Below are 57,671 nucleotides of genomic sequence, written 5' to 3'. Positions count from 1 at the left end.
GAAGTTGGCGAAGTCGCGGCTGCCTTTAATGAGTTTATGGATAAACTTCACCCACTGATGCAGGACATTCATCAATCTGCTTCTGACGTTCAAACAGTTTCTGAAGAACTGAATGATCAAACGCGCACAGCGAGCGGTCAAATGCAGAGTCACTGTTTGGAAACGGATAAAGTGGTGACAGCCGTAACAGAGATGAGCATGACGGCAAAAGAAGTCGCGAGCAATACAAATGCCACTGCGCAGGCCATTGATGATGCGAACGATCAGGTCACCGAAGCCCAGCGAGAGGTTGAACAAGCGATTCAAGGCATTACTGAGTTGGTTACAGAGATCAACAGTACATCGGATGCTATCTCTGAGTTGAGTCAGCAAACGGAGCAGATTACCAAAGTATTGGATGTGATTGGCGAGATTGCTGAGCAGACCAACTTATTGGCGCTCAATGCGGCAATTGAAGCCGCGCGAGCGGGCGAGCAAGGGCGTGGATTTGCAGTGGTGGCCGATGAAGTACGTTCACTAGCGAGCCGTACGCAAAATAGCACTCATGAAATTGGCGATATGCTTAAACAGCTACAAAGTGGTGTATCTCGAGCCGTCACGACTATGTCCGCCAGTCAAGAACGCGGCGTGAAAACGGCTGAAGAGTCGGCACTGATTCAACAGTCTTTGTCTGGTGTTCACCATTCTATTGGTACAATTCGCGATATGGGAATTCAAACCGCATCAGCGGCAGAAGAACAAAGTGCGGTGGCGGAAGACATCAACCAGAACTTGGTGGCGATTCAACAGATCGTCAACAACATCAATGACACCTTGCAACACGCAGAAACGATCAGCACTCAGTTGTCACAATCCGGCACGGAAATTCACGATCTGGTCGGCAACTTTAAACTCTGATGAACCATTAAATTGCACATAAAATCAGAGTGGAACGAAGAAAGCGAAAGTCACCCTCGACTTTCGCTTTCTGTTTTGTGGAATAGGGATTCTTACCTTCAAAGAGAGTTCCGATGATACTCAAAGCTTTGCCAAATGAGTCGATGCCACGAGAGAAACTTCTGCAACGTGGGCCGCAGGCGTTAACAGATGCCGAATTACTGGCGATATTTCTCCGTACGGGCACGCAAGGCATGAACGTGATTGAGTTGGCCGATTTCCTTATTCAAGATTTTGGTTCGCTTAGGCAGTTGTTCTCCGCTTCAGAACAGGAGTTTTGTCAGCATAAAGGGTTAGGGCAGGCCAAATATGTGCAATTGCAAGCGGTGTTAGAAATGACTCAGCGATATTTGGCGGAAACCCTCAAGCGTGGCGACGCCTTAACCAGCCCTGAGCAAACTAAATTATATCTCTCCTCTATATTAAGAGACCGCCAAAGAGAGGCTTTTTACATTCTTTTCCTCGATAACCAACACCGAGTAATAAAAGATGAGATTTTATTCGAAGGAACCTTGGATGCTGCATCAGTTTACCCTAGAGAAGTAGTAAAAAGAGCCCTGCACCACAACGCGGCTGCTTTGATTTTGGCGCATAACCACCCGTCCGGTGTTGCCGAGCCGAGCCAGGCAGACCGCAGGATTACAAGGCGATTAATTGATGCGTTGGCGCTGGTGGATATTCGTATTTTGGACCATTTCGTTATTGGCGATGGGGAAAGTGTCTCTTTTGCTGAAAGAGGATGGATATAACTGTGCGTTTTTTAGGTTGTTAGTTGCTAAAAATCTGCTATCATCCTCGCCACTAAATTTTTAACTGAATTCAGCTTGGACTGCTAGAAAAAACCTGCTGTCTAAAAAAAGATCACGAAAACCTGTAAAAAGGATCTGTTCGGGTCTTGAGCAATGCATATCAAGTTAGTATAATGCGCGACCTTTGATAGCCTTGTATGGATTTTCCATAGCGGTTCTTAACCTCTAACTTCTTTTCGAGAGATAGAGAGGTTCGGCCACCAAGGTTGATATCGAGCTGAAACGATTTTGGAGAAGACATTCATGTCACGAGTATGCCAAGTAACTGGTAAGCGTCCAGTAACGGGTAACAACCGTTCACACGCACGAAATGCTACTAAGCGTCGTTTTCTGCCGAACCTACAAACTCATCGTTTCTGGGTAGAGAGCGAAAAACGTTTTGTTAAACTACGCCTTACTGCAAAAGGTATGCGCATCATCGACAAGAAAGGTATCGATACTGTTCTTGCTGATATCCGTGCACGTGGCGAAAACGTTTAAGAGGAAATAGGCAATGGCAAAGAAAGGCGTTCGTGAGAAAATCCGTCTAGTATCTTCAGCAGGTACAGGCCACTTCTACACAACTGATAAGAACAAGCGTAACATGCCAGGCAAATTTGAGATCAAGAAATTTGATCCAGTTGTACGCCAGCACGTTATGTACAAAGAAGCTAAAATCAAATAATTGATTTTGTCTCTTTGACGATTTGAAAAACCCAACTTTCGAGTTGGGTTTTTTATTATCTGAAATCCTCACTATTCCTTCAAATCTACCTTCACCATGTTTACATGCCGATGCTCTAGTCAATTCCTGTAACCTTTGCTAGTTTGTCACTAGAACTAAGATAGTAGGAACTGTTATGCGTATTAGTCCGACTCGCCGTCGCCGTTGGAACAATATTCTAATATTGGGCATTATCGCGTTTATCGTGATCTTAAATGCACCGATGTGGATCAAAACGTACTTGTTGTCAGAAAACGTTGATCCTTATCCGCATTTACTTCGAACTGATCATTCGGTTAGCGCTATTTATTCCAATAGTCTTGAATTGGAGTTTCGCGATGGGCGATGGCATGCGAATGCAGATGTTCCTCTCCCTCTATCTGAACTTATTGCTCGCTGGCAAGCGCTCGAAGGTACGGAGTTATCTGCGCTGCAATACGACACTCTTAAAGATAAGTTAGGCACACCAGAAACCATCGAAGTCTGGTATCAAGGCGTCGAAGAACCGCAGCGAATTACTCTTTATCGTCTTCATGATTTTTGGTTGTTCAAGAATTGGCAAGACAAATGGATCGCGATTTCTGTTGAGAGTAGTTACATCATGCCTAAGTGAGTAGTGGTTAATAACCTCGTAGATAGACAGTGTTTGCGCTTGTACTTTTCGATTATGCTAACTGCCTTTCAGTAAGGCTTTGAGTGTTTTAAGGAGAATTAAATGCCTGAATTACCAGAAGTTGAAGTAAGCCGGATGGGTATTAGTCCACATATGGTTGGACAAACGATTAAGGCATTTGTTTTTCGCACACCCAAACTGCGCTGGGATATCCCGCAAGAGCTGAAATTGCTTGAAGGGCAAGTGATTCGAGCCATTCATCGTCGCGCAAAGTATTTGCTCATAGAAACGGATGCAGGAACTGCTATTGTGCACCTTGGAATGTCAGGCTCGTTACGTGTGTTGGATGCTGATTTTCCTGCGGCTAAGCACGATCATGTCGATCTCAAACTTACAAATGGTAAAGTGCTGCGTTATAACGACCCTCGACGCTTTGGTGCTTGGCTATGGTGCGCTCCTGGTGAGTCCCATGCGGTACTTGAGCATATGGGACCAGAGCCTCTAACTGATGTGTTTAATAGCGAGTACATTGCTGATAAAGCACAAGGTAAGCGTGTCGCGGTAAAGCAGTTCATCATGGACAACAAAGTCGTGGTCGGTGTGGGGAATATTTACGCCAATGAATCTCTGTTTAAATCTCGTATTCTCCCAACCCGACAAGCAGGTCAAGTGACGCCCCAAGAATGGGTACTGTTAGTGGAAAACATCAAAGCCACGCTAAAAATTGCCATTAACCAAGGTGGTACGACTTTAAAAGACTTCGCTCAAGCCGATGGCAAGCCGGGTTATTTTGCTCAAGAACTTTTAGTGTATGGAAAAGCGGGTGAGCCTTGCCCAGAGTGCGGCGAAGCTCTCCAAGAACAAAAGATAGGCCAACGCAATACCTTCTTCTGCGGGGAATGTCAGAAGTAAATACATTGAAAAACGTTACATTTGCCCGGACTTTTCGAAATATTTCTTCGCAACTAATAGTGAAATTAAGCGCTCACGCTTTTGGTTTCGGAATTGGTCGACCCATGCATGAGCGTTGTTTATTATGTTTTCTGCCTCATCTGGGTGTGCGATGTAGTACTCCATTTTTTCAATTAAATCGGAATAGTCATTTGCAACCTCAACATAGTGAACACCAGCTTCCAGACGGCCCTCCATAAACCAAGTTTCATATTTTGGTTTAGACATTATGACCAGTGAGTTTGAAGACATTGCCCACTTAAGATTGGTGGCCACATCATTCCCTTCGATTGCTAGCAAAAACTTATAATGTAACTGTTCTTCAATCGACATAAACTCTTTTTCCCAAGGATCGCCGTTAGTGGGTTGAGTTTGACCTATGTTGCATAATGGATGAGTATAGTATTGCTCAATCACCTTTTTGCGGTGCAGCTGGTATCCAGCACCTCTCCAAGCGACCATATTTTTCTTTTTACGAAATGGTAAGGAATCAGAAGTAAACTGGAAGTGACGAATTTCATTCAATTTGAGTAATACAGAATTTTGATTCTCTCCAGTAATTGGGCGACTTTTCAGAAAGCTAGGGTATTCCGGAATATGAGAAATATCACCATTCAAAAACTGGAATAAACATTGCGATGGAAAAGATTTTACTACCTTATGGAGGTCGAAATAGTACGTCGTACCACCTGTTTTTTTAAACTTTCCTACGCAGGTTGAGGTACCTTTTGGAAGCTCAAATTGGGCATCAACCTTGTTGTAGTAATTGACTCTGTCTTGGATATAAGAGTTTAAAGGCGTTTTCTGGATAAGTTTATTGGTCAGTCTTCTTCGGAGTGTATCTGGTATTAAGACCTGAAGGCTATTTAAAAAGTAGTATTTGAACTTTCTGAAACTCATGATGCAATTTTCTCAGTGATAGCGACGTGAACACATTTCGGCACAAACGGTTCTATATCGCCGCCATGGATTGCTACTTCACGGACGATGGTAGAAGAGAGAAAAGCATACTCTTCTGCTGGTGTCAGGAACACGCTCTCAACACCTGGTAACAGTTTGCGATACATGCTCGTTAGGCCAAATTCATATTCAAAGTCGACAGTTGTTCTGAGACCTCGCACCAATACATTTGCTTCTTGCTTACGAGCAAAATCAACTAGTAAGCCACTAAAACCAGCGGTTGATACATTGCTTAAGTGCGCTGTTGATTCTTCAACGAGTTTTACTCGTTCTTCTAAGCTAAACAGTGTTTTTTTCGAAGGACTTGCCGCGACACCGATGATAATTTGGTCAAACATATTGGCTGCACGTGTAACAATATCTAGGTGACCGTTCGTGATTGGGTCGAAGGTTCCTGGGTAAATGACTTTTTTCATCGTAAAACTTTCTCGTAAACATCTACGTATTGTTTAGCAGTGTAGTTGATATCAAATAACTTTAGTTTCTCTTGCCCATTGGCAATGAAGTCTTGTTGAAGCTTCTTATCTTGAGCGATCTTTATTATTGCATTCGCCAACTCTTGTGCATTGCCTGGTTCAACAAGTAAGCCGTTTGAATTGTGGTCGATAATGTCGGGGATGCCACCTGCATTAGTACCTATAACAGGTAAACCAGAGCCCATCCCTTCCAAAATGACAGAGCCTAGTCCCTCTGTGTAAGAAGGATGAACCTGCAAATCTGCCGCAGCAAACCAATCGCCCATATTGCTTTGTTTTCCCTCGAAACTGATGTTAGTTAGGCCTTTTGCTTGTGACTCAAGTGCCTGCCTCTCTGAACCATCACCTAGCAAACAAAAATGGACAAAGGGTGCGGACTTTTCTAACAGCCTTGCCGCGTCGACAGTGACATTGAAGCCTTTATGTTTCAGCATGTTTGCTCCATGTATCACTATAAATTTGCCTGCGAAGCGGCCTCTAATTGCTTGTACAGTTTCAGCGTTAGCAGGGTATGTCACCGGTGAACTTGGGATTTTGTAGGTTACTGAAGTTGGGTAAGCGTCTTTCACTCTCTGAACTATTTCAGTACTTAAACCTACCACAGCGGAGGCTTTCGAATAGGCGAAGTTTGCCAACCATTTCTTTTTCAATGCGTTGTCGATTCGGCGAGTGACAATATATGGTTTGCCGTAGAGCATATTTTGGATCAGAGCCCAATAAATGGCACGTCCTTCATGTACATGGATCAGAGCACAATCCTTAGTGATAGATTTTGAGTGTGCTTTGGTAAAGTGGTTAGCTAATACCACTTTAACGCCTAACGCTTGTACCGCATCGGCGAAAGGGCTCTTAGGGTTTGCAACAACTGTCAGTTGATAGCCGAGCTTTACTTGCTGCTTAATGAGTTGCAGCGTCTGATTCTCGCCACCGTGGTATCCAGAAGCTAAGTTAACGTGGCAAATGTTCATGTTATTGCTCTTTATTATGTTTTTTGACGTAATCACGCAGCCACAGGTCTGCATAGCGAGTAAAGGTTGTATTTGCACTTAGTACAGCAAGTAAAAAACCATGCCGACCATCTAAGAAGCCACGTTTAATAATATACATTTTGAAGAAACGGAAGAAGCCATGGTTAAATGCACTAAAAAGTGAGGCTGACTTTTTACCTTCACGCTGGTCAGCCCAAGATTGCATGTATAGTTGGGTTTTTCGCGTGTACTCGCCAAGCCTTTCATAAGTAAAATGCTTCAAACGGCCATTTAATGAAACTACTTTGAAGCCATCGGGAATAACAACGCTTTCATGAACTAGCGCATCGTTATATCTCGTTTCTGATGTTTTGTATAAACGCACAACCCAATCAGGTGACCAGCCTGAGTAACGAATCTCTTTGGCAAAGGCTGTCGTCAGTCGGTTTACACTATAAACGTTTTGATCGCTATGTTGGTTGATTGCGTCGAGTATATCTTGCCGCAATTCATCGGTAACACGCTCATCGGCATCTAACCACAATACGTAGTCGGCCGTAACATATTGCTGCGCAAGTTGGCGTTGTTTTCCAAACCCCGGCCAGTCTAAGTTGGTATAGAACTTATCAGTGTATTGTCGGGCAATTTCTTCAGTGCGGTCGGTACTGCCCGAGTCGAGGATGACAATCTCATCAACCCAACCTTTTACGGTGTCTAGACAAGCTTTTAAATGCTTCTCTTCATTTTTGACGATTAAGGCAACGGCTAAAGTTGGCTTGGACAAATTGACTTCCTTCTTAACAAATCTATACAGGGAGTTTACTGGTATTGCGGGTACAAATCTTCAACGACTTGATTGAACATTGTAATCACTTGCTTGCTTGTGATGCGATTCATTGCTTTTTCATCTTTCGCACGAGTTCTCCAGCTTAGTTGTTGGCTGGTTTTTCCTGTTTCAGCCAAGATGACTTCCTCATAAACTGAGACGGCATACTGTAGATAGCGATATGGGCCCACTCGAACCGGATTATGGTGGGCATATAAACCAATGATCGGTGTGTTCATGGCGCTTGCCATGTGAGCTGGCCCGGTATCAGGCGCGATGACCATGTCTACTTTGTCAATCAGAGCCAGCATTTGCAGGATTGAGCTTTGCCCAACTAAATTTAGACATGGCTCTTCCAGTCGAGATTGAATGGCATCTGCCAAATCCAGTTCGACTTGAGCTGGGCTGCCAGCCAGAATTACATTCCAACCTTGTGCTCTCGCATGGTGGATGACGTCTATGTACCCTTCAGCATTCCAGTTTTTATATGCTTTACTGGCTCCTGGCACAATCAGTAGGTTGGGTTTGTCGCAAGAAACATGACTCTCTGCCCACTCTTGGTCTTGTGTGGAGTAGGAAAGTGCCCAGTCTAACTCCGTGTTAAGGATACCAATTTGATGAGCAAAAGCCATCAAACCATCCGCCACGTGCAGAGATTGTGGTGAGGGAACTTTGACATTGGTGAATAGTGTTTGAAAATCTTGGCTTCTGTCAGATGAAAAACCAAGTTTGTATTTTGCCTTAATGCCCAAAGTCGCGACGCTCGCTCGAATCGCATATTGCATATGTAACAGAGCATCAAATTCTCGGCCCTTTAACTGTTTCCACAAGGCTTTATAGCCATCTAAACCAGCTTTTTTATCGAAGACAATGATTTCGACCCCCTCAATCGCCGCTAGCAACTGAGCTTCCAACTTGCCAGTAATCCAAGTTATTTGCGTGGTTGGCCACTGTTTCTGAATTGCTTGCACAGTAGCGATGGTATTACACACATCTCCAATAGCAGATAAACGCAAGATGCATAATGACGATGGGGCAGAAGTGAACATAATTATTGTCTGACTAGATGAATAGAGGCAGGTAAATTATGCAGACATCCCGAATAAATGTAAAATACACGGCTCCAATATAACGAAGTACCGATAAGTGTTCTGCAATGTCAAAGACAACACCGCATCAATCGCAAGAATCTGGAAAGCCAGGCAATACTGGGGTAAAGCGCATTATCAAAGCGACAGGTTATTCTATACAGGGATTAAAAGCCGCTTTTAAACATGAAGCTGCTGTTCGACAAGAGCTCGCTTTGCTAAGCATTGCTGTGATTTTGGCGTGCGTGGTTGATGTCGGGATGATAGAGCGCATCTTATTGATTGGTGTCGTGGTATTAGTTCTGATTGTCGAACTGATTAACTCCGCGATAGAAGCAGTGGTGGATCGCATTGGTGTTGAACGCCATGAATTAAGTGGTCGCGCTAAAGATATAGGATCGGCAGCCGTTATGGTTGCGTTAGCGTTCGCAGCTTTTACTTGGCTATACATCTTGGCCAGTCGCTACCTAGGCTAGAGGTTACAACATGATTCAGCAGTATCGAGATAGCAACCAAGTCATTTGGTTTGATGAGGAGCTTATTGAAGATCCTGGTCAGCCTATTTTTGATGCCGAGTATTGGCAATCCACCAACAAAGTAACTGGCAGTGCGTCAGGGCGTGGCACGACTTGGTTTGTTCAGCTTGATACGATGCAAGCCGCTCTGCGTCATTATCGACGTGGTGGCTTGTTTGGTAAGTTAGTTAAAGACAATTATTGGTTTTCAGGTTGGGAGCAAACGCGTTGTGCGCAAGAGTTCCAACTATTACTTACACTGATTAATGCTGGCGTTCATGTGCCAAGGCCAATTGCTGCGAGAGCTGTGAAATCTGGATTGACATATCAGGCCGATTTATTGAGTGAGCGCATTCCTAACGCAAGAGACCTGGTCAGTATCTTGCAGGAAAAACCGTTACCGGAAGGAATGTATCAAAAAATAGGGCAAGAAATTGCCAAAATGCACAACGCTGGCGTTAATCACACAGACCTGAATATCCACAACATCTTGATCGATGACAAAGATAAAGTGTGGATTATTGATTTTGATAAGTGCCGCAAACAAGAGCACGGCGACTGGAAAAAGCAAAACTTAGAAAGGCTTCTTCGCTCATTCAAAAAAGAACTGCTCAAACGCCAAATCATTTGGCAAGCGTCCGATTTTGATCATGTACAAAAAAGTTATACTGAAAATACGTAAAGTGAGCTTTTTGTCAGTTATTCGTGAGACAATCCAATAGCGCATTTCGGTACACCCACTAAAAGTACCCATTAAAGTAGGTAACATTTGCAATGAAAATACTAGTAACAGGCGGGGCAGGCTTCATTGGCTCAGCTGTCGTTCGACACATTATTCGTGACACCCAAGATAGCGTCGTGAATTTAGACAAGCTCACCTACGCAGGAAACTTGGAGTCGTTGGTGGATGTTGCGGACAGTGACCGTTATTACTTCGAGCAAGTGGATATCTGTGACCGAACTGAACTAGACCGCGTGTTTTCAGAGCATCAACCCGATATGGTGATGCATTTAGCGGCTGAGTCGCATGTCGATCGCTCTATTGATGGTCCTGCTGCTTTTATTGAGACCAACGTCATGGGCACTTACCATCTTCTTGAAGCGGCGCGTCAATATTGGTCAAGCCTTGAGGAAGCGAACAAATCGGCGTTTCGTTTTCATCATATTTCTACGGATGAAGTGTATGGCGATTTAGAGGGTACGGATGATTTATTCACCGAAACCACCTCATACGCTCCAAGCAGCCCATACTCGGCGTCTAAAGCGTCGAGCGATCACCTTGTACGCGCTTGGCAGCGTACTTATGGTCTCCCAACACTCGTAACCAATTGCTCAAACAACTATGGTCCGTACCATTTCCCAGAGAAGTTGATCCCACTGATGATTCTGAATGCCCTCGATGGCAAGCCTTTACCTGTGTATGGTGATGGCATGCAAATCCGAGATTGGCTGTTTGTGGAAGACCATGCTCGCGCGCTTTACAAAGTCGTGACGGAAGGTGAAATCGGCGAGACCTACAACATCGGTGGCCATAACGAAAAAGCAAACATCGAAGTAGTGAAAACCATTTGTGCTTTGCTTGAAGAGCTGCGACCAGACAAGCCGGCAGGTGTTGAGTCTTATGAATCTTTGATCACTTATGTCAAAGATCGCCCAGGTCATGATGTGCGCTACGCAATTGATGCCACCAAGATTGCTCAAGAGCTTAACTGGACGCCAGAAGAAACCTTTGAAAGCGGCATTCGCAAAACCGTGGAATGGTACCTCAATAATCCGCAATGGTGGCAACGCGTGCTTGATGGTTCATACAGTTTAGAGCGATTAGGAGCGGGCGAACAATGAAAGGCATTATTTTAGCAGGTGGCTCGGGCACTCGCCTTTACCCTATTACACGCGGTGTCTCTAAGCAGTTACTGCCGGTTTATGACAAACCAATGATTTACTACCCGTTGTCGGTACTCATGCTTGCTGGCATTCGTGAAATCTTGATCATCACCACGCCAGAAGACCAGGAAGGATTTCAGCGCCTATTGGGTGATGGCTCAGAGTTTGGCATTGAGTTGCAATACGCGATTCAACCAAGTCCAGATGGCTTAGCTCAAGCCTTCATCATTGGTGAAGAATTCATTGGCGATGATTCAGTATGTTTAGTGCTAGGTGACAACATCTTTTATGGGCAAGGTTTTTCGCCGAAGCTACAACAAGCTGCAGCATTAACAGAAGGTGCGACGGTCTTTGGTTATAAAGTGAAAGATCCTGAGCGTTTTGGTGTGGTGGAATTTGATTCTGATATGCATGCTGTCTCTATTGAAGAAAAACCGGTGGCGCCCAAGTCTAACTACGCGGTTACAGGTCTGTATTTTTATGATAATCAAGTCGTTAAGTTGGCAAAACAAGTACAGCCATCAGAACGAGGGGAATTAGAAATCTCTACTCTGAATCAGATGTACCTAGATCAAGGTCACCTTAATGTTGAGCTACTAGGGCGTGGTTTTGCTTGGCTAGATACAGGTACGCACGAGAGTCTGCATGAAGCATCTTCATTTGTTCAAACCATTGAGAATGTACAAGGTCTTAAAGTTGCTTGCCTTGAAGAGATTGCTTACCGTCAAGGATGGTTGTCTAAAGAACAATTACTTCAGGCTGGTGACGCATTGGCAAAGAACGAATATGGTCAGTATCTATTAGCATTATTGGAAGAATAAGTTTTGGCACTAATAAAATGGGTTGATTTTCCAGTTATTGGAGATGAACGAGGTAGTCTTGTTGCGTTAGAGGGAAGTATTAATATTCCGTTTGATATTAAGCGTGTTTATTACTTATTTGGTATGCAGCCTGACTTACCCCGTGGCTTTCATGCACACAAAGAGCTGGTACAACTGGCAGTCTGTTTAAAAGGACGTTGTGATATTTTAATGGATGACGGTAAAAATAAAGAGACCGTGACATTAGATTCACCGGAAAAGGGATTGATGATTGATGTGATGCAGTGGCATGAAATGAGAGACTTTTCTGAAGACTGTGTACTGCTGGTATTGGCAAGCGATGTATATAATGAAGCAGATTATATTCGTGATTATAGCAAATTCCTTGAAGAGATGAAAAATGAACATACATCCAACAGCGATTGTTTCTGAGAACGCAGAGTTAGGTAAAAACGTTACCATTGGTGCTTATTCAATTATTCATGAGAATGTTGTAATTGGTGACAATACGATCGTTGAATCGTACTGTGAGTTAGGTGTATCCAATCACCTTTCAGGCGGTGAAAAGTTGGTTATTGGTCCGGATTCATATATTCGCTCTCGGAGCACTTTCTATGAAGGGTCTACATTTGGTGCGAAGTTGACGACAGGGCACAATGTTACGGTTCGAGAAAAAACAATAGTAGGTGAAAACTTTCAGCTTGGTACTTTAAGTGATATTCAAGGACACTGTACTATAGGTGATTACGTTAGAACTCACAGTAATGTACATATAGGTCAACATAGTCATATTGGTAATTTTGTTTGGATCTTTCCATATGTTGTCATTACAAACGATCCGCACCCGCCTAGCAATGTGATGCAGGGTGCTACAATTGAAGATTTTGCAGTTCTGGCTACGATGTCAGTTATATTGCCGGGTTCAATAATTTCCGAAGGGGTGTTTGTTGGTGCTCATTCTTGCGTTGGTGGGCGAACTGAAAAGGATATGCTTTATTCCGGTTCTCCAGCAAAAAAAATCTGTCCAACATCAAAGATAAAACTTAAAGATGGCTCCAGAAAGCCAGCTTATCCATGGCGTAAGCATTTTCACAGAGGTTATCCAGAGGATGTTGTAGCAACTTGGAATAAGGAGCAAATCGAAAATGTATGACATTGAGGAGCTGGAAGTAGGTATGTCTGCGTCATATTCACAGACAATCACTGATGCTGATATCAAGCAATTTGCGGGGATCTCTGGAGATAGAAACCCAGTGCATCTAGATGAAGAATATGCAAGTCAATCAAGGTATGGAAAAAGAATTGCTCACGGAATGAATAGTGCTAGTTTTTTTTCCGCACTTTTTGGCACTAAATTACCGGGTAAGGGATGTGTATATGTTTCACAATCTCTTAAGTTCAGAATGCCAGTTTATATCAACGATACAGTAACAGCGACGGTAATTATTGAAAAAATAGATAAAGATAAACGAAGAGTTTATTTTAAGACATACTGTAAAGTGGGTCGTAAGAAAGTTATAACAGGCGACGCCGAGATTTATATCCCAGAGAAATAAAATGATTCCATTTTTAGATTTAAAAAGCATTAATCAGCAATATCAAGCTGAGCTGAAAGAAGCTTGTGCCCGAGTTATTGATTCTGGCTGGTATATTATGGGTAAGGAGCTGGGTCAATTTGAAACAGATTTTGCCGCTTACTGTGGAACTAAGTACTGCATCGGTGTAGCAAATGGCCTAGATGCCTTGACCCTGACTTTAAGAGCATGGAAGGAGCTAGGGAAGCTTGAGCTCGGCGATGAAGTAATTGTGCCCGCAAATACTTATATTGCTTCTGTTTTAGCGATTACTGAAAATGGTTTGGTCCCGGTTTTGGTTGAACCTGATGAACACTCTTTTAACTTAAGTGCGGCAAATATTGAGGCGGCAATCACTTCGAAGACAAAAGCCATATTGCCTGTTCACCTCTATGGTCAAATATCACCAATGCGTGAAATTATGGGGATTGCTGAGAAGAACCAACTATTGGTTCTGGAAGACTGCGCGCAATCTCATGGTGCGTTAATCGACAAGAAAAAATGTGGCGCCTGGGGGCATGCTGCTGGATTTAGCTTCTACCCTGGAAAAAACCTGGGTGCACTTGGTGATGCCGGCGCTATTACGACTGATGACAAAGAGCTATTTGAGACGCTGATGGCGTTAAGAAATTATGGTTCTCATAAAAAGTATGAGAACAAATACCAGGGTGTTAATTCGCGTTTGGACGAAATTCAAGCGGCAATGTTAAGAGTAAAACTAAAGCATCTGGATGAGGAAACTGATCGCCGCCGAATGATCGCAAACGTATATTTACAGAATATATCGAATTCCAAAATTATTTTACCAACAGTTGACTCGGCTGAAGAGCATGTGTGGCACCTATTTGTGGTGAGAACAGAGCATAGAGAAGATTTGGCTCGTTATCTACACCAAGAGGGGGTGCAAACGCTGGTACATTACCCAACCCCTCCTCATCAACAAGAGGCTTATCGCTGTTTATCGGAAAACACATTGCCCTTGACGGAGAGAATTCACCAAGAAGTGCTAAGCCTGCCAATGGGACCAACTCTTTCGGTTGAAGACGCAGAAAAAATTGTCCGGATTATTAATCAATATTAGGATAATTAAATGAAGAAAATTATTGATGATATGATTGTGGCAATATTTTGCTATAAGCAATCTGCGTATATTGAAGGTGCTATCAAATCTATATTTAATCAGACGGTTTGGCCTAAAAAGCTGTACATTTTTGATGATTGTTCCCCCGATGATACCGAGACGGTGATTGAAAAAACACTCATGGAAAAGCCAGAAGGGCTTAATATTGAGTTTATTAAAAATGAATGTAATGTTGGCCTCGTCTCTCAATTTAATAAATTGAAAGAGATGTTTAATGATACGCTGATCGTTGTTCAGGCCGGTGATGATATGTCTAAGCCACAACGACTTGAAAAACAATATCAAGCCTGGAAAGAGCAGAGAGATGTTAAGCTCATTTTGTCGCAGTTTGACAAGATTGATGAACATGGCAACTTTGTTTCTGGCAGAGATGAAGGTGAAGTTTTTGATGACTCTTATCAATCAATTATCGAGCGTCAAGTTTTACCAGCAGGCTGTACCGCAGCGATTGACTCATCATTGTTTAATGGTTTTCCGGAAATTGATAAAGAAGTTATCAACGAAGATCGAGTATTTATCTTCAGAAGCCGATTAAAAGGAAAAAGCATTAAGTTAATGGAGTCATTAATTGACTATCGATATGATGTTGGAATTAGTGCCTTAAAACAAAGAACAAAAGAAGAATTCATCAATAAATGGAAAGTGATGTATGAAAGAGAGTTAATTGATTTACGGATGAATATAAAAGATGCTAAGGCTGTAGGAAATACAGAGGTAGTTAAAGCCCTAGATGAAAAACATCTGTTTGTGGAAATATTAAGAGCTCTCTTTAGTGGAGAATTTGATAGTAAAGCTCAAGCATGGAAGGCTTACTTTTCCCGAGGTGTTAAGTTAAGTCGATTGTTTAAATTCAATAGAAGAGTAAAGAAGTATTTCAGAAACTCTAGTTGTTGAGCAGGATTGCTAGTTACTTCTGTCATTGAGCTTTAGGTGGTAATGTTGGTATGAGATATCTAATTATTAAAAAAATAATAGCCAAATACAGAAAGTTTGCTTTGTGTATATACCGGAGAAAGTTCTTATTTTATGCGTTATTTAGGGAAGGTCAGACAGAAATTGGGAGGGATATTTCTATTAGTCAGCCTGTCAAGATTGTGGGTAAAGGAAGGGTTAGTATTGGTGATGGTGTTTGTTTGGGTTATGACACATCTCCACAATTGCGACTTTCAGAAGTATATATAGAAGCCCGAGGCGAAGAAAGTACTATTGAAATCGGTCGAAATGTGATGATTAACAATGGTAGTGCCGTTATTGCCGATAAATCCTCTATACATATAGGTGATGAAACATTAATTGGTCCCGGTTTTATGTGTTTGGGGAGTAATTTTCATCCACTTTCTCCTGATAAAAGAAAGACATCAGATTACACATGTAAGCCAATCATAATCGGTCGAAATGTTTTCATTGGTGCAAATGTGACTATTCTGCAAGGCGTTGAGATCGGAGATAACAGTGTTATTGGCGCTGGTTGTTTGATATCACAGAATGTTGAAAAGAACAAAATAGTGAGGGCAAATGCCCCCATAATAGAAACTCTTAATATTGATTAGCGGTGTTGTTTAATTAGTTTATAGTATTGGCGGCTCATAAAATTAAGAGAAAATTCTTCTCGTAGCGGGATGGTAAAATCCTTGGGAGAGTTATAAAGCTCAATGATTTTATCTCTCAGACTTGATGTGCTTACTTCACTGAGGCAGTGTTTAAAATTTTCTCCGAAGATCTCTCTGGGGCCGCTATTACAATCGGTTGAAATCACCGGCGTTCCTAAGGCGATGGATTCTAATAATACTGTCGGTAGCCCCTCATAATCTGATGATAGGATAAAACCACTCGAGTTTGCTATCCATGGATAAGGGTTGCTCACAAAGCCGGGCATATGGATTCGCTTGTCGGCACCTTCCATCTGCGCCATCAGATCGTGTATTTCATTAGTTCGGTGCGAATACTCACCGAGTAGAACCAAATCTACGTCTTTGATGTTTGCCTCCAAGTATGCGCGTACTAAACGATCTTGTCGTTTTGCACGGCTAAAGTTGCCCACATTGATGAAGTATTTTTTACTTGGCAATTGAGTGGGTTCCTGTGCGTAACGCTCAAGCGCCTGTTGGCATACCGCATTATAGATCACACTTGTGTTGGTTAGCTTAAAGTTTGTTTTTAAGTCTTCTTCAACCCCTTTTGATACACAGATAATATTTAAACCTTTGTACAGAGAGCGCAGCTTATTTCTTCTAAGTAAACGCTTTAAACCCGTTGAGTTGCTAAGCTTATCGTGGGATAGAGTACTGTGAATGACATGAAAAGTATTATTAAATTCACTGTGTCTCATGATCTTTGATACTGTATCTTGATGACACAGTATCAGTTCTGGTTCAGACGTGGTTATGTTGTTTTTAATATAATCAACAATCAGTTTTGATTTTGACTTTTCGCTAATTCGAAGGTTTAAAGAGTTTCTAATAGTTGTGTCTACATGGTGTATCTTAACACTATTTGAAATTGGTATAAGGCTTTCGTACGGTTTGATTGTAATGATATGTACATCACAGTCATCATATTGACTCAAGCCATCGCTTAATTGGCACACTACTTTTTCAACACCACCGCCTTTTAAGTGTGGCATGATAGATATGATGGTTTTTTTTCTCATAACCGTTCCATAACGAGTAAAATGTTAAAGTGGAAAAATGTATATATTGAAATTATTTGGCTCGTTGATTGTATTCTTTTTGTTTCCATTGTTTGAAAACCCTATACCATTCGATATATATTTTGTTTATCCAGCTTATATTTGATTTAACTTTTCTCTTACCTATAGTCGAAGCCGTATTGCTGCGTGATACTAAAGGAGGAAAGTAACTGTAAATGGTTTGATTTGTTCGCCACTCATTATCCATGAAGTCATCAACCGGTTCGAAAAAACCATCGATCTGTTTGAGGTATCTTTCTGCTGTTGTGGGCGTTATAGCGTAAGCAGAGGTTCCACAAGCACCTTTCAGGTTTGCTATTAGTTTGTATTTTCCATCTATCTTGGCTATATCTACGTGTTTTCGCTCAAAAATATTACCAAGCTTCACTAAACCATATTGCTCTGTAAGCTTTTCTATGTTTTCCAGCTGCTCATGCAGGTGAGCAAGTAGTTCAATATTATCTTCAAGAATTAAAATTGGTTCTTGTATTTTTACACAATGTCGCCAAAGAGCAATATGGCTTGCCCAGCAACCTAACTCCGGAACGGTTAGCTGATAGCCTTTGTACTTGCGCGTTTTCTGCGCATCGTAAAGGGTGTATATAAAGTGGTTCGGATCTTTCTTTATGTTTTCGGCTTCAAAAAACTCAAAGTTAATAGATGATAGCACTTGGGTCATATGCTCTCGACGCTCAACAGATTCTTTGAGATTTATTACGTATGTTTTCATGGTTATGGACATGGTTATGAGTGCTCTTCTATCCCTTTTAGAGTCTTGTTCAAAGCTCCCGCGTTACCGGCAACAAACGCGGTTGTTTTTTTACTGATAGCAAAACGGTGGTTATCGTCACGGAGTAGCGAGGTGATGAACAAAGAAAGCTGCTGGCTGTTCTCGATGAGCATGATTGCATCTTGGTGGCGCATTGCTCTCACGATTTCTGTGAAGTTATAGTAACTTGAACCGATAACAACAGGTATGCCTAAAGCGGCTGGCTCTAAAACGTTGTGCCCACCGACTTTATCTCCGATTAGACTGCCACCCATAAAGCAGATGTCTGCTGCACCAATCAATACGAGCATTTCACCCATTGTATCGCCTAAGTAAATCTGAGTTGTGTTTTCTGCAGGTTGATTTTCTGTGCGACGGACAGTTTCAAAGCCCTGTTTTTTACAAAGAGCGAAAACATCGTTAAATCGTTCCGGATGCCGAGGAACTAAAATGAGTAGAGCATTGGGATGAGATTCTAAAATCTGTTTATGTGCCTCTAATACCTGTTCATCCTCGCCTTTATGCGTACTCGCTGCAATCCATACTGGGCGGTCTTTTCCAAGTTGCGCTCGAAGTGCTTTGCCTTGTTGCTTCACGTGATCTGAAATTTGAATATCAAATTTAATCGAGCCCGTGACCGATAGCTTCTCTTTATTGACGCCTAAGCGTTCAAATCGCTCTGCATCAGAATCCGTTTGACAAAGTACTTGCGTCAAGCATGGATGAAGTTGGTTAAAAAGCCATTGGACTTTTGCGTAATTTTGACAGGATTTTTCTGATAGCCTAGCGTTAACTACGGTGATCGGAATATTGGCTTGTTTGACGACGTTGAGCGTATTTGGCCACAGTTCTGTCTCTATAATCAGCATTTTCTTTGGCTGTATTGCCTTTAGGAAGCTTTTTACAGCAAAGCCAAAGTCTATTGGCATATAGCGGTGCTCAACTAAATCACCCAACTTGGCTATTTGTTCCGCACCAGTGCTCGTGGTTGTTGTGACAACGATAGGTTGCTCTGGATATTGCTGTTTGAGTTCCTTGATTAGAGGTGTTGCCGCGATGCTTTCGCCTACAGAAACAGCATGAATCCAAATTGGACGCTGATGCGTTTTTAACTGTGGGGTAATTCCAAAGTGTTCTTTCCAGCGCCCACCAAATTTGGGTTTATTGGGCTTGCTTTTATATAAGCCCAATAAAAGAAATGGTGAGGCAAGCGCTAACAGTGCCGTATAAATAATTCGAATTAACATGAACTAGTCGCAATGGCTTCGAGCTTCTGGATGCTATCTAGGACTTGTTTTGGCGATAGCTCAGTCAAGCATTTCAAATGTTGGTATTGGCACTCACGCTTGAAACATGGTCGGCAGTCGATATCGGTATGAACCATTTCAACTTTTTCAGCCAGTGGTGGTGTGTACTTTGGTGATGTTGAGCCATAAACAGCAACGACATTACAACCTACAGCGGCTGCTACATGCATTAAGCCTGAGTCATTTGCGACCACCGTTTTACATGCAGCAAGAAGATCGACCGCTTCAATTAAACTGGTTTGCCCTGCTAGAACATGAATGTGTTCATGGAACTGTGTTGGAACAAGTGCACGGATATTGTGACAAGTCTCTAGGTCTTTTTGAGAGCCAAACAGCCATACTTGATGGCCGGCTTTGCACATCTGTGTAGCAACTTCGGCATAGTGTGTTTCCGGCCACTTTTTCGCTGGGCCAAATTCTGCACCAGGACATAGACCAACAGCTGGTCGTTTTTGATCTAAATTGAATTTATTGATGGTTGTTTGCTGTTCTTCTTTATTGATCGACAGGCTAGGGCGAGGCAGCGTATCCAATCCTCCAAGAGAAGATGAATCAACCATTTCTGATTTAGAGTAAGCGAGAGCCACATAACGCTCAACCATGTATTGGAAGGATTTCATATTTGGACGCAGGTCATTGAGAAGACCGTAGCGCATCTCTCCTTTCCATCCTGTACGCAGAGGTATATTCGCAAACCAAGGAATCAGCGCTGATTTCGCTGATTTTGGCAGAATATAAGCGTGGTCGTATTGCTTTTCACGTAATGATTTACCAATCTCTCTGCGGCCTAATAAATTAAACTCACCATGGCCTATCGGCATCTCGATTGCTTGGTGAATTTCTGGCATACGCTCAAGAATAGGCTTACACCAGCCGGGTGCAATAACATCAATTTGGCTTTCCGGGTGCAGTTGCTTTAGTGTGATGTAAAGAGATTGGGACATCACCATATCACCAACCCATGCTGGGCCAATAATTAGAATTTTTTTCATTTTTCAACTTGCCAGTCAGTGTTGTATCTCGGCTTAAAGAGATTGTAATAATTGTTGCCGTCTTCTTGTGAATGCAATAGCTGTAGCACCCACATATATTGTTCTGGTTTATCACCGACGAAGTATTCAATAGCTTCGTTACAGGTGCGGGCGTCTTGTTCTTCACCTTTGTCTAAATCAAATGCAGGCAAAATTTCGATATCGAATGTGCCATCTTCGGTGTTCATTGAAGCGAACAGAGGTAATACTTTGGAACGTGATAGTTTAGCAATTTTACCCAATCCAGGGAGCGTTGCTTTACGTGTGGCGAAAAAGTCGACAAATACGCTGTGTTCAGGGCCATGATCTTGATCGGGTAGGTAATACCCAATGTAGCCGTCTCGAATAGATTTTAGAAAAGGCTTAATTCCACCAGAGCGCTCGTAAACTCGGCCGCCATACTGAACTCTTTGCTTGTGCATTAACCAGTCAGCCACATCATTCTTTTGTTTTTTTGCCATCGCAGAGACAGGCATCCCCATTGAAGCCAGCAAAATAGCAGGAACATCGATAGCCCACGAGTGAGGCACCATCAAAATCACATTTTCATTGTTATCAATGTGCTGGCGTAGTACGTCCAATCCTCGAATTTGGCAGCGACTCTGAAGCCATTGAGGAGAACGCAAACTCAGCAACCCAAAACGAAAAAAGAACATGGCTGCTGTGTAGAGCGTTTTTTCAATTAAGGCTTCGCGTTCCTGAAACGTCTTTCCAGGGAAGCATAATTCAAAGTTGACTCGAGCCCTGTGAGCTGGCCCTTTATGAGATTTAGATAACTTTTTAGCTATTGTTTTGGCTAGCCACTTTTGGGCGCTAAGAGGCATTAAGGCTAGCGGCAAAAAGAGTATTACACCTAACCAAGTTCCCCAATACTTAGGCGACAAAAAATGACGCTCAAATTCAGGGTTATATGCTTTGGAGTCGTAGTCGTCACGTTTTGCTGTCATGGCGTGTCTAGTTACCTATCCGTCTTGATTTACTCGTATGAGAGCAAGGTGATAAAAATAAGATAGTAGAGATGATACAGGCTATTGGAATGGAGTAAAGGTGGCAACAAGTGATGCTACCACCTAAATGATGCTTAACTGTTTTGGATAGTTAAGTATTCGGCAACGCCTTCTGCAACCGTCTTGAACTCAACATCGCAACCGGCAGCGCGTAACTTGGTAAGGTCTGCTTGCGTGAACTCTTGATAGGCACCTTTTAGATGTTCTGGGAAAGGAATAGTTTCAATCTCGCCTTTTCCATGATGGGCAATGACCGCTTTTGCTACTTCTTCAAAAGATTCTGCACGACCAGTACCACAGTTGAAGATGCCAGAAACACCATTTTCAAGGAACCACAGGTTTACTTTACATACATCACCAACGTAAACGAAATCACGCTTAAAAGACTCGCTACCTGCAAACAGTTTTGGATTTTCACCTGCGTTTAGCTGGTTGTTCAGATGGAACGCAACAGATGCCATGCTGCCTTTGTGATCTTCACGTGGGCCATATACGTTGAAGTAACGGAAACCAGTGATTTGAGAAAGCTGTTCACCATGCTCTTGGGCATCTTGCCATAAGCGACGCACATAGTTATCAAATTGCTGTTTTGAGTAACCGTATACATTAAGTGCGCCTTCGTATTCACGTTCTTCAACAAACGTTTCTGTCTCGCCGTATGTTGCTGCTGATGACGCGTACAGGAATGGAATCTCACGATCTAGACAGTAATGAAGCAACTCTTTTGAGTACTCATAGTTGTTTAGCATCATGTATTTGCCGTCCCACTCGGTTGTTGCAGAACAAGCACCCTCATGGAAGATAGCTTCGATAGGGCCGAAGTCGTCACCTGCCATGATTTGAGTAAGGAAGTCATCACGATCCATGTAATCTGTGATATCAAGATCAACTAAGTTTTTAAACTTCTTGCCATTTTTTAGGTTGTCGACAACCAGAATATCGTTAATACCTGCTTCGTTCAGTGCTTTAACAATGTTGCTGCCGATCATGCCAGCACCACCAGTTACGATGATCATAAGACTTCCACCATAGATTAAAATTTTCTCAGGAATTCTAGCAAGAAACAGAAATTAGCGCTATTGGAAGGAAAAGAAAGGTATAGAGCGCTTGGGTATAAACAAAAGGGAGCCGAAGCTCCCTTAAATAGTGTTGTTATTCAGCGTTTGACGCGTTTGGTCTCTGGTACCAAGGGTTGCGCTCGTCTGTTAATTGAATAAGTTCGTATTTTCTATTTAGCTTCTGACCACCATCACGAGTGATTGGTTGCCAAGAGAAGTTTGCTCTATTGTTACTTGGTTTCACTGTCATGATATCGTATGGAATCGAAATGTAGAGACCTTTAGTAAAACTGCCTTCACCAAACTCTTCTGCAGTTAAATTCGTAAACGAAGCGTAAGCACCGGCGATTACGCCACTGTCAAACTGCTTAGCTATGTTTATTTGAGTACCGACGTCACCACCGAGGAACTGCCCCACATCTACTTGTACCATCAAATTGGATAGAAAATCCCATTGGGGGTAGTAATACGCAGAAACGAAACCTGTGAAGCCTTTATCAATAACTTGGAAAGGATCTCCGTATTCTGGAACATACTGCCACTTTTCATCGTACACACCGAAGTAACTTTGCGGGTCACGTTGAGAGATCAAGTTTACATCTGCACCGATCGCCCAGTTTGCGCCTTTCGGTCGATATAAGAATTCGGTACCCACACCCGCAAACATGCTCTCTAGATAACCGGCGTAGAACTGTTGGTCCATGGTATCTGAGTACTCTTTGAACCAAGTTAATTGAAGATTCTGCATAGTTACAGGATATTCATCTCTATAGGCCCTAAACATCGTGCGTACACGAGGTATCGTCGTGCCATCCGGCGGAGTGACGTAGTTAAACTTGTCGTAGTTGTTGTACCAATCCCAATAAAGAGCACCGCCTATTTCTAAGTCATCTGTCAGCCAATAAGAGGCTTCACCTTTAAGTCCCACACTAAAGAAGTAAAATGTTTCAGCAGCACCCAGTGTTTGAACCAGTTGCGGGGAAAAACCATAATCGAAACGCTCAAAACCGTCGTAGATAAGATTACCTTGTGGTTTTTCATTTCCTTTTGAAGTTGCGTCTTCAATGCTAGGAGCGAAGTAGTTTACTTCAGTGAAGTCTCGGAATTTCTCTTTCGAGATAGCCGTTTGATCACCGATTAATCCACCACTACGTTCATTAATAGTAAAGGTATCAATGTTGTTTGGCATTTCGTTGTAAAGGATTGCCGCCGCTTTTTCATGAGCTTCGTTGCGATCACGATACTTTTTCTGTTCGCCAACAATCGAGACGGTATTCTCATCAACGTAGAGTTGGGTATTTTGGTAGCCAGCAATCTTATCTAGCTCCTCAGTAACACGTTCCCAATCTACATCAGACAGTTGCTCTGGTTGTTTGTCTTCAATTTCTGGAGTTGGAGCATCACGCCAGAAAGACGGCATATCATTGAAGTTTGTGTAAAGGCTTACGCCTGCAACTAACGTATCACCGCGCTCGTAGCTCAAGCGCAAATCTGCCATATGTCCTAAACGATACAGAACACCAAAGTTCCAAGGTGTATGAGGTGTCATGTTTATACCACCGCGTACCACAGGGAAATCTTCGCTGTAATCATTACTGTCGTATTCAAGCTTAAAGCGTAGTGGTGCGTGCAAAGTTTGATACTCGACACCACCAAAGAGTGCAGCAGGGCCTTTGAACCAACGTTCAAAATCCACACTTCCGCCATTATTTTTGAAATCTGAAGGGCGCTCACAGAAACTATCGGACAGCTTACAAACTGGGTTGCTGATGTTGTCGCGCGTGCCTAAATAGCCCCAACCCATACCTAACGTAAAATCAAAGGTACCGAGGTTTGGGTTAGAGTAACGTTTTGTTGCAGCAACAAACTCACCATCAAAAAGACCGGTACCAGCAAAGTCGCGCACACCCACAGACAACTCTGGTAAGTACTCTGACTCTTGCATAAGTCGAACTTTAAAATCGATGCCTTTGTCAGTGTATTTGGTATCACCCGAGAAGCTTGGATCATCACTATAAAAGAGATCATTCACCATGGTGTAGCGAATGGTTGTCTCTAACCATGGCATCACTTGTAGTGTGACATTATAGAAAAGGTACTCATCGCTGCCAGTAACAGCAAAGTTAAACTCGCCTTCTGGTGCCATACGACCTGTAGGCATTTGCATTAAGCCGACACCACCAAAGTCCATTTGTGATGGCTGCAATGGTGGTACTTCGAAAGGCATGTCTTGAGCCCACACCAACGCTGGACCCATTAGAGAAAGGGATAAACTGGTTCTGATCAGATTCATGTTTAGTTCTTCGATGAGGTTGGTTTACGTTGGGCAAGCAGAGCGACAATGTCTTTATCCATTTGTGATTTTTCGAACTTATCAAATGGGATGTACACAATGGTAAGTGGTGGTAAGTAATATTGAGTTGTTAGCCAACTGCCATGGTGGGGATGAACGACCTTGCCATCTGGGTAAATTAGGATTGGCGGATAGGTGAGCTCACCAATGTCACTTGAACGTAGATTTTTGATCTGTTCATGCAGAGCGATACCCACTTGGTTTTCTACCGCGTAGACTTTTTCCAAGTTCCCCACATACAACACTTTCTCTTTACGTTTTGGTGCACTTAACGCAAGTTGACCTTGTAAAAGGGGGTTATCAAATTTATCCAGACGGATGCGATCAACATCAATGGCCGACAGCACGCGAGGTGCAAACTGGCTTTGTTGGATAAACTTGTAAAATGGGTGCGCAACTAAATTATGTTGAATCATTTGGTTCAACACCGAATTCTTTAAGGCAGTACTTTCTTGCACCGCTGTTTCGGAATTATCAAATAGAGTCACAGCTAAAGGGTATTGCAGGGTGACTTGTTGTTCTTGTGCATGCTTAAGTAGGCTCTCTAATCGTGCCGCTTGTTGGAACTGCAATGCTTTGCCCGTTCCGACAAGTTCAACATTAAGCGGTGAAGAGGGGGGATTTTGAGCTTGAACGGTAGTAGGTGTCGCCAGAATCGTTGCCGTTAAACTTAGGCTTAATAAAGATAGCAGTCGCTTATTCATGATTTGCTGTACCCTTTCAGAATCGTCAATTCAACAGGCACCATGTTTGGACCTAAGTGTTGACGTGTTTTCACTACTTCTCCTTTACCGTTTACCCAGTATTGGTTCTCTACACTTTTTTCTAAGCTGGTAAACGTTACAACCTCTGTATAAACATCAGTAGAGGTAGATGAAATAGGGGTGATGACGGTTTCTTTACCTTGACGAGAACGTTGGACTTTAGCCGGGAACCCATAACGGTATTTGTCAGCCCAATCGTAAGAAAGAGAATATTGTACAGAGGGTGCTGAGTAGGCAGGAACGTTGCCATAAATGCCTGCTAGATTGGTGGTTTGCAAACCAATAGTTTTAACAATATGACCGTTCTCTGTTACCACCATTGCCTTGTCCGCACTTACCCACTTTAATTGGGTATTGCCAGTTAATGGGTTTGGCTCAGCAAAGGCCAACACTACGAATACCTGTTTTTGGTCACCAATTTTTAAGTAAGCACTGGCATAAGGAACCGCTTCAACTTCTTCTGGCGTTAGCTCGACATCGATGTAGTTGCCATAAGCTTCTTGGACTGTCGCGGATACGTCATTAAATTTTTGTGTACAGCCAAAGATTGAGCTCAGTAAAGGTAGGGCAATAAGTAAGCGCATCCATTTTAGCGATAGAAAGGTGTTCATCATTCCCTCATTACAAATAAAATCGCCCTGAGAAATCAGGGCGATATATAAGTCAAGCTAGGCTTGCTTATTTTTTAACACTAGTAGTCGTAGTTGTAGTTGAGTCACTATCTGACGCTGCAACTGCTACTACAGTTACTGCTGCTGCTGCACCTACTGCTACTGCAGTTGTACCAGTTGCAGATGCTGCTGCTGTACCAGTAGTACCAGCTTCAGTCGCTGCAAATGCAGTTGATGCGCTTAGAGCCATAAGAATAGCTAGAGCTGTGTTCTTCATTATTAATCCTTGTATTTCAGATTTTAAAACATCGATGTTTGGTCTGTTTATCACACACCATTTCTCATTTTAGTTAAAAAACAATCAGCATGTAAATAGTTTCCTATGCGAATTTACCTAACGCTAAAGAAAGAACGTGGAAGAATTGAAGGTTGCTCAGTTGTGATTATCGTATTTAATAAAAATGCGTATCCTACTACTTGAGCTTAAGTTACCTCAGAGTTTGCGCAAACGTTCACGATTTTTATTCAACGCGACTCTTTGTATGTCTTGTTTTAAGTCGCTGACAGCCGATGAGTTTCTCATCTGTGAGAATTTGCTAACCATAAACAGAACTCTTCAAAGTCCCCCCCTCTTGCCGTTTTGCGCTAATCCATGCATAATTTGCCAGCTTTTGTGTAGCGTTTATCAAGACTGTTTTTTTGAACGACTAGTCGCAAAAGTGAGGCTTAAAAAGAATAGTTATATCAATAAACCGAATGAATCGGGAATCAGCGAACAGTGGCTAACGCGTAATGCCGCCGGGCGGTAGCGTGGAAACGCACAAACGAAATTGACAAAAGTTAACAGACATTCACTGCGCGCGTCATTCATAATGTGCAGCGGTCAGTCGACACCCAAGGAACACTTACGTGATTAATAAACGACCATGGCTAGGGGCGTTGAGTGCAATCAGCTTAGGCTTGTGCTCATTTTCTGCCTCAGCAGATTTTTATGCTGGTGCGTTAGTCAGTTACTCTAACGCCGAATTTCATCATTCCTCTTCTTCAGTAACCGAGGGAAACCCTTTCCTTCTTCAAGCGCAAGCTGGTTACTTTTTCAATGATTACCTCGCTTTTGAAGCGCGTTACGGAACCTCTGTACAACGAGACAGCGGACTGGCAGTAGACAGCCTCGCGAGTGGTTTTATCAAGTTGAATATGCCTGTCTCCGAACGTATCGCACTTTACGGACTTGCCGGTTATTCGAGTGTTCAGATCGACCAACAGAATGTAGGCTCAAATAAAGACCAAGGTTTTAGCTTTGGTTTAGGGATGCATTACGCTTTAGACAAGCAGAATGCGGTTGTCTTTGAGTTTGTTGACAGCACATCTGAAGATCAGGTTCGTTTGAACGCACTTACTCTTGGCTTTCAACACCGATTTTAATTAAAGACCTAGTGCCTAGTTTTGTGGCTAGGATTTTTAACTCCTGACTTTAAATAGCTAATTATCATGCTCAAAGGATATTTCTCGATAGGCGCTTGCATTCTGGCAAGCCTATTTGCGCCGCTTACTAATGCGCAGACTCCAACCCCAGAACAAATTCAGATGTTTCAGAACTTACCTGCTGACCAGCAACAAGCACTGGCGAGTAAGTATGGTATCTCTATTCCATCCGGCGCTTCGTCTCAGCCAAGTAGTTACCAAAATCCTCAAGTGGTTGAACAACGTCCGGTTACTAGTAGCGCGACTGAAGTAAAAGTAAATGACGCCGAAAAAGACGAGCAAGGTCTAAAGCGTTTTGGTTTAGATTTGTTTGCAGGTTCACCTACGACGTTTGCACCAATCAGTGATGTGCCTGTTCCGGCTGACTACACGGTAGGAGCTGGTGATGAAATCGTTATCCAACTGTTTGGTAAAGAGAACACGACGCATCGCCTTCGTGTTAATCGCGCTGGTATCATTAATTTCCCTTCTCTTGGTCCTGTTCAAGTGGCAGGCATGACATTCTCTGACGTGCGTGATTCTTTAAATCAGCGTGTAAAAGAGCAAATGATCGGGGTTCGCAGTGATATTTCGTTGGGCGAAATGCGCACCATGCAAGTGTTTGTGATGGGCGATGCGTACAAGCCTGGTGCTTACACGGTGAGCGCCCTAACCACGATCTCTCAAGCGATTTACTACAGTGGTGGTTTTAGTGAGAGTGGTGCCCTTCGTAACGTGCAACTTAAGCGCAATGGTCAGGTAATTCGTAAACTGGATATGTACGACCTGTTACTTAAAGGTGATGCGCGTAACGATATTCGCTTATTACCAGGAGACGTGGTCTTCATCGGTGCATTAGGTAACACGATTTCGATTGATGGTGAAGTAAATCGTCCTGCAATCTATGAAATCAAACCAGGTGAAACTTATAAGCAAGCCATTCAAATGGCTGGCGGTTTTACGGCTAACGCTTATAGCGATCAAATCGAAGTGAAGCGTTATGCAGCTAAAGGTGCTCGCGATGCATTAACACTGAACTTTAGCCAGTCACATGACCAACAAACTAAAGTCAAAGATGGTGATGCGGTTAATGTGCTTAAGAAAAATGAAGAGCTGACTCGCTACGTACAAATTGAAGGTGATGTTCGTCATCCGGGCTATATTGAATGGAAGAGCGGTCTACGTATTGCAGATTTATTCCAATCCGTTGATACCTCATTTAATTCTACTGCAGATGTAAGCTATGCCGTTGTTGTGCGTGAGATTAATCCTCAACGCGATATTGAGGTTTACCAAGTTAACCTTGCTAACGCGATTCTTTCTCCAACGAGTAAAGATAACTTGAAGCTGAATTCTCGCGATCGAGTCTTGGTGTTTAACCGCTTCAATAACGAAGATTTGGATACGTTAGCGGATCAAGAAACCGTTTCCAAAGCGAAAACCTTAGAGCAAGCTCAACTTCAAGCACAGCAAGAGCAATTGAAAGAGCAAGAAGTCATGAGCTCATCAGTGGCGGTGTCTTCTGCCACTCCAATAGAAAAAGATTCAAAGCAACCAAAGATCGTGTTCCGTGGCAAAGAAATCACTAAAGACGATTTTGAAGCATTAAAGCAAAATACGCGTCGCACGTTGCTTGCACCTGTGTTGCTACAACTTCAACAGCAGTCGCGTTTGGGTTTGGCTCCACAAATTGCCGAAGTCTTCGGTGAGGTAAAACACCCTGGGCGTTACCCAATTACTCCCCGTATGACGATTTCGACCTTAATAGGAGCAGCGGGTGGCTTAACTTATAACGCATTTACCATCAACGCCGAGTTAGCTCGTACGGTAATTAACAGTAAAGATGAGCGCGCTTCTATTAATGTTGAGCGTATTGATTTGCGCCAAGCTATTCAGGGTAGCACTGCTGACGATGCCATTATTGTTGGCAGAGACCGTTTGAATATTCTTGAGAAGCCAAACGTCAAGCTACAAAGTACAGTAACACTGCAAGGTGAAGTTCGTTTTCCTGGTACTTATACCGTTCGCCAAGGAGAAACCTTAGGCGAATTATTAGAGCGTGCTGGCGGTTTAACTGAATTTGCACACCCACAAGGGGCTATATTTACTCGTGAGGCTTTGCGCCTTCAAGAGCAAAAGCTATTAAACCAATATGCTGCAGATATGCGAGCAGAAACCGCCAAGAAAACCTTCCGTGCTGATAGTAATATGGGTTCGGTGATCTCTGACCCAGATAAAACCCTAAAGTTTGTTGAAGAAGCAAGTCGTAGCAAAGCTCTTGGTCGTATGGTCGTACAGCTTAATCGTATCCTTAAAGACGAGCGTTCTGCGGACTTTATGTTAGAAGACGGTGACTTCCTATTTGTACCGACCTTCCGCAACACGGTTTCGATCATGGGTGAAGTACAAGTTCCAATTACATATCTACTTGATAATAAGCTAGATGTGGATGATTACTTGAACAAAGCCGGTGGCGCGAAAAAACAAGCAGACGAAGACCGTATCTTCGTAGTACGTGCAGACGGCTCGGTTTACAAACCAAAATCAGGATATTGGTTCGGCAACAATCATGAAGAGCTAAAAGCGGGTGATACTATTGTTGTACCAATCGATACTGACTACCGCGATGCATTAAGTACTTGGACTGCTGCCACGCAGATCCTTTACCAAACAGGTGTAGCGATCAACGCGCTGAAGTAAGGTATTAAGAAGTAACTTTCAGCCATTAAACAAGGTTTAAAACTCATTAATAGTGAGAGCTTATGTGAATGTTTAAGTCGCCTAAGCTCCGCTAGTTAGTACGACTAATCTAATACAATGAATATTGCTGAAAGTACCTTAACGGTATTAATCACCTTAACAACCTGTCATTTCAGCGAGCCGAAGCGGGACTAGGAATCTAGTTGCTGCATGGCTGAATGTTGAAAGTGAAATTAATCTATCAAATTTCACCAACCTCTGAATCGAATAGAACGAAATTCAGAGATTAGGATTAGAGACCAATGGAACCACAAAAAGAATCCAACCCAAATTACCTACCATATCCAACCAACCCACAGCATGGTGATGATGAAGTAGATCTGCGTGAACTTTTCAAAACATTGTGGAAAGGAAAGTGGATCATCATCGTAACAACATTTGCTTTTGCCATCGGCTCCGTTCTTTATGCTTTAAGCCTCCCAAATATCTATAAAGCTGACGCGCTTTTAGCTCCTGCTGAAAGCTCAAATGGCGGTGGCTTATCAAAAATGGCAGGTCAACTTGGTGGTTTAGCCGCACTCGCAGGTGTAAATTTTGGCGCAGGTGAATCTTCTCAAACAGATTTAGCCGTTCAGGTGATGAAGTCCCGTCAATTTGTTGAAGCATTCATCAACAAGCACGACTTACTTGTACCACTGATGGCGGCGAAAGATTGGGATTTAGCGAACAATAAACTTATTTTGGATGAAAAGCTCTATAACCCGAATACAGGTGAATGGCTGCGTGAATCCGTTGGCCTACGGGGCGCAACCCCAACTGCACAAGAAGCGTTTGAACTATTTAACAAAGAGGTATTAAGCGTTAGTCAGGATAAAGAGAGTGGCCTATACACTGTATCAGTAAAAAGCTACTCACCTTACATTGCTCAGCAATGGGTGAATTGGTTAATTGAAGACATCAACAACGTGATGCGTGAACGTACGATTGCCGAAACGTCGCAAAACCTTGCATACTTAAATAGACAGCTTAAAAAAACGGCCGTGGCTGACATGCAAAGTACTTTTTACAAATTGATCGAAGATCAAACTAAAAGCTTAATGCTTGCTGAAGTTCAAGAAGAATTTATTTTCAAAGTAATAGATCCAGCTGTGGTTCCTGAATTAAAAAATAGCCCCAAACGTGCTTTAATCTGTTTGATAGGAAGTCTTATCGGAGCAATTTTATCATCGGTGTTTATACTGCTTAGGTTTTCTATTAGGAGTACAAGATGAAGATGAATAAATATTAAAGTATTATTTACAACCACTTTTAATAAAATCATATAAATTTAAAAGAACATGAGCCTTAATAATATACTTTGTTAAGTGATAGTATCTAGAAATAAATAGAGTAATTAAAATGAAAAAGCTTATTGTCGACTTAGATGGAACGCTCACCAAAGCCAATACTAGCGATTACAGAAATGTACTTCCTCGACATGACGTTATAGAAAAATTAAAAAAATATAAAGATGAGGGCTTTGAAATTGTCATATGCACAGCAAGAAATATGCGTACATATGAAGGAAATGTTGGAAAGATAAATATACATACCCTACCTATAATTATAAGTTGGTTAGAAAAGCATGAAGTTCCTTATGATGAGATTATTGTTGGTAAGCCTTGGTGTGGAAAAGAGGGGTTTTACATTGATGATAGAGCAATTAGGCCATCAGAGTTTTCTGAATTAACTTTTGAGGAAATTACAAAACTCTTGGACGAGGAGGGCAAATGTTCTTAATTATGTCAGGAGCTTATGTTGCTCCCGAACTAGAGTCTGAATTTGGTAAAATTCCGCCAAGTTTCCTACCACTGGGTAATCGACGCCTACTTCAACACCAAATAAAGTTAGCACCCCAAAATACCCAAATCATATTATCTTTACCAGAGTCTTATCAATTACCTATGAGTGATGAGAAATGGCTATTAGAGAATGATATTGATATAGTACATATACCGGATGGATTAAGCCTAGGGGCTGCTATTGTAGCCGCTCTGAATATCTCTGGTTATTCTATCGACAAGCCGTTACATGTGCTCCTAGGGGATACACTTTATGAAGAACTACCCCAAGGAAAGGATGTTGTAAGTTACTCAACAACAGAAGACGGTTATAAATGGACAATAATGACCGAAGAAAATTTTAAATGGGTCGATTCAAATAATGGCGGTCTTGAAGGACAAAAAAGGCGCATAGTGGATGGCTACTTTAAATTTAATAAACCAAGAGTTTTGATAAAGCAGATCACCAAGTGCGAGTGGGATTTTATTCAAGGCTTAAACTTGTATCGAGAAGTTGTAGGACTAACACCAGTTAAATCTATCGGTTGGCTAGACTTTGGGCATGTAAATACTTACTATCGTTCAAAAGCAAAGTTTACTACACAAAGAGCATTTAACGAGTTAAAGATAACATCTTCTTGGATTGAAAAGTCTAGCTCAAACGCTGAAGCATACTGGTTTGAAAATTTACCATTTGAACTTCGAGGCAACATACCTCAGTTTTTGGGGAGTAGAGAAACTGATGGCAAGATCTCATATAAGCTTGAATACTTGCACTTGTCAGCCCTAAATGAACTTTATGTTTTTTCAGAGCTTCCTCTAGCCACATGGAAACATGTAATTAACAGTTGTCTGGATTTTGTATCAGACTGTAAAAAGGTAGATTCAAAATTACCATCAAAAGATTCTAATACATTAGAAAAATTATTTACCTTTAAGACAATAGATAGAGTTAATGATTATTGTGTTTCGAAAAACATAAAACTAAATGATTTATGGTCTTTAAACGGTGATGAACCAATATCAATAAGTCAGATTTTAGAATATAGTGAAAAATATTTGCCTAAAAATAGAGATGTATTGAATGTAATGCATGGCGATCTTTGTTTTAGCAATATTCTTTATGATTTTAGAGCTAAAAAAATAAAAGTCATAGATCCAAGGGGTATAACACCTGAAGGAGTGAAAACCATTTATGGTGACTTAAAGTATGATCTGGCAAAACTTAGTCACTCGATACTAGGGTTGTATGACTATATAATCGCAGGTTATTTCAGCGTAGATATAAAAGGAAGAGAAATTAAATTTGATATAATAAATCAAAATAGAAGTGATATACAGCAATATTTTATTGAACAGATAAAAATACGTTTTAATATATCAGCGTTACAACTCTATGCGATGCAAATTCAATTATTCTTATCGATGCTACCGTTACATTCTGATAACTCGGAAAGGCAAGATGCGCTTTTTGCAAATGCTTTTAGACTATACAGAACAATAAAGGACCTTGAAAAATGATCATAATACCAATGGCAGGCATGAGTTCCCGTTTTTTTAATGCGGGTTATGATAAGCCAAAATATATGCTTGAAGCTAGAGGTGTTACATTATTTGAACACTCAATTTTGAGCTTTAAAAAATATTTTAGTAGTGAAAGGTTCTTATTTATAGTAAAAGATATCGCTGGTACAAAAAAATTTGTAAATTCAAAGTGTATTGAACTTGGTATAAAAAAATACGATATTTGTGTCTTAGAAAAAAACACAAGGGGGCAAGCTGAAACTGTAGCTTTAGGCTTAGCCTATCTCCAGAAAATTTCGTCATTAAATGAAGAGTCCATAACGATATTTAATATAGATACGTTTCGGTGGGGGTTCTCCTATCCGCAACTATCAGCTAGTTGTGATGGATACTTAGAAGTATTCAAAGGGCAAGGGGACAACTGGTCGTTTGCTAAACCAGCATCAAGTTATACAACAGAGGTTATTGAAACTGCGGAGAAAAGACCGATCTCAAATTTATGTAGCACAGGATTGTATTTTTTTAAAACGGTCAAATTATATTTAGATGCCTATGAACATTATCAAAGCTTATCAAGCTGTAAATGGGATAAAGGGGAGATCTATGTAGCGCCATTGTACAATTACCTGATCAAAAATGGGTATAAAATTCATTACAATCTGATAGATAAAGACGCAGTTATATTTTGTGGAGTACCCGATGAATACATTGAGTTTAAGACGAATGTTTAAGCTATTTATTGGAAAACTTCTAGAACTATGCCCCAACATTAACAAAAGTTTAATAGAAAGATTTTTTTTTTACTACAACCAAAAATCACATCAAGCTAACGATTATGTCTCAGTTCATTTTAGACCAGTGAAGCATGAAAATATTTATTCTGGTTATAAAAATTGCTCCACAAAAAGTGCTATTCTTGTGCAAGGACCTGTTGATAATGTTGATTTTTTGTTAAATACCCTTGAGTTGTATAAAAAACAATTTAATTCGGCAAGAATCGTACTAAGTACATGGAGCGATACTGATAAAAAAATTATATCTAAGATAGAAGAAATTGGCATTGATGTTGTTTTGAGTGATAAGCCTGATAATCCAGGACTTCTCAATGTCAACTATCAATTGGTAAGCACTAAAGCTGGCTTACGCTTTATAAGTGATAGAGAAGTTGAATATACACTTAAGACCAGAACTGATTGTAGAATTCATAGTTCAATAACTCTAGATCTGTGTGAAGAGTTGCTTAGAATATATAAACCCGTTGATAAAAAGCAAACATCAAGAATAGTTTTGATAAACTTTAATACAACTAAATACAGACCATTTTCTTTCTCGGATATTTTTCAATATTCAAAAACATCCGAGTTAAACAAATATTGGTCATGCCCAGAAGATAATCGAAATAACGATCTGAATGAAATAAAGAAAAAAAATATTTATAACTTTAAGTTCGCTGCTGAAAATTATATTACGGAGTCCTATTTTGGCCGGTATTATATAAAAAACATAGGGGAAGATGACTCTGTTAGCTTGAGTGTTAGTCTTACACATATAAGAGACCGTTTTATTGTTATAGATAAGGAAATGATTGATCATTACTGGAATAAATATAATGCCTACGAGTATAATGTTTCAGAGAGCCCTATGTATAGTAAGGATAGGACTGTGGAAAAAATAAGCTTCTCTGAATGGCTTATAATGCAATCTAGAGCATTACCAAGGCTTGATAACCAATATCTGTATGTTGAGAGAAAATGAAGCATTATCTAAAAAGTGCGTGTTGGCTATTAGGTGAAAAGGGCGTTAGCTTTTTTTGCGTGCTGTTAGTTAACTTTCAAGTAGCGAAGTATCTTGGGCCTGATCTATTTGGGAGTTTTAGTTTTGCACAAGCGATCTCTTCTCTTCTGCTAATATTGTCTGGGCTAGGTATTCATAATATATTATTAAGAGATTTCTCTAACGTCAACTCAAGAAAAGATATCTTATATGCAGCTTCTTTATTACTAAGAGGTGGTTTTAGTATAATAATATTGCTCTTAGCTTTTATCTTATATCGAAAATCTATCCTAACAATAGAAGTTACGATATTTACGCTACTTTGTTTACCACAAACATTCTTCTACTATGAGAATATATTGCAATCAAAAGGCCAAGGTAAAACTATAGCTATCAGCAAGATTTCAGGATCTCTTACATCTGCGTTATTGAAACTTAGCATGATCTACTATAATTGTGGTATTATCTATATAATATTATGTTATGTTCTCGAAAGCGTAATTATCAGTGCGTTTTACGTTTTTCATGGTAGATATTTACTTAAGTCAGCAATCAAAAATATTGATTTTTCTCTTCTGAAATCAGATTGTATTTACTTGTTAAAAAAAGGCGCACCATTATTATTTAGTGGTATTATGGTAATTGCTTATACTAGAACAGATCAATTGATGATAAAAAGTATGTGGGGAGAAAGTGCGTTGGGCTTTTATAGCGCAGCTATAAGAGTTTCGGAAGCTCTTAATTTCCTTCCTTACTTAATATTCTCCGCTATATTTCCAATTTTTATTAAAAAAAAGAGAGAGTCGTTAAAATCTTATGAAACACTAGTTTCTCGGTCTTTTTCGATAGTTTTGGTTTTTTCATTTTTAATTTCTTGGGTTGTTTATACTTTCTCAGAAAAAATAATAACTTTGGCGTATGGAATAGACTATACCAGTTCGATACCAGTATTAGCGCTGAGCTGTTGGGGCTTTGTCTTTATATCTATTGGTGCTGTAAGTAGCAAGTGGCTTCTGGCAGAAGATCTACAGAAATATTCTCTTATGCATTCGATTATAGGTCTACTTATAAATGTATTGATGAATCTTGCTTTAATTCCTAAATTTGGAATTATAGGGGCATCGATATCGACTCTTATTAGTTTGTTTTTCTCATCGTTGTTATTATATTTAATGTCATCTAAAACAAGAAAATTAGTATTAATTTTTTTTAGGTCAGTGTTGTTATGGAAGTTTTAAAGAAGATATCGATAAAAAGGTTGTCATACGTAGTTAATTTCTCTCTGGCCTATTTATTTTACATTGTATCAAAGTGGCTAAAGCTTGACAATTCGATAAAAGGTGATTTATGGGTTTTCGGTAGTGGAAGTGGACTATTTGAAAATAATGTTGAAGTATTTTTGAATTTTGTTATTAAAAAAGAGTTGGAAAATAGTAATAATCGTTTTGTTTTTATCTCAAATAAGAAAGTTGATAACTTACCTAATAACGTTGTTAGATTAGATCGTGGCAGTATAAATGCATATTACATGTGTTTGAATGCTAAATATATAGTTCTCGATACTAATGACTCAGATGTATGCCCAGGATTTTTACAGAAATGTGGGGCCAAGAAAGTTAACGTTAACCATGGGCAAGAAGGATTAAAGAAACTACCTGCGGATTATTATGAAAAAATTAACGTTGATTATAATTGTGCTGTTTCTGAAATTGAAAAAGAGATAAAAATAACTGAGTGTGGTGCTAAACCAGATACTGTTATAGTTACTGGTTTGCCTAGGTATGATAAACTATTTGGTCAGTGCAAATTTAGTAATGATATTCTTTTTTTTCCAACTTGGAGACCTTGGTTCCAGACATCGCAACGTGAGAAAGACGAATTTGTAAAGCAAGTTGATTGTTTTTTATCAACCCCCGCTTTGCAACGCTATCTAAAGGAAAGTGATCGAGTTCTTTATTTTAAAGTTCATCACATGATGGATATTGAGCCCAGAACATCTTATGGAACGAATATAATCATTCTTCAACCTCATGAAAACCTGAGTAACATAATTAGAAAAACAAGTACTTTAATCACTGATTATTCTAGTGTTTGCTGGGATTATATATATACAAAGCGTGAGGTGTTATTTTTTCAACCAGATAAAGAAAAATATCTTGAGCAGGTCGGTTTGTATGACTTGAAGGGCAAAGCTCTAGGAGTCACGGCTTTTAGTGTTGAAAGTTTGGTTAATATACTGACGTCGGAACAAAAAAAGGTAAATTGTAATTCTGAACAGTTTTTCAAATACTTCGATAATAGTAATTGTGAACGAGTTTATAATTTAATGGTTAAAGGCTTGCTTTAATGGAATTCTATATATATATTATAATAATCCTTTGGCTAGTTTATTTGGGTGGAGTTGCAAGGAATTCAAGATCTATAATATTTGAATATTTTTCATTTCTAATTTTGTTCCTATTTTCAAGTAATTCCTACTTCAATGGGTGGGATGCCTATACGTATCTTCGATATTTTAATGTAATCGTCGATAAGGGTAATTATGAAGGATTTTCTGTCCTATATGCATCGGGGCTGGAAATTGGCTATATAGCCATTCTCTCATTCAGTGCGTTGATATCTGATAACTTTCAATTCTATATTTTGATTCAAAGTTTAATTGTGAATACCCTTCTCTGGTTTGGGGTTAGAAAACTAAACTTGAACTTTTCGCTTTTCGCACTTTTGTTTTTCTGTGCATCTTATACGCGATTAGAAATGAGTACTTTTCGACAAGGAATATCTTTCTCTCTCTTTGTGTTCTCTCTACCTTATCTTATTAATGGCAGTAGGAAGTATATTGTTACGATTTTATTTGCCACACTTTTTCACTTTTCTTCAGTTATTCTTTTAATACTATGGCTTGTTAAAAAATTAGAACTTAAAACACACGCGTTAATTGCATTCGCCGCCATACCAATGTGGTACGTGACGTTAGGGCTTTACAATTTATTCATTTCAAGTACATCAATTTTACCTGATAGCCTCTCTTTTATAGTCCTTCTGTTAGAGCACTACTCTCAATATCGACAAGCAGGCCTTTCAGTCCTAACGCTTGTAAATTTGGCTATATATTTATTTTTGATCTTTGTTTTTTATACTTATAAAATCGAAATTACGAAAAAACCATTATTAAATACAACGATGGTACTGTTTGGTTGTCTCATACTTTTGCAGTTTTACACAAAATTTATGCCTTCTCTCATTGTTTCTAGATTTGAATACTATTTTTCAGTTTCATTAATATTACTAATTCAGTTGATACCTTCATATGCTATGGGTTCTAGAAAGTACTCGCCATTCATAATGCTACCATTATCGCTTTTAATGTTCTTTATAACATTTAGATATCATTTAGATCGAGAAGTATATTTTCCATACACAGGTTATGTAGAATACCTGTTATTTGGAACCCCACCTAGGGCAGAAGAGTATATATATAGAATAGGTTTGGACTATTAAATGGTGAAAATTAGTTTTATTGTTCCTTGTTACAACGTTGCAAATTACATCGAGAATTCACTTTTAAGATGGGAACCGTTACTCTCCCAAAATGTTGAGTTTATATTTATAAACGATGGTTCCAGAGATGATACACTCATTACCCTAGAGAGGAGCTTAAAGGATACCAGCTTTAATAGTAAAATTATTACGGTGCCCAATCAGGGTGTATCCTCAGCTAGAAATCTTGGATTAAGCGAAGCTGTCGGCGATTATGTCGTTTTTCTGGATTCCGATGATTATTTTGAAAATGGTTATTTGAATTTTATTTATGACACTCTATCATCAAGCCAAGAGTTAGACTTGATAATAACCAATTTTGATATGGTTGATGACATTGGTAATCAAATTAGATCTTTTAAAAGCAGTATAACATCTATCTCAGAACCACTCATGCAGTACTTAAAAGGAGATATAACTTGCCATATTGGGAGTTTATGTATAAATCGTAATTTTTTAGTTGAACATGATATAAAGTTTCCGATAGGAGTTGCTGTTGGGGAGGATTTGATATTTACTGTCAAATTATTTGAGTGTGCCGTTCAAGATAGGATAAAGATATTCAATATAAGCTTCTTTCGATACGTCGTTAATAGTTCTTCTGTGATGAATTCAGAAATTTCAATGAAGCACTATGAAGGTATAGAAAAAATAAAGTCATTGATTAATTTACCTCAGGATTACGAGAGCGTTTTTTATCGATATGTTTGTTTAAAATTAGCTCATGTGGTTAAAAGAAGTATATTGCAAGGTGTTGATAACTCAATTTCAATTAACGGACTAACAACAATAATAAGTAAGATACTATTCAAGCAAGAGGCATGTAAACAATCGAGATTAAAACGGTTTTTATACCACGCTATTATGAATAAATTCTCTATTATATTTCTTTCTATCTTGATATTTTTGTCTTCAAAGCTTTCTTTTCGAATCAAACAGATTGTAAGTGGTGACAATTAAAATGTACAATATTATGTTCTCAATAGCAGTTCACGAAGCGAGTGATTGTGTTGTTGATTTGATTGAAAATGTTTTTAAATATAATGATAACGTTGCTATAGTTGTGCATTGTAAGTCTGGGTTCGATTTTAATTTAGATAGGGAGCACGTCTTTATTAACCCGAAATCATATAATACAGGGATCTTTGACCAATCATTGGTGGTTGTACATTTGTCTAATTTGTACTTTTTAGAAACTTTGAATATGAAATTCAAAGTTTTTTCTATTTTAGGTAGTAATGAAATGTTTGTTAAAAGCGGGCTTTTCAAATATGTTTCTACTGAAAATGAGCATACTGTTTGTCCTGTAAACAAGTTGGATATCCAAACTATAAATGCATTCGGTGATAAAAAGTTTGTAGCGTTGACTGAGTATCTGGGTTTAGAAATCAAAAAATCTCAGCCAGAAGGCTGTTTTTACAATGAAAGTAAGGTTTCTAACTTTTTTAAGTCAGAGATAAGGGAATATTTCTATGATTTAGAAAAGTATTTTATACCAGAAAATAGAATTAGATGTTTTTATCGTAAAAACTCTTCAAAATTAAGCAGGTTGATGTTGAAGTTAAAGGTTAATTTCCGTTTATCTCGATTTTCCTACGCAGGAGAAGAGTTCTTTTTTCCCACCATAGCTAATTCGACAATATCTGGAATAAATAACTCATATTGCTTTATAAATTGGGAGGATTCCTTGAATGTAACTACTTCCGACATTGTCAATATAAGAGAGTCTTCCTTTGATAAATACACAGTAAAAAGAGTAAATAGAAAGTATAATGATCCAATTCGAAAATTTATTAGGAGTTTAAACTGATGAAAAAAGCGTTAATTACAGGTATCACAGGTCAAGACGGCTCTTACTTAGCTGAGCTTCTAATTAAAAAAGGTTATGAAGTTCACGGTCTTATTCGCCGAGCATCATCATACAATACGGAACGTATTGATGCGTTAGTAAACGCAGGGACTAATGTTAAATTACATTACGGTGATCTAACTGATTCTTCCAACCTAATTCGATTGGTTAAGGAAATCCAACCTGATGAAATCTATAACTTAGGTGCAATGTCGCATGTAGCGGTTTCTTTCGAATCTCCAGAGTATGTCGCTGATGTCGATGGCATGGGTACTCTCCGTCTTCTTGAGGCGATCCGTATCAACGGTTTGGAAAAGAAAACTCGCTTTTATCAGGCGTCAACATCCGAACTTTATGGTGAAGTTCGAGAAATTCCACAGCGTGAAACGACGCCTTTTTACCCGCGTTCTCCATATGCTGTGGCTAAAATGTACGCATACTGGATTGTGGTGAACTATCGCGAATCTTACGGAATGTACGCATGTAATGGTATTTTATTTAACCATGAGTCACCACGCCGTGGTGAAACTTTTGTAACTCGTAAGATTACTCGCGCGATTGCGAACATCTCTCAAGGTTTGGAATCTTGCCTAGAACTTGGCAACATGGATGCGTTGCGTGACTGGGGGCATGCTAAGGATTACGTTCGCATGCAATGGATGATGCTTCAACAAGAACTGGCCGAAGATTTTGTTATTGCCACTGGTAAGCAGATCTCTGTACGCGAGTTTGTTCGTTTGTCAGCGAAAGAAGCGGGAATCGCACTTGAGTTTTCCGGTGAAGGTATCGATGAAATAGCTACTGTGGTTGCTATTGATGAAGAAAAGGCACCAAAAGTGAAAATTGGTGATGTCATTGTAAAAGTAAACCCTCGATTCTTCCGTCCTGCAGAAGTAGAGACACTACTTGGTGACCCAAGTAAAGCGAAAGCTAAACTTGGCTGGACTCCAGAGATCACTGTAGAAGAAATGTGTGCAGAAATGGTTGCGTCTGATATCGATAAGGCAAAACAACACGCAGTTCTAAAAGAACACGGATTTGATGTTGCGATCTCACTAGAAAGCTAATTAATCAGTATTACTGATTCGTTTATATTGCAGAGTTCCTCATTTTGGGCTCTGCTTTTTCTATTTATATTATCGGAACTAGTATGAAAAGAGTATTTGTTGCTGGTCATAAAGGTATGGTTGGCTCAGCTATTGTTCGTCAACTATCAAAAGACTCTTCAGTAGAAGTCATTACTAAAGATCGTAATGAGCTTAACCTGTTAGATGCACTAGCCGTCGAGGCGTACATTACTAAAGATCGTAATGAGCTTAACCTGTTAGATGCACTAGCCGTCGAGGCGTTTTTTGTGACTCACAATATTGATCAAGTTTACCTTGCGGCCGCAAAAGTCGGTGGAATTGTTGCTAACAATACGTATCCTGCTGAGTTTATCTACCAAAATTTGACGATTCAAAACAATATTATTCACTCTGCACATCTGCATGGTGTTCAAGATTTACTATTCTTGGGGTCGTCTTGTATTTATCCAAAGTTTGCACAACAACCGATGCGTGAAGACTCTTTATTGACTGGGATTTTGGAAGAAACCAATGAGCCTTACGCAATTGCTAAGATTGCTGGTATCAAAATGTGCGAGTCCTATAATCGCCAATATGGTCGCAACTATCGATCAGTAATGCCAACTAATTTGTATGGTGAAAATGATAATTTTCATCCTCAAAACTCTCACGTTATTCCCGCATTGTTGCGTCGCTTCCACGAAGCAAAATTGAATGGTGACAGTAAAGTCGTTGCGTGGGGTAGCGGTAAACCTATGCGAGAGTTTTTGCATGTAGATGATATGGCAGCAGCCTCTATTTACGTAATGAATCTTGCTCAAGAGGTGTATCTAGAAAATACGCAAGAAATGCTTAGTCACATAAACGTAGGTACAGGTGTAGATTGTACTATCCGTGAACTTGTTGAAACTGTGGCAAAAGTGGTTGGTTTTGACGGCGAAATTGAATTTGACACGACGAAGCCAGACGGCACTCCTCGTAAGTTAATGGATGTTTCACGTTTAAAGAGTTTAGGCTGGGAAGCGAAGACGAGCCTAGAAGATGGTTTAACTATGACTTACCAGTGGTTCCTTGAGAATCAAGAAAATTATCGCGGTTAAAGTACCTAGGGTAGAGCTAATATAAGGATTTAAACAAAGCATATGTTTTTAAGCAAACAACGTTTTTCTCAAGTAATTGAAAGTACGCCATTAGTTTCAATTGACTTAGTTATTAAGGACGAAAGTGGTCAAGTTTTACTTGGGGAGCGTTTAAATCGACCTGCTCAAGGTTTCTGGTTCGTTCCCGGTGGGCGCATTCTTAAGGATGAAAAGCTTGAAGACGCCTTTGCTCGTTTAACTTTAGAGGAGCTTGGACATGAGTTTAAGCTCTCTCAGGCAACACTGTTGGGACCTTATACACACCTCTATGATGACAATGTATTTGGCAATGAGTTTACGACTCACTATGTCGCGATTGCCTACAAGCTCATTGTCATTCGCTCTGAATTGAACTTACCCATGGATGTACAGCATTCTCGTTACCGTTGGTGTAATCAAGATGAATTATTGACCAGCGATAAAGTACATATTCATACTAAATGGTATTTTCAAAAATAACTAAAACTATCACCTAACTAAAAACAACGAGTTGACTATGCTTATTCCTGTAATTATGGCCGGCGGTTCAGGCAGTCGTTTATGGCCTCTATCTCGTTCAAAATATCCTAAACAATTCCTTGCAGTAACTGGTGAACAAACCATGCTTCAACAAACGTTGAGCCGCATGGTTGGTCTAGAACACAATGCGCCGTTTGTGATCTGCAATGAAGAACATCGATTCCTAGTTGCTGAACAACTTCGCCGTATTAATGGCAATCATAGTGGAATACTCTTAGAGCCAGTAGGACGTAATACTGCTCCCGCTATCGCTTTAGCAGCAAAATTTGCCCTATCTGAAAATCAAACTTCAGGTGAAGATGCTTTGATGTTAGTTCTTGCTGCTGATCATGTGATTAAAGATACTCAATCTTTCCATCAATCGGTGCAAGCTGCTATTCCGTACGCACAACGTGGTGATATGGTCACTTTTGGTATCAAAGCGAATGCACCAGAAACAGGTTATGGCTACATTAAAACTGGTGTTACGGTTACTGCTGCGGATGAGAGTCGAGGCTTTAGTGTTGATAGCTTTGTTGAAAAGCCTGATCTCGAAACTGCAAAGCAATATCTAGAGGATGGTAGCTACTTGTGGAACAGTGGTATGTTTTTATTCAAAGCATCTACTTATCTTGAAGAGTTAGCAAAGTTCCGACCAGATATCTTGAAAGCATGTGAAAGTGCTTACGATAGTCATTTTAACGACCTAGACTTTATTCGCATGTCATCCGAGCTATTCTCACAAATCCCAGACGAATCAATAGATTTTGCCGTAATGGAAAAAACAGAAAAAGCTGTTGTTGTTCCAATGGACGCAAATTGGAGTGATGTTGGTTCTTGGTCTGCACTCTGGGATGTGAATGATAAAGATGAACAGGGCAATGCAACTCGCGGTGATGTGTTAACTGAGCAGACTCAGAATAGTTATATTTATTCACAAGATAAACTCGTTGCTACCGTTGGCATTGAAAATCTTATCGTTGTAGAGACGAAAGATGCAGTGCTAGTTGCGGATAAAGACAAGGTTCAAGATGTAAAGTCGATTGTTAATCAACTAAAACAACAAAACCGAGCAGAGTGTCAGCAGCATCAAGAGGTATATCGCCCATGGGGTTCTCATGAGACGGTATCTGAAGGTGAGCGTTACCATGTGAAACAAGTGTTAGTTAAGCCAAAAGAGAAGACAGCTCTTCAGATGCACCACCATCGAGCTGAGCATTGGGTTGTTGTGTCAGGTACGGCTAAAGTGACAAAAGGTGATGAAACTTTCCTTCTTACTGAAAATCAGTCAACTTATATTCCAGTAGGGACTCCGCACTCCGTAGAAAACCCAGGACAAGTGCCTTTGGAGCTTATTGAAGTTCGTTCAGGATCGTACTTAGAAGAAGACGATATTGTTCGCTTTGATGAGCAAGCATCTAAGTTTGGCGGCGACTATTAACTACTTATTGAGATAGGAAATTATGGTAACAAAATTAATCAGTAGTGAAGTGCTTGGTGCTTCAGGCGTTCAGTTTGGTACTAGTGGTGCGCGAGGGCTCGTTACTCAGTTTACATCGGACGTCTGTGCTGCATTTACTCATGCATTTGTGGCATCAATGCGTCGCAATTTTACTTTCAATCAAATGGCTGTGGCTATTGACAACCGCCCTAGCAGCCCAGCAATGGCAAAAGCAGTCATTCAAGCGCTTACCGATGCAGGTATTGACGCCGTTTACTATGGTGTTGTACCCACTCCTGCTCTAGCTTTTACCGCAATGCAAGACAATATGCCTTGCATCATGGTGACTGGGTCTCATATCCCATTTGACCGCAATGGAATTAAGTTCTATCGTCCAGATGGAGAGATTACTAAATCAGATGAACAAGCAATCTTAACCGAGAAGGTAAACTTTAGTGCTATCAATGACCTGCCTGAGTTAACGATTAATTTCCGTGCGGCTGAGCTTTACCGAACACGTTATACCGATTTGTTTGATGCAGATTTACTGGCTGGAAAGCGTATTGGTATTTATGAACATTCAAGTGCCGGGAGAGATATTTACCAAGGACTCTTTGAATCGCTTGGGGCTGAAGTCATTTCATTGGATCGCACTGATGAGTTTGTTCCAATTGATACCGAAGCTGTGGCTGAATCTGATAAGGAAAAAGCACGCAGTTGGTCGAAACAATATCGTTTGGATTTTATATTTTCTACTGATGGAGATGGGGATCGCCCATTAGTTGCTGATGAGAATGGCGAATGGTTGAGAGGTGATATCCTAGGCTTACTTTGTTCGCGAGCGCTTCAAGTCGATGCATTAGCAGTTCCTGTTAGTTGCAACACTATTATTGCCGAATCCCCTGAATTTGAAGCCGTATCTAAAACACGAATTGGCTCGCCTTATGTTATCGCTGAATTTTCCAAATTAGCAAGTACTTATAAAAGAATTGCAGGATTTGAAGCTAACGGAGGATATTTGCTCGGAAGTGATGTTTCGGTGAATGGGAAATTTCTAAAAGCACTGCCAACCCGGGACGCCGTTTTACCTGCACTTATGTTGCTTTCTTTAGCTAAAACATCATCGATCAAAAGTTTGGTAGGTCAATTACCACAGCGCTTTACGCATAGTGACCGTATTCAAAACTTTCCTACGGAAAAAAGTTTAGCAATACTTGAACATGGCAAGATGAATCCTGAAGAATTACTGCTAAAGCTTGGCTTTACGGATTTAAAAGTAGAATGTATTAACACTATTGATGGTTTGAGGTTGTCTTTGACCAATGATGTTATCATTCACCTACGACCTTCTGGTAATGCTCCAGAATTACGGTGCTATGCTGAAGCTGCGTCCTTTGATACCGCTAAAGCGCTTGTAAACTCTGTTTTGTTGCTTGTGCAGCAACTATAATAAAAATAAGAAATATAAAAGCTTGATTTGGAGTCATCTAAGTCAAGCTTTTTTCGTTTAATGGTAATGCTGATGAACTTTTTTAAGCTAAATAACCCAATAAAAAATTATGCATGGGGTAGTGAGACTGCTCTTCAAGAGTTGTTTGGAGTTAAAAACCCAAACCAAGAACCTCAAGCAGAGATTTGGATGGGAGCACATCCCAACGGATGCTCAAAGATTCAACTCGAAGGTGAAGAGTTTCTTCTATCTGAGTTTATTGCTAAAGATAAAGCCCAAATTTTATCGACCAGTACAGAGCAAGAATTTGGAACGTTACCCTATTTGTTTAAGGTATTGTCAGCTGGGAATGCATTATCCATCCAGGTGCACCCAAATAAATTGGAAGCTGAGCAAGGGTTTGCTAAAGAGGAAGAGTTAGGTCTTGAGCTTTCTGCTCCAAATCGCAATTATAAAGATGCGAATCATAAACCAGAGTTGGTATACGCTTTGACTCCATACCAAGCTATGAATGGTTTCCGTGCATATACTGAGATTGTCTTGCTCTTCTCAAAAGTTATAGAAGAATCCAATGTGCCTGCAATTCACCAGTTGTTAGAAGTCTTTAAGAAAAACTTAACTGCTACAGGTTTAGAAGCTTTCTTTATCGGGATCTTATCTTTAAAGGGCGAAGCGAAAGAGGCATCTATTCAAGGACTAATTGAGTATGCAAAAGCACACCAGCAACCAAGTATTGAAAATGATTTAGGAACTCTAATTATGGAGCTAAATAAATCTTATCCTGGTGATATTGGTCTTTTTGCTCCTCTTATGCTAAATGTTTTGACGCTTTCACCTGGAGAGGCAATGTTCCTTGATGCAAGAACACCACATGCTTATCTAAAAGGTACTGGCTTAGAGGTAATGGCAAATTCTGATAACGTTCTTCGGGCAGGTTTAACACCAAAGCACATTGATTTATCAGAATTAGCTAGATGTACACTGTTTGAACAGAAAACATTGGGCTCTTTATTATTGCCTCCATTGGTTGTTGGGAATAAATACTCTTATTTAGTGCCAGTCTCTGACTTTAGTTTTGATTGTTATATGGACGCCTATAATGAGAAAATAACGGTGAGAAGTGCTGAAATCTTATTTGTCATCGACAGTGGAGCTACAATTTCTCATAGAACTGGTGAAACTTTATATCTTGATAAAGGAGAATCGGTTTTTATTCCAGCGTATGCAGAAGAATATATACTCGAATCAGTAGGTAGGGTTGCGAGAGTGTATAATTAAATGTTTATGGTTTCTTAAAATTCATGTAAATTAATCATATCAATACCCCTCTTGAGATAACAAGTAGGGGTAATGATATTAAAAGTTGTAGAGTCTACTTTCTGAGCTTATTGTAGATGAATCGAAGAGTGCTTGAAGGGAGCAGGCGTGTTATAGCTCTAGTCGTAAACAGAAAAGCCGTCTTTGGGTTTTTAGTTAAACTTAAACCATAAATTTTGCGCATCATTTTTATTTCGCTTTTTGCATATGAAATACCACTTCTTCTCTCAAGCATTCCATTTCCCACTCGGGCACTTACTAAAGGCTCCGGAATATTACTAATATTATACCCGTGGGCTAGTAGTCTCAGCCATAAGTAATAGTCTTCCATATATAGATGATGCTTATAGCTTCCAACTTTTATGACAGCATCTTTACGAAATATAGTTGCCATATGATTCATAGGATTTCTTTTTAAACTGTATTTCCTAATATTAGGATGCCTAGGGACTTTTTTTATTCTAGTTGCCTTCTTGGGATCAACTTCAAACTCTAATACATCGCTACTGGCTGCAGAAATATCGGGGTTAAGTTCCATGTATTCAACTTGTTTTTTAAATCTTTCCCTGTGATTAATATCATCAGTATCTACGCGGAGAATAAGATCATAACTACATGCCTTTAACCCCTCGTTTAATGCTTCACCTAATCCCACATTTTCTTCAAGTATAACTTGTTTAAGGGGGAGTATAGCTTTCCACTTATCTAGCGCTTCATATAAATATGGAGTTAAAGGACCATCATGTACAATTACTATTTCGTTTGCTTGTAATGTCTGCCAAGCGAGGCTTTCAAAACATTGCTCAAGAAACTCTGGTTGTTCTCTATAGTATAAAGAGCATAGAACTGAAAATTTAGAGCTCATATTATCGCCCCATTCCAAACAACACTGTTTTCACAGTTAGAAGCAAAATTTTCACGTCCATTTTCCAGTTTTGATGCTTGATGTAATATATGTCATATTTGTGCTTCCAGACCGCATCATTAACAGATGCGCCATAAGGGTATTTTACTTGAGCTAGCCCCGTAACTCCTGGTCTTACAGCATGACGAAATCGATAATAAGGAATCTCTTTTTCCAACTCCGAAATAAACACTTCTCGTTCTGGGCGTGGCCCCACCATCGACATTTCGTTTTTTAATACATTAATTAGTTGTGGCAGTTCGTCAATACGTGTCTTACGAATAAACTTTCCTACTCGTGTGACCCTGGCATCGTTTTTTGTTGCCCACTTTGCCCCATCTTTCTCAGCATCATTTCTCATTGAACGAAACTTAATTACGTCGAATTCCTCATTATACTGTCCGGTACGTCTTTGTTTAAAGAATACGGGACCAGGTGACTCGAGCTTGATTAAAAGAGCTGTAATTAGCCCCACAGGAATGGCTATCCAAGCCAGCATAAAAACAAAAAGCAGATCAATTGCTCTTTTTTGCCAACTGTTCTTTCTGTTAGATAAGATTGAAAAGGCTTTTTGGTGAAGAAAATAGCCACTATGGAGTAGTTCAGTTTCTGTGTACCCCAAACGTCTATCAAAGTAACTCACTAAAGGTTCAACCCAAGCCCCAAGCTCTGTAGCAGCGACGAGATATGCCTGTTGACTACTATCTAGGTGGGAGCTTCTAAAATGACAAAGAGTTTTGTTTTTGAAGTCTCTGATAGAATAGTTGTTCACTTGAGCATTGATTTCAGGGTGTTTTTCTAGGACGGAAGAAATGGTCTCTTCATCTGAATCTGGGCAATAGATATAAACGCAGGTATCCCTAACTTCTGCTTTTAAGTCTTCTGATGATACTTGAGTGCTAAGAGATTTATTGTCAGGTAGCTCTTTCGCTTCTCTCTTTTGAAGCGTCGTGTCGATAGTGTCTGTCATAGGTAAAGTTTTGAATGTTAAACTAGCCAATTACTGATAACTAAGGAAGTATAGTTTATTTATAGGTGAATTTATATCCCAAACAGTCACAGTTGATTTTTGGGGCGCGCAATTGTAGGTTAAGCGCAGATGTCACTCTACTTAAATTTTTTAGGGAATCGCAATAATACGTTTTTTCATTGTAGTTAACATAGTCCCCCGGCTTCACTTCTGTTATCCTTCTAGGGAAAAAATTAAGGGGTTTCCTTATGAAAATTACTATCGCTGGTACTGGCTATGTTGGGCTTTCTAACGCTATGTTGTTAGCTCAAAACCATGAAGTGGTAGCACTAGATATCGTTCCTGAAAAGATTGAACTGCTAAACAAAAAACAATCTCCAATTGTTGATGCTGAGATTGAACATTTCCTTGAAAGCAGGAAACTAAACTTCATCGCAACAACAGATAAGCAGAAAGCTTATCAAGGTGCTGAATACGTTGTGATAGCAACGCCAACGGATTATGACTCAGTCACGCATTACTTTAATACGTCTTCAGTTGAAGCGGTGATCAAAGATGTCATGTCAATCAACCCAGATGCAGTAATGGTTATTAAGTCTACCGTTCCTGTTGGCTATACTGCCAGAATTAAAGAAGAATTGGGGTGTGAGAATGTCATCTTCTCTCCAGAGTTCTTGCGAGAAGGTAAAGCGCTTTATGATAACCTTCACCCATCACGTATCATTGTGGGTGAACGCAGCGAACGTGCTAAAGTATTTGCTAGTTTGTTGGTCGAGGGGGCTGTAAAAGAAAATATTCAAGTGCTCTTTACTGATTCAACAGAAGCTGAAGCAGTTAAATTGTTTTCAAACACCTACCTTGCCATGCGTGTAGCATACTTTAATGAATTAGATTCATACGCAGAAGCTCATGGTTTGGATGCGCGCCAGATAATTGAAGGTGTTGGTTTAGACCCGCGTATCGGCAATCATTACAACAACCCATCATTTGGTTACGGTGGTTACTGCTTACCAAAAGACACTAAACAACTTTTAGCCAATTACCAAGATGTACCAAACAACATCATTGGTGCGATTGTTGATGCTAACCGCACTCGTAAAGATTTTGTGGCTGAAGCTATTCTTAAGCGCGAACCAAAAGTTGTCGGTATTTACCGTTTAATTATGAAGGCGGGATCGGATAACTTCCGTGCTTCTTCTATTCAAGGCATAATGAAGCGCATTAAGGCGAAAGGTGTTGAGGTCGTAGTTTACGAACCCGTGCTCAAAGAAGAAGATTTCTTTAACTCTCGTGTGATTCGTGATCTTAACGAGTTTAAACAAGCTGCGGATGTGATCGTTTCTAACCGTATGGTCGAAGAGTTAAAGGATGTAGCGGACAAAGTTTACACACGCGACTTATTTGGTAGCGATTAATTAGTCTTTATATTCAAATAATATAATAAGCTCCCTAAGTGGAGCTTTTTTAGTTGGTAATGGTTATGATTAAAAAATGTTTATTCCCTGCTGCAGGCTACGGTACTCGTTTCCTACCTGCAACAAAATCTATGCCGAAAGAAATGATGCCGGTTGTCAACAAACCATTGATTGAATATGGTGTTGAGGAAGCGATAGAAGCGGGCATGGATGGCATGTGTATTGTCACTGGTCGTGGTAAGCATTCTTTGATGGACCACTTCGATAAAAACTATGAGTTGGAACATCAAATTTCAGGAACAAGCAAAGAAGCACTGTTGGACGATATCCGCTCTTTGATTGATTCCGCGAGTTACACATACATCCGTCAACGTGAGATGAAAGGTCTTGGTCATGCTATCTTGACTGGTCGTGAGTTGGTGGATGATGAACCATTTGCTGTTGTACTAGCAGACGACCTTTGTGTGAATGAAGAGCAGGGCGTATTAGCGCAAATGGTTGAGCTGTACAAGCAGTTCCGTTGCTCTATTGTTGCAGTTCAAGAAGTTCCAGAAACTGAAACCCATAAGTATGGTGTGATTGCAGGAGAGATGATCAAAGATGACATCTTCCGAATTGATAACATGGTAGAGAAGCCAGAACCAGGCACAGCACCAAGTAATTTAGCAATTATTGGTCGCTATATCTTAACGCCAGATATTTTTGAGCTTATCGAAAACACAGAACCAGGCAAAGGTGGAGAAATCCAAATCACTGATGCATTGATGCAACAAGCTCAATCTGGTTGTGTTATCGCTTACAAATTTAAAGGTCAGCGTTTTGACTGCGGCAGTGTAGAAGGTTACATCGAGGCGACAAACTACTGTTACGAGAACCTATACAAAAAAGCGTCTAGTGCTGAGCTTGCTAAAACACCAACCGTAAAGGTTGCTGAACCAGCATAGTTGTTCAGTCTGGTTACAAATGTGCTTTAACATGGCTTTCTGACGTGCAAAGCTTAGTTAAAGCACGTTGGTATTCAAATTCTTATGCTGTTTTAACTCATTAACAATAAGTAAGAACTAGGTTGTATCGTTCTAATGTCGGCTGATATTAGTTTAATAAACCACTTCAATCCCCTCTGTTTCCAGTTTCTCTCCTAACTCTCTTTTTGCCTCTTTCTCTCCATGTATCAAATGCACGGCTTTTGGTTGTGCTGGAATACCAGTAACAAACTTCAATAAATCGCTTTGGTCTGCATGTGCAGAATATCCAGAGATGGTATGGATCTGTGCGTTGGCTTCGATTGGTTGGTTATCGATATCCACCGTGTGGCTGCCTGATTGGATTTCTCGACCTAAGGTTCCTTGCGCTTGATAGCCCGCAAACAACACATCATTTCTTCCGTCTTGCAAGAGTGCTTTTAAGTAATTGACGATTCTTCCTCCTTCGCACATACCGGATGCCGCGACGACAATTGCAGGTTCATCGGTGGAGGCTAGTCGATTTACTAATGCTTGATGTTCTCGATGGTTTTCTACAGTAATGCATTGTTCAAAGGCGAGGGGATGACGATGATTGTTGAGCTTTTGCTTTGCTTACGAACTACCCCCACACACAGACTCTGAAGTAAATCTGGAAAGGTACAAGGGAAGAGGCATATGAGCCTTTTCCAGAAAAATAGCAATTTTGAACTACTTTCTCCTAAAATTTGAGTCTCTATCATATATGTTTCCAGAAAAAATTTCCTGTTCTTAGACGAAGCCTTCGTATATTGCTGCTTTAACAATGGCTATATTTAAGAAAAATATTGCCGTAGACATCACAAAATCAATCGCGTACAAAAAGTCTCGGATTAGTCATAGAGACTACCCTTTTTATCAAAGTGGCGAATAGAACTGGCATATTGATGGCAGTTGTTCAGTGTTTTTCTTTCATTTAGGTAGAGCTTGTCCTCTTTTCGACATTACATAATCAGTTCACACATCGATAAAATAATACGATCGAATATTGTCATGTGATCTTTTAATGATGCAGGAACCTTCTACTGATTCTTTAACTTCAAAACATAAAGCTTGTATTGGCTGGGTAAAAGAAATACACCCTGAAAGTCATCGTGTGAAAGTCGATTTTTATGGAAATGTTTATGGGCAGCCTGTTTGGGCTGCTTTAGGTCGTGGTTTCACTTGTTCTGAGATTCATTTGGCCATCGACAATCAGCTTGATTGCCGCATTGAGTTCGTCGGTGAGGATTTGGATGTGCCTATTCTCACGGACATTTACCTTTCGTTAGCGGAACAACAAGAGCTCGTCATCAAAGCCAAACGTGTGGTTCTGGAAGGCAAAGAAGAAGTCACGATTAGATCTGGCGAGGTCACAACTAAGTTCAGTGGCAATGATGGTCGCATTACGACGAAGGCGACACACATTTCAAGTCGTGCTGAAAAAGTCCACAAAATCCAAGGTTCAAAAATCACACTGAACTGACCGAGCTTAATAAGGAGTAAATATGTCAGTCACCATCAATGCGAACGGTTTGAGCATCGTTCACAAAGGCTCTGGCGGAGAGGCCAATGCCACGTTACCTGATGTGTGTCTTACAACCGTTGGTAATGCCGTAGTTCCTATCCCTTATGGAAACAACGCCAAGTCAGCAGATTTAGTAGAAGGCACCACGACCGTCACCGCAGATGGCGGCAACAGCATTGCCTTAAAGGACAGTAAGTTTGCCAAGAGTTCTGGGGATGCGGGTGGGGATAAAAAAGGTGTGGCATCGGGCACGATTGAATCCGAAGCCGAATTCATATCAGCGTCACCGAATGTCATCATCGAAGGGAAAGGTGTGGCAAGGCTTTCTGACCAAATGACGATGAACAAGGCCAACACCATGTGCCTCGGAGGGGTTCAAAACCCAGCTGTCACGGTCAATGAAGATGAAGAAGGGACTTACACCGTCTACGTTAAGGCCAGATACCCCGATGGCGTGCTTCTCATGAACGCCGACTTTGATATTACCGATGTCTCTGGTGGTGTTCTGTCTCCCGGTCATTTTGATGACTCTGGTAAAAGCAAAGTATCAGGCTTAAAGCCCGGTCAAATAAAAATTCTGGCTAAAGAAAGTACCGATGAGTTTGTTACGACGCCTGTTCGTATTACCAACCCGCACTATTTGCCGGATTACAATGACTATGACTTTTTTGATAGGTCTGCTCAGGGACAGCAAACCTTCTGGCACCCGAACCGTATTGCCCCGCCAGTAGAAGGCTGGGGAACCATGGGGCCCAGCCTCACCGCTGACCGGTATTTTGCCGATATTGTAAAAGCCGAAACGAAAGCCCACTTCGAATTTAGACACCCTGATTTTCAGTTCAGCGTATTGGCAGAATCGCTAATCGCGGGAATTGATAGTCTTTCTGATACCAGCTTTGACAGTGTACTGGCGAACGGCCTACCAATGGTGATGGAAGAAGGGGAAATCCTCTCTGTCTTATTTCGTTTACCCAAGCATGAAACGGCTGACCGTATGCTGGCTTACATGCGCGCTCGTGGAAAAGGCAATCCACAGGTTTTCATCAATAACTACCCTTGGGATAAGGCTAAGAAAACACTCAACTCTGAACTTGAAGATCTACTTAGTAAAATAAAGGGGCGTGTTGAGTCTCTGAAGTCTGAAGCTAGTCGGTTGAATTACGTTTACTTGTCTTCTGATATCTATGAGAAGCATGTTAGTACCATTGATACCTATGCTAAAAAGTTGTCCGATAACCTCAGCCAAGCTTTCAAGCGTATGGAGAAGAAAGCTAACCAACTTATGAGTGATGTGTCGGCTGTTTCGGTCATTCAAGCGCCCGAACATGTTTATTCTGCCGAAGCAGGAACGATTGAGGTGGTGGTAAATGCGATACCGAAGATAGATTTAGAAGAGCAGAAGTGGATTAAGATCCGTGCCGTTCATGATGATCTGTGGGGAACGCCTGTTTACGCCAAAAACCTCAAAGTGATAGCTAATGGCTCCGTTCCTCATAAAGACAAGTTAGAGCTCAACCCATCGCCACAAAGAAGTACGATCTCAGAAACGATGGATCTGGCGTTGGAGACTCAGAAGACAGAAGGAGGAGTTGCGGTGGTTGACGATCTCAAGCCTAACACTGACTCTGTCACTATCGAGTATGAAGGTGAACCGGGCATTGAAGATAAGATTGCAAAGCAACAAGAAGTGATAGAGACCTATTTGGATGGCCTTTTAAACACTGTTGCTCAAGATATGTCAGGTTTCCAGAAACAATGGGACGAAGAAGGCGTACTCTGTTTGGGTGATGGTGTGCTTGAAGGGGCTAAAGCTTGGGGAGCTGATGTGGTGGAACTTTTCTCTCCCGAAGTCTGGGGCGATATGGGCCATACCCTAGCCGATGCTACCACCGATGGTTTTGATAAGCTCTATATTTACGCCAATCAAAAATACAATGCATTGGAAAAGTACACCGCTGATGCGATGAAAGGAACGGAAGCTCAGTTAGCTCAAAGCGATTTACCAAGCTGGGTAAAACAGGCGGCCTATATTTCCAGTATTGCGCCTAACTTACTCTTTGCAGCCAGTGTGGATGCGTACGAAAGCATTGATGAGGCCATCGATGAAGTGCAGCTTTGGTGGAATGAAGGTTCAGATGATATTGCTCGTAAGATTAAGTGTATTGCAAGACACAGAGAAGCGATTTGGAACTTGCCTACGCTCTTTACCAACAACGATGTGAAAGGAGTGGAACAGTTCGTTGACACTGTCGTGATGGAGTTTGACCCTGAGTGGGCAATGGAAATCAAGGAGAGTGAGTTTTTCCCTAAAGCCTTGGCGTTGATTAATGATGACAACAGCATCTTGCCTTTCTTTACATACTTGAACCTTATTATTGAAGCTATCCCGCCTAACTTCTATTTCTACTACGTGGGCAAAGCGGCAGCGTACATTGCCATTGAAGTGGTGTTAACCATAGTGATTGGCTTACTAACGGGGCCAGCAGGGGCCGCCGCCAGAATTGCGACGGTCACAGCGAAATTTACTATGGGTGTCAAAAAGGTTGGGGCAGTCTCTCACGCCGCACAAGCACTAAAAACCTTTACCAGTACTGTGGATGGCTTAGTCGATATCTTACCAGATTACGACAAGTTAGCGGGCCATTTGGCATTGCGCCGTAAGTCAGCCATACCAGACAAACGGGTGAATGATACCGCTCAAGTGAAAGAGGAACATGAGCCTAGAAACGGTAAATGTCGACTGTGTAAGAGTGAAGAACATAACACACCTCGGCTGTACCGGGGTGAAATTGATTACGTATAGGATGAGTTATCTATGGGCACACTGATGAGTCAGGAAGCGGCCGAGTCCGATTTTGTTAACGGTACAATTGAGAAAAAAGGCTATCGTAAGCGTTGGGTAAACAACGTAAAGAAGTTGCCTAGTCACCCTTACAACAATGGTATTCATATGGATACCCATCACCTTATTTCCGCTGAGGCAGTAAAGCACAGTGAGTTGGGTGAAAATTTGGTCAATAAAGGTTATGATATCAATCAGTTATCAAACTTGGTTGGGCTTCCTGCCACATTGCCGGGTGCATGCCAACTCCATTGCCAGCTACACCGTGGGGATCACACCTTTAGCCGACCTCGGGAAGAACCTTATCATCGTTATGTTTCTGGAGAGTTGAGAGACCCCGAGATAAGAAAAAAGATCAAAGAGTGCTATGGAAAGACTAAGAAAACAGAAACCGAGTCAGAGATACATAAGCTGCTCGATCCAATAAGCCGTAAAGTACTGAAAAAAATTAATAGAATTGAAAGAGGGCAATTTTTTTCACTGCCGTTGACCAAAATCTCCCATTATTTTATTCCGGGAGGGCCTGGCTGTGCCTGCCAATTCGATATTATCAACGCAGAAACCAATCCAGATAACTATTGCAACAGTGACCGACTTCACTATAAAGGGAATGGCAGAGATGGCAAAGACAAGCGCTATCAAACCAGTAGTTCGCCATGGAACACCAAAACGATTACGTACCAAAGCACCAGATGGATACCTAAGGTAGGACAATGAGCCAATACAATGATCAATACTATATTGTTTTCGAAAATTATGATGAAAATACTTTGTACCTAAAACCTCAAAAGCACTCAGCCATGAGGGATTACGAATACACCAAGCTGAGTGGTGGTGAGCCAATGTTTTTTGAAAACTGCTATCGTGATGAAGATTTGGCGCGAGGGGTTTCTAGGCCAATTAAACAGGCACACTTAGACTCAACCTACCCAGTATTTTCTGATGAAATTAAACATTCTCTTGGCAATGTAGACAATGCTTGTTGTCAGGTTTACCCCGGCGTGATCGTAGATGACCATGACAAATATCATGAGGGTTATTGGGTGTTTAATGTATTTGAGAAAATGGATGTTTTGAATCTAGAAAAGTGTCAGATTGATGATTATGACCCGGAAGATACCAGACACACAATTGACCAATATTGCTTAGATGATGATAAGCTGTCAGCGATACCTGAGAAAGAGCGCTTGGTCTTTATGCCAAAATTCAGCGATTACCCTCATATTATTGTTCATGAGAAAGTGGTGAAAGCATTCAAGAAACACGACGTGGATACGCTTAACTTTGTTAAAGTCTCTGATTGGGTTATGGGGCTACAGTTTGTAGAGTCTTAACTGTGTACTAAAGAAAAAGGGTATACCCCTCCTCTATGTGGAGGGGTAAGTGGAGAGATGATGGTCAGTTTTTTATAGAGGAGATGACCGAGCGCCTTAGATGTATTAGTTACGACTAGATCTGACACTTCAATTTGAAAAGAAGAGAGTTACCCACTTTGATTAAAGGTGCTGAATCCGTAATCAAAGACAATAAGAGGTAACTCTCATGCTTCATACTAGCAACCCAATCATCAAACACAAAGCTGGCCTTCTCAATCTT

At 40.6% G+C, this 57,671-nt stretch carries 57 protein-coding genes and 1 pseudogene (1 of these 58 running past the window's edge); 40 read left to right on the top strand and 18 right to left on the bottom strand.

The annotated features are described in order from the left end of the window. From OU793_RS03975 to mutM, 6 genes are all read left to right on the top strand, one after another. Window positions 1-897, top strand: partial view of a methyl-accepting chemotaxis protein gene (locus OU793_RS03975; protein ID WP_029809586.1) — the 3' portion only. Its footprint begins 777 nt before the window's first position; only the last 897 of its 1,674 coding nucleotides appear in the window; its start codon lies off the left edge, out of view; its stop codon occupies window positions 895-897. A 113-nt stretch (window positions 898-1,010) separates the two neighbouring features. Beyond that, on the top strand, window positions 1,011-1,685 hold the full coding sequence (gene radC / locus OU793_RS03970; RefSeq protein ID WP_005482037.1) for a DNA repair protein RadC: 675 nt from the start codon (window positions 1,011-1,013) through the stop codon (window positions 1,683-1,685). Window positions 1,686-1,988: 303 nt separating this feature from the next. Then, a complete protein-coding gene (gene rpmB, locus OU793_RS03965; RefSeq protein ID WP_005467944.1) occupies window positions 1,989-2,225 on the top strand; it encodes a 50S ribosomal protein L28 in 237 nt (78 codons plus the stop codon). Between the two features lie 13 nt (window positions 2,226-2,238). Continuing rightward, complete coding sequence (gene rpmG, locus OU793_RS03960; RefSeq protein ID WP_004410866.1) at window positions 2,239-2,409, top strand: 50S ribosomal protein L33; 171 nt, start codon at window positions 2,239-2,241, stop codon at window positions 2,407-2,409. A gap of 175 nt (window positions 2,410-2,584) precedes the next feature. Continuing rightward, window positions 2,585-3,061 (top strand): hypothetical protein, encoded by a 477-nt coding sequence (locus OU793_RS03955; RefSeq protein ID WP_025573481.1) that lies wholly within the window; start codon window positions 2,585-2,587, stop codon window positions 3,059-3,061. Window positions 3,062-3,163: 102 nt separating this feature from the next. Continuing rightward, window positions 3,164-3,973: a bifunctional DNA-formamidopyrimidine glycosylase/DNA-(apurinic or apyrimidinic site) lyase gene (gene mutM / locus OU793_RS03950; protein WP_025789359.1), complete on the top strand. Its 810-nt coding sequence runs from the start codon at window positions 3,164-3,166 to the stop codon at window positions 3,971-3,973. 15 nt (window positions 3,974-3,988) lie between these two features. Here the strand turns inward: mutM and OU793_RS03945 are convergent, their stop codons facing one another. Genes OU793_RS03945 through OU793_RS03925 form a run of 5 tightly spaced genes read right to left on the bottom strand, consistent with a single transcriptional unit; the run spans window position 3,989 to window position 8,291 of the window. Next, entirely contained in the window at window positions 3,989-4,912 is a 924-nt protein-coding gene (locus OU793_RS03945; RefSeq protein ID WP_025789360.1) for a glycosyl transferase family 90, read from the bottom strand. Beyond that, a complete protein-coding gene (gene coaD / locus OU793_RS03940) occupies window positions 4,909-5,388 on the bottom strand; it encodes a pantetheine-phosphate adenylyltransferase (protein WP_025789361.1) in 480 nt (159 codons plus the stop codon). Before coaD ends, OU793_RS03945 begins: the two co-directional genes overlap by 4 nt. After that, on the bottom strand, window positions 5,385-6,416 hold the full coding sequence (locus OU793_RS03935) for a glycosyltransferase family 4 protein (RefSeq protein WP_025789362.1): 1,032 nt from the start codon (window positions 6,414-6,416) through the stop codon (window positions 5,385-5,387). Before OU793_RS03935 ends, coaD begins: the two co-directional genes overlap by 4 nt. A 1-nt stretch (window position 6,417) precedes the next feature. Then, window positions 6,418-7,200, bottom strand: coding sequence for a glycosyltransferase family 2 protein (locus tag OU793_RS03930; protein ID WP_042771762.1), 783 nt, complete (start codon window positions 7,198-7,200; stop codon window positions 6,418-6,420). Between the two features lie 35 nt (window positions 7,201-7,235). Further along, window positions 7,236-8,291 (bottom strand): glycosyltransferase family 9 protein, encoded by a 1,056-nt coding sequence (locus OU793_RS03925; RefSeq protein ID WP_025789364.1) that lies wholly within the window; start codon window positions 8,289-8,291, stop codon window positions 7,236-7,238. Between the two features lie 107 nt (window positions 8,292-8,398). Here OU793_RS03925 and OU793_RS03920 point away from each other — a divergent pair, with 107 nt between their 5' ends. From OU793_RS03920 to OU793_RS03875, 10 genes are all read left to right on the top strand, one after another. Beyond that, window positions 8,399-8,806 carry a diacylglycerol kinase gene (locus OU793_RS03920; protein ID WP_005459671.1) on the top strand — a complete coding sequence of 136 codons (408 nt, stop codon included), beginning with the start codon at window positions 8,399-8,401 and terminating at the stop codon, window positions 8,804-8,806. A gap of 10 nt (window positions 8,807-8,816) precedes the next feature. After that, window positions 8,817-9,527 (top strand): 3-deoxy-D-manno-octulosonic acid kinase, encoded by a 711-nt coding sequence (locus OU793_RS03915; protein ID WP_025789365.1) that lies wholly within the window; start codon window positions 8,817-8,819, stop codon window positions 9,525-9,527. 92 nt (window positions 9,528-9,619) lie between these two features. Further along, complete coding sequence (gene rfbB, locus OU793_RS03910; RefSeq protein ID WP_025789366.1) at window positions 9,620-10,687, top strand: dTDP-glucose 4,6-dehydratase; 1,068 nt, start codon at window positions 9,620-9,622, stop codon at window positions 10,685-10,687. Then, the gene (gene rfbA, locus OU793_RS03905; RefSeq protein ID WP_025573493.1) at window positions 10,684-11,550 is read left to right on the top strand and encodes a glucose-1-phosphate thymidylyltransferase RfbA; all 867 of its coding nucleotides are present in this window, start codon (window positions 10,684-10,686) and stop codon (window positions 11,548-11,550) included. The genes rfbB and rfbA overlap by 4 nt, the downstream gene beginning before the upstream one ends. A 3-nt stretch (window positions 11,551-11,553) precedes the next feature. Then, a complete protein-coding gene (locus OU793_RS03900; protein WP_020839966.1) occupies window positions 11,554-11,982 on the top strand; it encodes an FdtA/QdtA family cupin domain-containing protein in 429 nt (142 codons plus the stop codon). Continuing rightward, entirely contained in the window at window positions 11,951-12,703 is a 753-nt protein-coding gene (locus tag OU793_RS03895) for an N-acetyltransferase (protein ID WP_020904340.1), read from the top strand. The genes OU793_RS03900 and OU793_RS03895 overlap by 32 nt, the downstream gene beginning before the upstream one ends. After that, on the top strand, window positions 12,696-13,106 hold the full coding sequence (locus OU793_RS03890; RefSeq protein WP_020839968.1) for a MaoC family dehydratase: 411 nt from the start codon (window positions 12,696-12,698) through the stop codon (window positions 13,104-13,106). The genes OU793_RS03895 and OU793_RS03890 overlap by 8 nt, the downstream gene beginning before the upstream one ends. Window position 13,107: 1 nt before the next feature. After that, window positions 13,108-14,205: a DegT/DnrJ/EryC1/StrS aminotransferase family protein gene (locus OU793_RS03885; RefSeq protein ID WP_020839969.1), complete on the top strand. Its 1,098-nt coding sequence runs from the start codon at window positions 13,108-13,110 to the stop codon at window positions 14,203-14,205. A gap of 9 nt (window positions 14,206-14,214) precedes the next feature. Beyond that, window positions 14,215-15,159: a glycosyltransferase gene (locus OU793_RS03880; RefSeq protein ID WP_025789367.1), complete on the top strand. Its 945-nt coding sequence runs from the start codon at window positions 14,215-14,217 to the stop codon at window positions 15,157-15,159. A gap of 50 nt (window positions 15,160-15,209) precedes the next feature. Beyond that, entirely contained in the window at window positions 15,210-15,815 is a 606-nt protein-coding gene (locus OU793_RS03875; RefSeq protein WP_020839971.1) for a DapH/DapD/GlmU-related protein, read from the top strand. Here the strand turns inward: OU793_RS03875 and OU793_RS03870 are convergent. The 10 genes from OU793_RS03870 to OU793_RS03825 all read right to left on the bottom strand — a co-directional run bounded on the left by OU793_RS03870 (window position 15,812) and on the right by OU793_RS03825 (window position 26,131). Further along, window positions 15,812-16,915 carry a glycosyltransferase gene (locus tag OU793_RS03870; protein ID WP_020839972.1) on the bottom strand — a complete coding sequence of 368 codons (1,104 nt, stop codon included), beginning with the start codon at window positions 16,913-16,915 and terminating at the stop codon, window positions 15,812-15,814. The two genes, OU793_RS03875 and OU793_RS03870, sit on opposite strands and share 4 nt — an antisense overlap. A gap of 52 nt (window positions 16,916-16,967) precedes the next feature. After that, a complete protein-coding gene (locus tag OU793_RS03865; protein ID WP_025789368.1) occupies window positions 16,968-17,684 on the bottom strand; it encodes a glycosyltransferase family 25 protein in 717 nt (238 codons plus the stop codon). 14 nt (window positions 17,685-17,698) lie between these two features. Continuing rightward, the gene (gene waaA / locus OU793_RS03860) at window positions 17,699-18,970 is read right to left on the bottom strand and encodes a lipid IV(A) 3-deoxy-D-manno-octulosonic acid transferase (protein WP_020839974.1); all 1,272 of its coding nucleotides are present in this window, start codon (window positions 18,968-18,970) and stop codon (window positions 17,699-17,701) included. Next, entirely contained in the window at window positions 18,964-20,022 is a 1,059-nt protein-coding gene (gene waaF, locus OU793_RS03855; protein ID WP_020839975.1) for a lipopolysaccharide heptosyltransferase II, read from the bottom strand. The genes waaA and waaF overlap by 7 nt, the downstream gene beginning before the upstream one ends. Next, the gene (gene lpxM / locus OU793_RS03850; RefSeq protein WP_005466232.1) at window positions 20,019-21,008 is read right to left on the bottom strand and encodes a lauroyl-Kdo(2)-lipid IV(A) myristoyltransferase; all 990 of its coding nucleotides are present in this window, start codon (window positions 21,006-21,008) and stop codon (window positions 20,019-20,021) included. Before lpxM ends, waaF begins: the two co-directional genes overlap by 4 nt. A gap of 134 nt (window positions 21,009-21,142) precedes the next feature. Next, complete coding sequence (rfaD, locus tag OU793_RS03845; protein ID WP_031501674.1) at window positions 21,143-22,084, bottom strand: ADP-glyceromanno-heptose 6-epimerase; 942 nt, start codon at window positions 22,082-22,084, stop codon at window positions 21,143-21,145. A 136-nt stretch (window positions 22,085-22,220) separates the two neighbouring features. Then, a complete protein-coding gene (locus tag OU793_RS03840; protein WP_031501676.1) occupies window positions 22,221-24,419 on the bottom strand; it encodes a YjbH domain-containing protein in 2,199 nt (732 codons plus the stop codon). A 2-nt stretch (window positions 24,420-24,421) separates the two neighbouring features. Then, a complete protein-coding gene (locus OU793_RS03835) occupies window positions 24,422-25,183 on the bottom strand; it encodes a capsule biosynthesis GfcC family protein (RefSeq protein ID WP_025586910.1) in 762 nt (253 codons plus the stop codon). Beyond that, window positions 25,180-25,854 carry a YjbF family lipoprotein gene (locus OU793_RS03830; RefSeq protein ID WP_021450971.1) on the bottom strand — a complete coding sequence of 225 codons (675 nt, stop codon included), beginning with the start codon at window positions 25,852-25,854 and terminating at the stop codon, window positions 25,180-25,182. The genes OU793_RS03835 and OU793_RS03830 overlap by 4 nt, the downstream gene beginning before the upstream one ends. Before the next feature lie 67 nt (window positions 25,855-25,921). Further along, on the bottom strand, window positions 25,922-26,131 hold the full coding sequence (locus OU793_RS03825; RefSeq protein WP_005489730.1) for a hypothetical protein: 210 nt from the start codon (window positions 26,129-26,131) through the stop codon (window positions 25,922-25,924). Between the two features lie 632 nt (window positions 26,132-26,763). Here OU793_RS03825 and OU793_RS03820 point away from each other — a divergent pair. The 18 genes from OU793_RS03820 to manA all read left to right on the top strand — a co-directional run bounded on the left by OU793_RS03820 (window position 26,764) and on the right by manA (window position 47,397). Further along, window positions 26,764-27,279, top strand: coding sequence for a porin family protein (locus tag OU793_RS03820; RefSeq protein ID WP_005489430.1), 516 nt, complete (start codon window positions 26,764-26,766; stop codon window positions 27,277-27,279). Between the two features lie 66 nt (window positions 27,280-27,345). Beyond that, the gene (locus OU793_RS03815) at window positions 27,346-30,018 is read left to right on the top strand and encodes an SLBB domain-containing protein (protein WP_005489498.1); all 2,673 of its coding nucleotides are present in this window, start codon (window positions 27,346-27,348) and stop codon (window positions 30,016-30,018) included. A gap of 302 nt (window positions 30,019-30,320) precedes the next feature. Further along, a complete protein-coding gene (locus OU793_RS03810; protein ID WP_005489707.1) occupies window positions 30,321-31,289 on the top strand; it encodes a Wzz/FepE/Etk N-terminal domain-containing protein in 969 nt (322 codons plus the stop codon). A gap of 127 nt (window positions 31,290-31,416) precedes the next feature. Then, window positions 31,417-31,797, top strand: coding sequence for an HAD-IIIC family phosphatase (locus OU793_RS03805; RefSeq protein WP_025624456.1), 381 nt, complete (start codon window positions 31,417-31,419; stop codon window positions 31,795-31,797). Then, window positions 31,788-33,359, top strand: coding sequence for a capsular biosynthesis protein (locus OU793_RS03800; RefSeq protein WP_274647726.1), 1,572 nt, complete (start codon window positions 31,788-31,790; stop codon window positions 33,357-33,359). The genes OU793_RS03805 and OU793_RS03800 overlap by 10 nt, the downstream gene beginning before the upstream one ends. After that, window positions 33,356-34,093 (top strand): glycosyltransferase family 2 protein, encoded by a 738-nt coding sequence (locus OU793_RS03795; protein ID WP_005489534.1) that lies wholly within the window; start codon window positions 33,356-33,358, stop codon window positions 34,091-34,093. Before OU793_RS03800 ends, OU793_RS03795 begins: the two co-directional genes overlap by 4 nt. Beyond that, window positions 34,062-35,117, top strand: a complete 1,056-nt coding sequence (locus tag OU793_RS03790) for a WavE lipopolysaccharide synthesis family protein (protein WP_005489597.1) — start codon at window positions 34,062-34,064, stop codon at window positions 35,115-35,117. The genes OU793_RS03795 and OU793_RS03790 overlap by 32 nt, the downstream gene beginning before the upstream one ends. After that, the gene (locus OU793_RS03785; RefSeq protein ID WP_274647725.1) at window positions 35,114-36,373 is read left to right on the top strand and encodes a flippase; all 1,260 of its coding nucleotides are present in this window, start codon (window positions 35,114-35,116) and stop codon (window positions 36,371-36,373) included. The genes OU793_RS03790 and OU793_RS03785 overlap by 4 nt, the downstream gene beginning before the upstream one ends. Then, the gene (locus tag OU793_RS03780) at window positions 36,361-37,482 is read left to right on the top strand and encodes a CDP-glycerol glycerophosphotransferase family protein (protein ID WP_005489718.1); all 1,122 of its coding nucleotides are present in this window, start codon (window positions 36,361-36,363) and stop codon (window positions 37,480-37,482) included. Before OU793_RS03785 ends, OU793_RS03780 begins: the two co-directional genes overlap by 13 nt. Further along, complete coding sequence (locus OU793_RS24965) at window positions 37,482-38,636, top strand: EpsG family protein (RefSeq protein ID WP_005489668.1); 1,155 nt, start codon at window positions 37,482-37,484, stop codon at window positions 38,634-38,636. Before OU793_RS03780 ends, OU793_RS24965 begins: the two co-directional genes overlap by 1 nt. After that, window positions 38,637-39,635 (top strand): glycosyltransferase family 2 protein, encoded by a 999-nt coding sequence (locus OU793_RS03775; RefSeq protein ID WP_005489608.1) that lies wholly within the window; start codon window positions 38,637-38,639, stop codon window positions 39,633-39,635. It begins immediately after the preceding gene. A gap of 13 nt (window positions 39,636-39,648) precedes the next feature. Beyond that, complete coding sequence (locus tag OU793_RS03770) at window positions 39,649-40,485, top strand: hypothetical protein (RefSeq protein ID WP_025624458.1); 837 nt, start codon at window positions 39,649-39,651, stop codon at window positions 40,483-40,485. Continuing rightward, window positions 40,485-41,591: a GDP-mannose 4,6-dehydratase gene (gmd, locus tag OU793_RS03765; protein WP_005489424.1), complete on the top strand. Its 1,107-nt coding sequence runs from the start codon at window positions 40,485-40,487 to the stop codon at window positions 41,589-41,591. Before OU793_RS03770 ends, gmd begins: the two co-directional genes overlap by 1 nt. An 83-nt stretch (window positions 41,592-41,674) precedes the next feature. Next, entirely contained in the window at window positions 41,675-42,691 is a 1,017-nt protein-coding gene (locus OU793_RS03760) for a GDP-L-fucose synthase (protein WP_274647724.1), read from the top strand. Between the two features lie 42 nt (window positions 42,692-42,733). Then, window positions 42,734-43,189 (top strand): GDP-mannose mannosyl hydrolase, encoded by a 456-nt coding sequence (locus tag OU793_RS03755; protein ID WP_005489611.1) that lies wholly within the window; start codon window positions 42,734-42,736, stop codon window positions 43,187-43,189. Between the two features lie 37 nt (window positions 43,190-43,226). Continuing rightward, entirely contained in the window at window positions 43,227-44,669 is a 1,443-nt protein-coding gene (locus OU793_RS03750; RefSeq protein ID WP_005489559.1) for a mannose-1-phosphate guanylyltransferase/mannose-6-phosphate isomerase, read from the top strand. Between the two features lie 22 nt (window positions 44,670-44,691). Continuing rightward, a complete protein-coding gene (locus tag OU793_RS03745) occupies window positions 44,692-46,119 on the top strand; it encodes a phosphomannomutase (RefSeq protein WP_005489458.1) in 1,428 nt (475 codons plus the stop codon). A 72-nt stretch (window positions 46,120-46,191) separates the two neighbouring features. Continuing rightward, on the top strand, window positions 46,192-47,397 hold the full coding sequence (manA, locus tag OU793_RS03740) for a mannose-6-phosphate isomerase, class I (protein WP_005489476.1): 1,206 nt from the start codon (window positions 46,192-46,194) through the stop codon (window positions 47,395-47,397). A gap of 94 nt (window positions 47,398-47,491) precedes the next feature. Here manA and OU793_RS03735 read toward each other — a convergent pair whose 3' ends face one another. Both OU793_RS03735 and OU793_RS03730 read right to left on the bottom strand, forming a co-directional pair. After that, a complete protein-coding gene (locus OU793_RS03735) occupies window positions 47,492-48,301 on the bottom strand; it encodes a glycosyltransferase (RefSeq protein ID WP_029848052.1) in 810 nt (269 codons plus the stop codon). Window position 48,302: 1 nt separating this feature from the next. Further along, complete coding sequence (locus tag OU793_RS03730) at window positions 48,303-49,310, bottom strand: sugar transferase (RefSeq protein ID WP_005489479.1); 1,008 nt, start codon at window positions 49,308-49,310, stop codon at window positions 48,303-48,305. 248 nt (window positions 49,311-49,558) lie between these two features. Here OU793_RS03730 and OU793_RS03725 point away from each other — a divergent pair, with 248 nt between their 5' ends. Then, on the top strand, window positions 49,559-50,725 hold the full coding sequence (locus OU793_RS03725) for a nucleotide sugar dehydrogenase (RefSeq protein ID WP_005489678.1): 1,167 nt from the start codon (window positions 49,559-49,561) through the stop codon (window positions 50,723-50,725). Between the two features lie 65 nt (window positions 50,726-50,790). Beyond that, on the top strand, window positions 50,791-51,669 hold the full coding sequence (gene galU, locus OU793_RS03720) for a UTP--glucose-1-phosphate uridylyltransferase GalU (protein WP_005489723.1): 879 nt from the start codon (window positions 50,791-50,793) through the stop codon (window positions 51,667-51,669). Window positions 51,670-51,822: 153 nt separating this feature from the next. On the opposite strand, the pseudogene OU793_RS03715 reads toward galU, so the two are convergent. Further along, window positions 51,823-52,302, bottom strand: a pseudogene (locus OU793_RS03715) (beta-CASP domain protein); the annotation flags it as partial. Window positions 52,303-52,732: 430 nt separating this feature from the next. On the opposite strand from OU793_RS03715, the gene OU793_RS03710 reads away from it, so the two are divergent. The 4 genes from OU793_RS03710 to OU793_RS03695 are packed head-to-tail and all read left to right on the top strand — an operon-like array spanning window position 52,733 to window position 57,409. Next, window positions 52,733-53,191, top strand: a complete 459-nt coding sequence (locus OU793_RS03710; protein WP_005489575.1) for a hypothetical protein — start codon at window positions 52,733-52,735, stop codon at window positions 53,189-53,191. Window positions 53,192-53,213: 22 nt separating this feature from the next. Beyond that, complete coding sequence (locus OU793_RS03705; RefSeq protein ID WP_005489616.1) at window positions 53,214-56,036, top strand: PAAR-like domain-containing protein; 2,823 nt, start codon at window positions 53,214-53,216, stop codon at window positions 56,034-56,036. Window positions 56,037-56,048: 12 nt separating this feature from the next. Then, window positions 56,049-56,792 carry an AHH domain-containing protein gene (locus OU793_RS03700; RefSeq protein ID WP_005424657.1) on the top strand — a complete coding sequence of 248 codons (744 nt, stop codon included), beginning with the start codon at window positions 56,049-56,051 and terminating at the stop codon, window positions 56,790-56,792. Further along, a complete protein-coding gene (locus OU793_RS03695) occupies window positions 56,789-57,409 on the top strand; it encodes a hypothetical protein (RefSeq protein ID WP_005424692.1) in 621 nt (206 codons plus the stop codon). The genes OU793_RS03700 and OU793_RS03695 overlap by 4 nt, the downstream gene beginning before the upstream one ends. Window positions 57,410-57,671 lie beyond the last annotated feature (262 nt).

Source organism: Vibrio sp. VP6 (assembly GCF_028823755.1).
Taxonomy (GTDB): domain Bacteria; phylum Pseudomonadota; class Gammaproteobacteria; order Enterobacterales; family Vibrionaceae; genus Vibrio; species Vibrio parahaemolyticus.
Note: the sequence above shows the minus strand (reverse complement) of the source record. Positions and strands in the feature narration are given on the sequence as shown.

What these genes read in the sequence shown, in the direction of transcription:
- OU793_RS03750 (WP_005489559.1), top strand. Translation starts at nt 43,227, where the DNA reads ATGCTTATTCCTGTAATTATGGCCGGCGGTTCAGGCAGTCGTTTATGG.
- OU793_RS24965 (WP_005489668.1), top strand. Translation starts at nt 37,482, where the DNA reads ATGGAATTCTATATATATATTATAATAATCCTTTGGCTAGTTTATTTG.
- OU793_RS03945 (WP_025789360.1), bottom strand. Translation starts at nt 4,912, where the DNA reads ATGAGTTTCAGAAAGTTCAAATACTACTTTTTAAATAGCCTTCAGGTC.
- radC (WP_005482037.1), top strand. Translation starts at nt 1,011, where the DNA reads ATGATACTCAAAGCTTTGCCAAATGAGTCGATGCCACGAGAGAAACTT.
- OU793_RS03825 (WP_005489730.1), bottom strand. Translation starts at nt 26,131, where the DNA reads ATGAAGAACACAGCTCTAGCTATTCTTATGGCTCTAAGCGCATCAACT.
- OU793_RS03835 (WP_025586910.1), bottom strand. Translation starts at nt 25,183, where the DNA reads ATGAATAAGCGACTGCTATCTTTATTAAGCCTAAGTTTAACGGCAACG.
- waaA (WP_020839974.1), bottom strand. Translation starts at nt 18,970, where the DNA reads ATGTTAATTCGAATTATTTATACGGCACTGTTAGCGCTTGCCTCACCA.
- waaF (WP_020839975.1), bottom strand. Translation starts at nt 20,022, where the DNA reads ATGAAAAAAATTCTAATTATTGGCCCAGCATGGGTTGGTGATATGGTG.
- OU793_RS03735 (WP_029848052.1), bottom strand. Translation starts at nt 48,301, where the DNA reads ATGAGCTCTAAATTTTCAGTTCTATGCTCTTTATACTATAGAGAACAA.
- OU793_RS03745 (WP_005489458.1), top strand. Translation starts at nt 44,692, where the DNA reads ATGGTAACAAAATTAATCAGTAGTGAAGTGCTTGGTGCTTCAGGCGTT.
- rfbB (WP_025789366.1), top strand. Translation starts at nt 9,620, where the DNA reads ATGAAAATACTAGTAACAGGCGGGGCAGGCTTCATTGGCTCAGCTGTC.
- OU793_RS03920 (WP_005459671.1), top strand. Translation starts at nt 8,399, where the DNA reads ATGTCAAAGACAACACCGCATCAATCGCAAGAATCTGGAAAGCCAGGC.
- OU793_RS03755 (WP_005489611.1), top strand. Translation starts at nt 42,734, where the DNA reads ATGTTTTTAAGCAAACAACGTTTTTCTCAAGTAATTGAAAGTACGCCA.
- OU793_RS03815 (WP_005489498.1), top strand. Translation starts at nt 27,346, where the DNA reads ATGCTCAAAGGATATTTCTCGATAGGCGCTTGCATTCTGGCAAGCCTA.
- OU793_RS03810 (WP_005489707.1), top strand. Translation starts at nt 30,321, where the DNA reads ATGGAACCACAAAAAGAATCCAACCCAAATTACCTACCATATCCAACC.
- OU793_RS03780 (WP_005489718.1), top strand. Translation starts at nt 36,361, where the DNA reads ATGGAAGTTTTAAAGAAGATATCGATAAAAAGGTTGTCATACGTAGTT.
- lpxM (WP_005466232.1), bottom strand. Translation starts at nt 21,008, where the DNA reads ATGACAGCAAAACGTGACGACTACGACTCCAAAGCATATAACCCTGAA.
- rfbA (WP_025573493.1), top strand. Translation starts at nt 10,684, where the DNA reads ATGAAAGGCATTATTTTAGCAGGTGGCTCGGGCACTCGCCTTTACCCT.
- OU793_RS03725 (WP_005489678.1), top strand. Translation starts at nt 49,559, where the DNA reads ATGAAAATTACTATCGCTGGTACTGGCTATGTTGGGCTTTCTAACGCT.
- OU793_RS03710 (WP_005489575.1), top strand. Translation starts at nt 52,733, where the DNA reads ATGATGCAGGAACCTTCTACTGATTCTTTAACTTCAAAACATAAAGCT.
- OU793_RS03790 (WP_005489597.1), top strand. Translation starts at nt 34,062, where the DNA reads ATGAATACATTGAGTTTAAGACGAATGTTTAAGCTATTTATTGGAAAA.
- OU793_RS03840 (WP_031501676.1), bottom strand. Translation starts at nt 24,419, where the DNA reads ATGAATCTGATCAGAACCAGTTTATCCCTTTCTCTAATGGGTCCAGCG.
- rpmB (WP_005467944.1), top strand. Translation starts at nt 1,989, where the DNA reads ATGTCACGAGTATGCCAAGTAACTGGTAAGCGTCCAGTAACGGGTAAC.
- OU793_RS03760 (WP_274647724.1), top strand. Translation starts at nt 41,675, where the DNA reads ATGAAAAGAGTATTTGTTGCTGGTCATAAAGGTATGGTTGGCTCAGCT.
- OU793_RS03870 (WP_020839972.1), bottom strand. Translation starts at nt 16,915, where the DNA reads ATGAGAAAAAAAACCATCATATCTATCATGCCACACTTAAAAGGCGGT.
- OU793_RS03805 (WP_025624456.1), top strand. Translation starts at nt 31,417, where the DNA reads ATGAAAAAGCTTATTGTCGACTTAGATGGAACGCTCACCAAAGCCAAT.
- OU793_RS03830 (WP_021450971.1), bottom strand. Translation starts at nt 25,854, where the DNA reads ATGAACACCTTTCTATCGCTAAAATGGATGCGCTTACTTATTGCCCTA.
- OU793_RS03695 (WP_005424692.1), top strand. Translation starts at nt 56,789, where the DNA reads ATGAGCCAATACAATGATCAATACTATATTGTTTTCGAAAATTATGAT.
- rfaD (WP_031501674.1), bottom strand. Translation starts at nt 22,084, where the DNA reads ATGATCATCGTAACTGGTGGTGCTGGCATGATCGGCAGCAACATTGTT.
- coaD (WP_025789361.1), bottom strand. Translation starts at nt 5,388, where the DNA reads ATGAAAAAAGTCATTTACCCAGGAACCTTCGACCCAATCACGAACGGT.
- OU793_RS03925 (WP_025789364.1), bottom strand. Translation starts at nt 8,291, where the DNA reads ATGTTCACTTCTGCCCCATCGTCATTATGCATCTTGCGTTTATCTGCT.
- mutM (WP_025789359.1), top strand. Translation starts at nt 3,164, where the DNA reads ATGCCTGAATTACCAGAAGTTGAAGTAAGCCGGATGGGTATTAGTCCA.
- OU793_RS03705 (WP_005489616.1), top strand. Translation starts at nt 53,214, where the DNA reads ATGTCAGTCACCATCAATGCGAACGGTTTGAGCATCGTTCACAAAGGC.
- OU793_RS03935 (WP_025789362.1), bottom strand. Translation starts at nt 6,416, where the DNA reads ATGAACATTTGCCACGTTAACTTAGCTTCTGGATACCACGGTGGCGAG.
- OU793_RS03795 (WP_005489534.1), top strand. Translation starts at nt 33,356, where the DNA reads ATGATCATAATACCAATGGCAGGCATGAGTTCCCGTTTTTTTAATGCG.
- OU793_RS03865 (WP_025789368.1), bottom strand. Translation starts at nt 17,684, where the DNA reads ATGAAAACATACGTAATAAATCTCAAAGAATCTGTTGAGCGTCGAGAG.
- OU793_RS03775 (WP_005489608.1), top strand. Translation starts at nt 38,637, where the DNA reads ATGGTGAAAATTAGTTTTATTGTTCCTTGTTACAACGTTGCAAATTAC.
- OU793_RS03875 (WP_020839971.1), top strand. Translation starts at nt 15,210, where the DNA reads ATGAGATATCTAATTATTAAAAAAATAATAGCCAAATACAGAAAGTTT.
- OU793_RS03730 (WP_005489479.1), bottom strand. Translation starts at nt 49,310, where the DNA reads ATGACAGACACTATCGACACGACGCTTCAAAAGAGAGAAGCGAAAGAG.
- rpmG (WP_004410866.1), top strand. Translation starts at nt 2,239, where the DNA reads ATGGCAAAGAAAGGCGTTCGTGAGAAAATCCGTCTAGTATCTTCAGCA.
- OU793_RS03785 (WP_274647725.1), top strand. Translation starts at nt 35,114, where the DNA reads ATGAAGCATTATCTAAAAAGTGCGTGTTGGCTATTAGGTGAAAAGGGC.
- galU (WP_005489723.1), top strand. Translation starts at nt 50,791, where the DNA reads ATGATTAAAAAATGTTTATTCCCTGCTGCAGGCTACGGTACTCGTTTC.
- OU793_RS03880 (WP_025789367.1), top strand. Translation starts at nt 14,215, where the DNA reads ATGAAGAAAATTATTGATGATATGATTGTGGCAATATTTTGCTATAAG.
- OU793_RS03700 (WP_005424657.1), top strand. Translation starts at nt 56,049, where the DNA reads ATGGGCACACTGATGAGTCAGGAAGCGGCCGAGTCCGATTTTGTTAAC.
- OU793_RS03895 (WP_020904340.1), top strand. Translation starts at nt 11,951, where the DNA reads ATGAACATACATCCAACAGCGATTGTTTCTGAGAACGCAGAGTTAGGT.
- OU793_RS03800 (WP_274647726.1), top strand. Translation starts at nt 31,788, where the DNA reads ATGTTCTTAATTATGTCAGGAGCTTATGTTGCTCCCGAACTAGAGTCT.
- OU793_RS03890 (WP_020839968.1), top strand. Translation starts at nt 12,696, where the DNA reads ATGTATGACATTGAGGAGCTGGAAGTAGGTATGTCTGCGTCATATTCA.
- OU793_RS03915 (WP_025789365.1), top strand. Translation starts at nt 8,817, where the DNA reads ATGATTCAGCAGTATCGAGATAGCAACCAAGTCATTTGGTTTGATGAG.
- gmd (WP_005489424.1), top strand. Translation starts at nt 40,485, where the DNA reads ATGAAAAAAGCGTTAATTACAGGTATCACAGGTCAAGACGGCTCTTAC.
- manA (WP_005489476.1), top strand. Translation starts at nt 46,192, where the DNA reads ATGAACTTTTTTAAGCTAAATAACCCAATAAAAAATTATGCATGGGGT.
- OU793_RS03770 (WP_025624458.1), top strand. Translation starts at nt 39,649, where the DNA reads ATGTTCTCAATAGCAGTTCACGAAGCGAGTGATTGTGTTGTTGATTTG.
- OU793_RS03955 (WP_025573481.1), top strand. Translation starts at nt 2,585, where the DNA reads ATGCGTATTAGTCCGACTCGCCGTCGCCGTTGGAACAATATTCTAATA.
- OU793_RS03885 (WP_020839969.1), top strand. Translation starts at nt 13,108, where the DNA reads ATGATTCCATTTTTAGATTTAAAAAGCATTAATCAGCAATATCAAGCT.